Raw genomic sequence first — 55,581 nt, forward strand, 5'->3', positions numbered from 1 at the left:
CACCGGTCGGCTCGGTCAAGCGCTCATTGGCCACGGCCAAGGAGTACGCCAAGACGGCCGGACCCGGTGGCACGTCGCTGCTCGACGACCCGATGTTCGCGTCGCAGTTCACCGACCTGGAGAACGAGCTGCTCGCCCTCGAGCTGACCGCACTGCGCGTCGTCGCCCACTCCGCCGACGGGAAACCACACCCGGCCTCGTCGGTGCTCAAGCTGCGCGGCACCGAGCTGCAGCAGGCCGTGACCGAGCTCTGGGTCGACATGGGAGGCCCTGCCTCGTTGGCCTCCGGCGCCGGCGAGGAGTCCGACATCCCCGACTGGAACAAGGTGTCGACCCCGACCTACCTCAACTTCCGCAAGGCCTCGATCTATGGCGGGTCCAACGAGGTGCAACGACAGATCATCGCCGGCACGATCCTGGGACTGAGGGGCTGACATGGACTTCACACTTGATGCAGAGCAGGTAGCACTGCGCGACGCGGTTCGCGGACTGCTGGGCAAGTCGTACGACTCGACGGAGACCCGTCGCGCCGTGACGAAGCAGGATCCGGGCTGGGACGAGAAGACCTGGTCCCAGCTCGCCGAGATGGGCGCACTGGGCCTGCCGTTCGCCGAGGCCGACGGCGGCATGGGCGCCGGGCCGGTCGAGGTGTCGATCGTCGCCGAGGAGATCGGGCGGGTCATCGCGCCCGAGCCGTACGTCGAGGCCGTCGTGCTGGCCGGTGGCCTGGTGGCTGCCGTCGGCAGCGATGAGCAGCGTGCCGAGATCCTGGGCGCCCTGTCGGAAGGCACGCTGGTTCCCGTGTTCGCGCACAACGAGCCGGGCCAGCGCTACAGCGAGTCGGCCGCGGGCGTCACGGCGACCAGGAGCGGCGACGGCTGGACGCTGACCGGCGTCAAGGAACCCGTCATCGGCGGCGCTCGCGCCGACCTGCTGATCGTGAGCGCCGCCGTCGACAGTGGCGTGGGGCTGTTTCTCGTCCAGCCCGACGCGTCCGGCCTGACGCGTGACGGCTACGCGACGTTCGAGGGTGGTCGCGCCGCGCGCATCGGCCTCGCAGACACTCCCGCCATCGCCCTCGGTGACGGCGGCGACCAGTCCGCAGCGATCGCCACGGTCATCGCCGAGGCGCAGATCGCGTACGGCCACGAGTCTCTCGGTGCCATGCAGACGGCGCTGGAGCTGACGACGGAGTACCTCAAGACCCGCAAGCAGTTCGGCGTACCACTGGCGACGTTCCAGGCGCTGACGTTCCGGGCCGCTGACATGTACGTCGAGCTCGAGCTCGCCCGCAGCACCGTCACCTGGGCGACGCTGGTGCTCCTGGATGGCGGCGACGCCCTCGAGGCTGCATCCCGGGCCAAGCTGCAGGTCAGCAAGGCTGGCCGTCACATCGGCAAGGAGGCGATCCAGCTGCACGGCGGCATCGGCATGACGGCCGAGTACAGCGTGGGTCACTTCACCAGCCGCCTCACCGCGATCGACCACACGCTCGGCGACGGCCGCCACCACCTGGCCAGGCTGGCGGAGACGCTCGAGGACCACGAGTTCATCGAGCCCCTGCCCTAAGGCCATGTCCTAGATGCTCGACAAGCTCCTGGTCGCGGCGGGCATCGCCGTGGCCCTGTGGGGTGTCAGCTGCCTGCTCATGGTGGTCTTCGCCCGTCGGCTGCCGGACGGCCTGCTGCGTCAGGTCGCCGAGTTCCTGCCGTCCTGCGTGACGACCGCGCGTGCGCTGCGCAAGCATCCCGAGGTGCCGCGCAGCGCGAAGGTCGCGATGCTCGTCGCGATCGTCTGGGTCATCTCGCCGATCGACCTGCTGCCGGAGTTCCTGCCGGTCATCGGTCCGCTCGACGACGTCGTGGCCGTCGTGCTGCTGCTGCGCTTCGCGGCTCGCCGCGTCCCCCGCGACGTCCTCCTCGACGCCTGGCCCACTGACCCTCGACTCCTCGAGAAGCTCCTCGGGTCGCCGAGGACGCCCTAGACGAGGGCCCGGGCCTGCGCCATGACACCGGCGACGAAGATGTCGATCGCGCTGCCGTAGTAGTCGTCGGAGTCTGCGCAGTCGACCATCGCGGGAGCTGCGGCACGTACACGCGGGTAGCGGTCCTCCGGCAACGACTGCAACAGAGCCAGCTTGGCTTCGTGCGCCTCGGCGCGTTCGGTCGGCTTGACCGTGGTCTCTGCACCGGGCTCACCCGTCACCAGGGTCATGGCGATCATCAGCGCATAGTGGGCGACGGCTGCCGCCCGGTCGGTGTCGAAGCCGGCGAGGCCGAGCTTGTCGAGTGTCTTTTCGGTCAGCTCGAGACCTGTCTCGGTCACCATGATTCGGCTGGGTACGAGCGGTGTCGCGTTGGGATGCGCGCGCATGGCATCCACCAATGAAGTCATCGCCTCGCGGAGGTAGTCCTCGAGCTCCAGATCGTCGTCGGGCGGGTGCAGTCCGGCGATGACCGCGTCGCCAACGGCTCCGAGCAAGGCGTCCTTGTTGGAGAAGTGCCAGTAGAGCGCCATCGGTGTCACACCGAACTCGTCGGCAACCTTGCGGACCGTCAGGGCAGCGAGGCCCTGCTCGTCGACGATGCGCAGAGCGCTCGCGACGACGGCGTCCGGGTTGAGAGAAATCTTGGCCTTCACGTTGACAACTATACGTCATATATGTTCCCTTTACATCGTACATTTACAACGTAAAGGAGACGGTCATGAACGACCGCAGAAACATCTGGGCTCTGGTGGCCGTGGCGCTCGCGACCTTCATGACCTACCTCGACAACAACATCATCAACGTCGCGATCCCCGTCATCGAGCGGGAGCTGCACCTCACCACGGCGGGCATGGAGTGGATCGTCAGCTCCTACATCCTGACGTTCGCCGGACTGATGCTGATCGGCGGACGGATGGCCGACCTGTTCGGTCGTCGCCGGCTGTTCCTGATCGGGCTGGCGGTCTTCACGCTGGCCTCGCTCGCGGCCGGACTCTCCGGTGACGTCGGCTCGCTGATCGCGAGCCGGGCCGTCCAGGGCGTCGGCGCGGCGCTCCTGACCCCCACGACGCTGGCCATCATCTCGGCAACCTTCCCCGACAAGCGCGACCGCAACGTCGCGATCGGCATCTGGGGCGCCGTCGGCGCCCTGGCCCTCGCCGCCGGACCGCTGCTCGGCGGACTGCTCAGTGAGCACGTCGCCTGGGAATGGATCTTCTTCATCAACGTCCCACTCGGCCTCGTGACGGCAGGCATCGCGATCTGGGCGATCGACGAGTCGCGCGACCCCGTCGAGCGACGCCTCGACGTCCGCGGCCTGGTCACCTCGACGCTGGCACTCACCGCCCTCACGTACGCCCTGATCGAGGGCACGTCGCAGGGATGGGGCTCGGGCGTCATCCTGACGTCGTTCGCCGTCGTCGCGGTCTCGGCAGCATCGTTCGTCGCGATCGAACGTACGACGATCGATCCGATGGTCGACCTGGCGCTGTTCCGCAACCGCGTCTTCACCGGCGCCGTCACGGCCAGCATGCTCTGGGCGTTCGGACTGTTCGGCATCTACTTCTTCACCTCGCTCTACATCCAGGGCGTGCTGGGGTTCTCGCCGACCAAGGCCGGCCTGACGTTCGTCCCGATGGCACTGTGCATGGCGGTCTCGGCCGCGATGTCGGAGTCGGTGGCTCGCCGGTTCGGCGCCTACCGCTCGGTCAGCGCCGGCATGGCTGTCATGGGCCTGGGCATCGCCTCGGTCATGCTCTTCGGCCAGGACGCGTCGATGGCCGACCTGATGCCGAGCTTCATCGCGATCGGCATCGGCGGCGGCATGACGATCCCGCTCACCGCGGCCGCGCTCAGCGTCATGCCGCAGGACCAGGCGGGCGTCGCCTCAGGTGTCCTCAACACCTCACGCGAGCTGGCCGGCCTGCTCGGCATCACGATCATCGGCGTCATCCTCTCGACGCGTCAGGACTCGCTGATCGAGGCGGGCAAGGCGCCCGTCGAGGCGTTCCTGGGCGGCTACCAGCTGGGGCTCATCGTGGCCGGCCTGCTGGTGATCGCCGGTGGCATCGCCTCGTGGGTGGCGCTTCGCCGGGCCGAGTCGGAGCCGGTCGTCGACGAGGACGTGCTGGTCGGCGTCTGAGCTGTGGCATGAAGGACCCCTCGCGCACCCGACAGAGCTCACTGACCCTTGCTGCCTTCCGGCCCTGGGGGAGTTGGGTGATGTGTCGCCGCGCGAGGGGCTTCGTCCATCATACGGAGGCGACGGGGCAGGTCCCAACTCAGGGACTCAGTGCGACAGCAGCAGGTTGAGCTGGTTCCAGGTCTGTTCGCCGACGAGTCCGTCGACCGTGAGGTCGTACGTGGTCTGGAACGCCTTCACCGCGTCACGGGTGACTGGGCCGAAGTCGCCGTCCTCAGGGATGCACGACGAGCCGTCACCCACGCCGTTGATCATCGACTGGAGCTCCTGCACCTCCTTCATGTGGTGGCCACGGGTGGCGGTCGACAGGTCGTGGCCCGGGAACAGCCGCAGCGGTTCCTCGAGGAACCTGCAGTGCCGGCCAGCGGTCGAGAGCGTCTTGGGCTTGGCGGCGGATTCGGTTGTCGCCGCCGTGGTCGGTGTCGGCGTCGGTGTGGACGTGGCCGCGACGGTCGTGGTCGGCGCGGAATCGGTCGGCGTACCGTCACCGCCATGACAGGCGGACACGGCGAGCATGGTCAACAGCGCTGCAACGACGGCACGTTTCATGCCGCTGATGCTAGTGGTGGAGCGGGGACTAGCGTCGCCTCCATGGACATCGACGTCGACCTGATCCGCCGCGACCTGGCCCAGCTCGTCAACATCCCGAGCGTCGGCGGGTCCGATGCCGAGATCGCCGCGCAGCGCTGGACCGCCGCGACGCTCACCGGGCTCGGCCTCGAGGTCGACCAGTGGCGCCTCGATCTCGACGAGCTCCGCGCCGACGCCGACTATCCCGGCGAGGAGGTCGACCGCGACGAGGCGTGGGGTTGCGTCGGCGTCTCCGGCCCCGGCACGCCTGCCCTGATCCTCAACGGACACGTCGACGTCGTACCTCCCGGCGATGCCGAGTCGTGGACCGGTGGCGACCCGTGGCACATCCGTGAGGACGACGGTCGCTGGTACGGCCGAGGTGTCTGCGACATGAAGGGCGGCGTCGTCGCGATCATCGCCGCGGCTCGCGCCGTCAGTGGCCTGACGCTGCGCCGCCCGTACGCGGTCCACACCGTGATCGGCGAGGAGGACGGCGGCCTCGGTACGTTCGCCACCCTTCGACGTGGTCACACCGGCGACGCCTGCGTGATCGCCGAGCCGACCGACCAGCAGATCGTGTCGGCCAACGGCGGCTCGCTGACGTTCCAGATCGTGGTGCAGGGTCGCTCGACGCACGGCTCGATGCGCGCGGCCGGGCACAGCGCGATCGACGCGTTCGAGGTGCTCAACCGCGCGCTCCGTGAGCTCGAGACCGTACGCAATGCCACTCCGCCCCCGCCGTTCGGCGAGCTGCCCTGGCCCATCAGCATCGGCATCCTGCATGCCGGCGACTGGGCCAGCACGGTCCCGGATCGGCTCGTGGCCGAGGGACGCTACGGGGTCATGCCGGGCGAGTCGTTCGGCGACGCCAAGCGGGCCTTCGAGCAGGCGCTCGCCGCCGCGTGCGCCACCGACCCGTGGCTCGCAGAAGCGCCACCCACGGTCACCTGGCCAGGTGGTCACTTCGCCGCCGGCACCCTGCCACCCGGTCACGCGTTCGGCGACGAGGTCGTCGCCGCGGTCGCCAGCAGCGGCGCGCCCTCTCCCCGCCTGGTCGGCGCTCCGTACGGCTCCGACCTGCGGCAGTACGCGGCCGCGGGCATCCCCACGGTGCAGTACGGACCCGGCGACATCGTCGAGGCACACGCGATCGACGAGGGCGTGCTGATCGACGAGGTGGTGGCGTGTGCCCGCGCGTACGCCGAGCTCATCGTCGCCCGCTGTTCAGCCACCCAGATTTGATGGATTTTGGCCCGTCGAGCCCGTCGGAACGGGCCCAAATCCATCAAATCTGGGGGTTAGTTCCTGGTTGACGCGTGGACGGGTATGTACTCGGCGACCGTGATGAGGCCGCCCGGCTCGAACGTCACCGGCTGCAGGCCGACTGGCGCGCCGTCCTTGAACGTGACGATCGTGACCTGGGCCGAGCGGCGCAGCTTGCTGCCGAGCGCGAACGCATAGACCGCCCCGCCGGTCGAACCCGTCGTCAGGGTCACGGTGGGCCGGCCGTTCACCCCCGGCACCACGACGGGTCCGACCTGCCGGTGCAGGTGACCCGACAGGATCAGGTCGGCACAGCCGGACTTCGCGGCTTCCTTGGCCGATGAGGGACTGTGCACCGCGATCACATTGACGTTGCCGTCGTCGCACGCGGCCTGGGTGAGCTTGGTGTCCTGCGCGCGGATCGCCGCGATGTTGTCGGACTCATTGCCGCTGTAGCCCGCTGTCAGGCCTGAGCTCCGCGGATCGCTGCTGCCGAGGAAACGGATGCCATCGACCGTGACGGGCTCACCGTCGAGGACCGTGAAGTCCTTGTCCTCCATCTGCTTGCGGATCGTCGGTCCCGTGTCATGGTTGCCGGCGACCGAGACGACGTCGAAGCCGCGGAACTCGCGCGCCAGCGAGTTGATGCTGAACGTCTCCCAGCTCTGGCCGCTCGACGTGTCGTCGCCGAGGTCGATCAACATGGTCGCTTGCGCCTGCTCCGCGACCGCCCGTGCCACCGGATCCATGCCGATGTTGTCGTGCCGGTCGGTGACGACGAGTGCCGTGGTCTCACCCTCGAGCGGCGTGCGGACGATCACCGACCTCGCCTGGTCCGCCAGCGCGCCGTAGAACTTCACCGAGTCCTGATATGTCGACAAAGCGCCTTCGACGATTGCCTTGCTGCCGCTGGTCGTCGCGCCTTCGGCGATCTCGAGCTTGTCGAGCACCGGATCGGCAGGGATCAATGGAAACACCGTGCCGATCGGCACCCAGGAGCCGTCGTCGGATCGCGGGCGCTCGGGAGCCGCGACGAGGACGAGACCGGCCATGGTGGTCACGGCGACGCCTGCCGCGACGAGCTTCTGCCGTCGATCAGGGTGTCGGGCCATGGCCCACAGCGCCCTCCGTCGACCTTGTCCGATCGCCTTCCAGCCGAGGATCGCGATCAGCAGGGCCAGCATCGCGGTGCCGAGTCCGCGCAGGATCGCGTCGACGCCCATCGAGATGATCGTGGACCGTACGGTCGCGATCTCGCCCTGGGGCTGCGAGGCGATGACCGCGTCGCGGGCCACCAGCTGGTTGAGGTCGGACACGTCGCTGTCGCCGAGACGGATGTTGACGCCGAGGCCGAGGGGTGCCTCGGCGGGCAGCCGTACCTGCGGGAGCACCGGGCCGAAGTCGATGCGGGCGTACGTGCCGAAGTCGGGCTGCACCGTGGCCTCGTGGGCACCGATGACGATCGACCGCTCACTGTGGATGAACGTCGTGTAGGCAGTCGGAACCGCGACGCCGATCGCGAGCAGCGCCAACAGCAGGGCCTTGAGCGAGCGGGTCAGGCGATCCGCTCCCGCCAGCGGTCGGTCGTGCCGACCGTCGTGAGCAGCTGCGTCGCGCGGGTCAGCACGACATACAGCGTGCGCCAGCCGGCTGACGCCTCGTCGGTGATCGCATCGGGCTCGGCGACGACGACTCCGTCGAACTCAAGGCCCTTGGTGTCGAGTCCGTCGAGCAGTCGCAGGCGGCCACCGTGCTCCTCGAGCAGGTCGGCAAGCTCACCGCCCAGCCGGTCGAGATCGGCGCGGGGCGCCACGACCGCCACGGTGCCCTCGACGCGGTCGAGGATCTCGTCGATGCTCGTACGCAGCTGTGCCACGAGCTCGGACGCTCCGACGACGAGGTGCTGCGGCAGCTCGCCGGTGCGCCGGACCGCGTCGGCGAGGTCGGGGTCCTTGACGCCGACGACGGCGACCTTGGCCGCGAGGTCATAGATCTCGGCAGAGTTGCGGTAGTTGGTCGAGAGGCGGAACGCGTGCTCGGGCTTGCCCTCGAGCGCGGCCTTGCGGGCGGCCTCGGACTCGCGCGGGTGCGGCCAGGACGACTGCGCCTGGTCGCCCACGATCGTCCAGCTGGCATGCCGGCCGCGTCGGCCGAGCATCCGCCACTGCATCGGCGAGAGGTCCTGCGCCTCGTCGACCAGTACGTGCGCGAACCCGTCGTCCTCGATGCTGCGGGTCGCCCGGTAGCGGTCGTCGCGTTCTTCGCGCTCGCGGCGCTCGAAGCTCATGAGCTGCTTGGGCCCGTCGTCCTCATCGTCGCCTGCGTCAGGGATCTCGCCGATGACGTAGCGGAGCTCGTCGATCAGGGGGATGTCCTCGATGCTGGGCTCGCCGCCGGCCCACGACTCCTTGAGCGCGGCGAGCTCCTCGGTGTTGAACGTGCCATGGCCCAGCGTGTCGATCACGTCGGGCAGCGTGCGCCAGACCTCGATCGGGTCGACCGGTGGCCACCAGTCCTCGACGAACTCGACGAAGCGGTCGTCGGTCGTCACGGTCTCGACGAACTCCGCCTCGCCCTTCTCGAGCGCACGCTCACCGGCGACCTGACGCCACAGCGCGTTGACGATCGCGGCGGGCGCCTTGTCGTACGCCCGGTTGCGCTTGGCACCCGACAACAGCTGACGGCGGATGCGATCGAGCTCGGCCGAGTCGAGGCGAAGCACGTCGTCCTTGTAGAAGTAGCGAAGCTCGGTCGGCGTGCCGGGGAGTGGTGCGGCGGCGGCCCGGCCGATGAACGCGGTCATCCGCGACGAGCCCTTGGCGGCGGCCGCAACCGGCTCGTCGTGGCGCTCCGCGCGGAGCCCGTCGACGACCTCGCCGAGCGACCGCAGCGTCACACTGGTCTCACCGAGGCTCGGGAGCACGCGCTCGATGTAGTTCATGAACACCGACGACGGACCGACCACGAGCACACCGCCGGACTCGAAGCGCCGGCGATCGGTGTAGAGGAGATAGGCAGCGCGGTGCAACGCGACAACCGTCTTGCCGGTGCCGGGTCCGCCGCCGATCGTCGTGGCGCCACGACTGGGAGCGCGGATGGCTTCGTCCTGCTCCTTCTGGATCGTGGCGACGACCGAGTGCATCGAGCTGTCACGGGCACGGCTCAGGCTGGCGAGCAGTGCACCCTCGCCGACGATGACCAAGTCGTCTGCGGCATTGTCGGCATCGAGCAGGTCGTCCTCGACGCCGATGACCTTTTCTCCGGCGCAACGCAGCACGCGGCGGCGTACGACTCCAGCCGGGTCCTGGGCCGTCGCCTGGTAGAACACCGCGGCGGCGGGGGCACGCCAGTCGACGACGATGATGTCGCGGTTTTCGTCGCGTACGCCGATGCGGCCGATGTAGCGGGACTCACCGTCGAGCAGGTTGAGCCGGCCGAACACCAGCCCGTCGTGGGCGGCATTGAGTGCCGCGATGCGCTTGGACGCCTGGAACACCATGGCGTCGCGCTCGACCAGGCCGCCCTCATGGCCGATGTGGCCGCGCGCATATCCCTCGGCGACCAGCGCCTGCGCCACCTGGCCCGAGGCCTCGAGCCGTTCGTAGACGTTGTCGACGTAGGCCTGTTCGGCGGCGATCTCTTGCTGTGCGATGTGCGCAGCGTTCTGATCAGTCACCCGACTCCTTCGCCCGTTTGTCGAACTCATAAGTCTAGGCGAGGTCTGATCTATTCCGCAGGCGGCTCCCACGTGGCGGACGTCGTCCATTTCTCCCTGCGAATGCAGTCAATGACTTGCCACTACGTGCTCGACGGCGGATAGTTTTCGTGAACACCGGTCCAAGGGGAGGACTCCGATGATCACGAAGAGCGATCTGATCGCAGTTCTGCTTGTGATCGCCGTCGTTCTCGGGCTGACGTCCCTTCCGGCGCTCTCCGACGAGCCAGTGGACGCGCAGTCACCTGCGCAGCTCGTCCCGCAGGAATCGACGGCCAGCCAGGACCCGGCCCCGCAGGCTACCGAGGACCAGGGATCCACGCCGGTCGGACCCGCCGAGTCCCCGACCGATGAAGGGACGCCGTCAACGCAACCAGAGGAGCCGCTTGCGGTGCACCCGCGAAGCGAGCTGCGCCGGGCTGCCGTCTCGGTTCTTGACCTCGATGCTCCGACCGTGACTGGAGTGTCGCCGTCCTCCGGCACGGCCGGCACCTCGGTGACCATCAACGGCACCCTGCTCCTGGGATGTTCGGGGCCCCTCCCGGTCTTCCACTTCGGTGACGTCGATGTCGCATTTGGCGACCCCGGCTACCCCGCCGGGATGTCAGACACGCAAGCAATCGTCACTGCCCCACCACACGCCCTCGGCACCGTCGACATCACCGTGACCAATCAATGCAACCTGACCAGCCCGGTCAGCCCGACCGCCAAGTTCACCTACGCCGGCCCAGCGGTGACCCAGGTGTCACCGTCCTCCGGCACGGCCGGCACCTCGGTGACCATCAACGGCACCCTGCTCCTGGGATGTTCGGGGCCCCTCCCGGTCTTCCACTTCGGTGACGTCGATGTCGCATTTGGCGACCCCGGCTACCCCGCCGGGATGTCAGACACGCAAGCAATCGTCACTGCCCCACCACACGCCCTCGGCACCGTCGACATCACCGTGACCAATCAATGCAACCTGACCAGCCCGGTCAGCCCGACCGCCAAGTTCACCTACGCCGCGCCGACGGTCGCCACAGACGACCTCTACTCAACTCCCGATGGTCAGCTGCTCACCATCTCCGCACCCGGAGTCCTGGGCAACGACACTGCAGGAGCCACCACCGCAGCACTGGTCGACGACGCCACCGATGGCACCCTCGTCTTGGCGGCCGACGGATCATTCACGTACGAACCCGATGCCGGATTCACGGGCACCGACACGTTCACCTACACCGCCGGCGGACCCGGCGGAACCTCCACACCCGCGACCGTCACGATCACCGTGGTCCCAGTGCCGCCCAACGCCGTGGGTGACAACTACTCAACTCCGACTGGCCAACCGCTCCATGTGGCCGCTCCCGGCGTGCTCGCCAACGACACCCACGCCACGAGCTCCACGTTGGTCAGCGATGTCTCACACGGCACCCTCACGCTCGGCTCCGACGGATCGTTCACCTACACATCGGCAGCTGGATTCGTCGGAACCGACTCATTCACCTACACGATTGCGGTGCCAGATCCTCGTCGCCATGCGCTGGTGGCTGCCGCCGATCTCCCCAGCGAGACTGCCGTGGTGAGCCTCTCGGTCACCGATGGGACCAGTCCGGTCAACGATCCAGGCGATCGCGGCGATGTCGGCGACATGTCGGATCAGGCGCTCCCGGACACTGGCTCGTCACGGGCAGCCGGCCTGTTGATGCTCGCGCTCTTGCTGATCATGTGCGGCGCCCTGGTCATTGGTCGATCTCGTCGCAGAGACGCCTAGCGAGGGCTACCTGCCGAGGAACGCCGACATGGCCTCGCGGGCCTCGTCGCTGCCGAACAGCTCGGCCGACTGCGCGGCGACCTGCTCACCCAGGGCATCGATGCGGGCGACCAGGTCGTGGTTGAGGAGCTTCTTGGACTCGCGGAGCCCCTGCGGGTAGCCCTTGACCAGGTCTGCCAAGACCAGTGCGACGTCGCCCTGGAGCTCGGCGTCGGGAACCGCACGGGTGATCAGGCCGACACGTGCTGCTTCGGCGGCGTCGAACTTGCGGGCCGTGAGGAACAGGTCTGCGGCTGCGCGGTCGGTGAACCGCGGCAGCAGCGACAGCGAGATGACGGCCGCCGCGAGACCCAGGCGTACCTCCGTCAGCTGGAACGTCACCGACTCGGCGGCGATCACGATGTCGGCAGCACCGACGATGCCGAGGCCGCCCGCGCGAACGGGTCCACCGAGCTCGACGACGACCGGCTTGTCGAGCGTCGCGATCTGACGCTGCAGGGTGACGATCGCCTTGGCACCCTCCACCATCCCACCGCTCGCAGCCTCCGAAAGATCCGCGCCGGAGCAGAACACCGTGCCGGCCGAACGAACCAGCACCGCCTTGACGGCGTCGTCGTCGCCCGCCGTCGCCAGGTGCGCCGTGAGCTCGGTGACGAGCTGGCGGCTCAGCGCGTTGCGATTGTGGTCGCTGTCGAGCGTGATCGTGGCGACCTGATCGGCAACATCGAGGTGTACGAGCTCAGTCATGGTGCTCCTAGTAGGACTTCGGCAGGCCGAGGGAGAACTGGGCGATGAAGTTGAGCACCATCTCCCTGCTCACCGGCGCGATGCGCGACAGGCGAGAGCCCGCCAGCATCTGCACCAGACCGTACTCGTTGGCCAGGCCGTTGCCGCCGTGCGTCTGGATCGCCCGGTCGACGGCGTTGCAGACAGCCTCACCCGCCGCGTACTTCGCCATGTTGGCGGCCTCGCCGGCCGCCATGAAGTCGCCGGCGACGTACAAGGCAGCCGCCTTCTGGGTCATCAGGCGAGCCATCTCGATCTCGATGTAGGACTCGGCGAGCGGGTGCGCGATCGCCTGGTGCGAGCCGATCGGCGCCTTCCAGACCTGGCGCTCCTTGGCGTACTCCGTGGCCTTGGCGAGCGCCAGTCGCGCGGTGCCGGTCGCGAACGAGGCACCCATGATGCGTTCAGGGTTGAGGCCGGCGAAGAGCTGGTCGATGCCGGCGTCCTCGCTGCCGATCAAGGTGTCGGCCGGCAGCAGCACGTCGTCGAAGAACAGCGTGAACTGCTTCTCCGGTGACGTCAGTCCCATGTCGATCTCCTGGTACGTGAAGCCCTTCGAGTCGACCGGTACGAGGAACAGCGCGGGCTTGAGGTTGCCGGTCTTGGCATCCTCAGTACGCGCGACGACCAGCACGTGGCTGGCCTCGTCGACTCCGGAGATGTACGTCTTGGTGCCCGTGAGGCGCCATCCACCGTCATCGGTCCGGTAGGCCGTCGTGATGATCTTGTGCGAGTTGGATCCCGCGTCCGGCTCGGTGATCGAGAAGGCGAACGTCGAGCTGCCGTCGGCGAGTCCCGGGAGCCAGCGCTCCTTCTGCTCCTGTGTGCCGTACTGCGCGATGATCGTGCCGACGATCGCCGGGGAGACCACCATCAGGAGCAGCGGGCTGCCAGCCGCAGCGAGCTCCTCACATACGGCGGCGAGGTCGCCGATGTCTCCGCCACCGCCACCGAACTCCTCCGGCACGGCGACGCCGAGGTAGCCGAGCTTGCCGGCCTCCTCCCACAGCTCCGTGGTCTTGCGGCCGTGCTTGGCGGCCTGCTCGAAGTAGTCGCGGCCGTACTTCTTGCCGAGGTCGGACACGGCCTTGCGCAGCGCCAGGCGCTCCTCGGACTCGGTGAAGCTGCTCATTCGATTTCTCCTTCGATGATTGCCAGTACGGCGCCGGACTCGACTTGTGCGCCGGCCCTGGCCGACAGCTCGGTGACGACGCCGTCGTACGGCGCCGTGATGGTGTGCTGCATCTTCATGGCCTCGAGGACGACGACGATGTCGCCCTTGGTGACGTGTTGACCTTCGGTCACCGCGACACTCATGACCGCGGCCGGCATCGGCGCGAGCAGCGAGCCCTCAGCGATGACATCCGCCGGATCGACGAAGCGTGGCACAGGTACGAACGAGCGCGAGCCGTCCGGACCGCACACGTCGATGACATCCTCGTCGTCGTACTCGGTCACCGTGTAGGACCGCCGCAGGCCATCGACCTCGAGAATCACCTGTGCGGGCCAAGCCTGCACGACCGTGTATCCGTCGACGACGAACGACCCGCGAACGGTGAGGTACCTGACCTCGATCGGCTCGTCTGTGCCCGACGCGTAGCGCCGTACCTGCTCTTGGGAGACGATGTTGCGGAAACCCGTCGGGATGCGCGAAAGCACCGGCAGCTCATACGCCGCACGTGAGGCCTGCCCCACGGCCGCGGCTACGGCATAAACATGGTCGGCCGAGGGGTCGACCGCGGTCCAGCGTTCCAACCGTTCGCCCAGCAGCGCCGTGTGGACACGCTCAGCTCGGAACTCCTCGTCGTCGAGGATCGCGCGGAGCAGCTCGATGTTGGTCCGTGGGCCGTGGACGTGCGCCCCCCGCAAGGCGGCGGCGAGCTTGCGGATCGCGGTGGCTCGATCAGCGCCATGCGCGACAACCTTGGCGATCATGGCGTCGTAATGGATGCTGATCGTCGACCATGCCTCCACCCCGGAGTCGACGCGTACGTCACCCTCGATCTCGAACACCCTGACCGTTCCCGTCTGCGGTGCCCAGTCGGCCGACGGATCCTCCGCGTAGAGGCGCACCTCGATGGCGTGCCCGTTCGGCCCCGCAGGCTCGTCGCCGAGACGCTTGCCTTCCGCGACGAGGATCTGCTGCTCGACGAGATCGACACCGAACACCTCTTCGCTGACCGGATGCTCGACCTGGAGCCGGGTGTTCATCTCGAGGAAGTACGCCTTGCCAGTTGCCAGGTGCGCGTCGGCGACGAGGAACTCGACCGTGCCTGCGCCGACGTAGCCAACGGCCTCGACGGCAGCGCGAGATGCGTCGTGCAGGACCTTGCGGACCTCGTCACTGACCGACGGCGCCGGTGCTTCTTCAACGACCTTCTGGTGGCGCCGCTGGATCGAGCAGTCACGATCGCCGACGATCCAGCACGTGCCGTGGGTGTCGGCCATGACCTGCACCTCGATGTGGCGCGCGGTCGGCAGATAGGGCTCGACGAACACCGTCGCGTCGCCGAATGCCGACAGCGCCTCGGCGCCGGCGGCAACGAGCTCACCCTCGAGATCCTTGGGGTCGGTGACGATGCGCATACCGCGCCCGCCACCACCGGCCGACGCCTTGACGAGCAACGGGAAGTCCGACTTCTTGGCGTTGGACGCGTCGACGCTGAGGATCGGCACGCCCGCCTTGTCCATCAGCTCCTTGGCGCGGATCTTGTCGCCCATCGAGTCGATCGTGTCGGGCGCCGGGCCGATCCAGGTCAGGCCGGCCTTGGCGACGGCCCGGGCGAACTCGGCATTCTCCGAGAGGAATCCGTAACCGGGGTGGATCGCATCGGCGCCAGCCTTGAGCGCAGCAGCGATGACCAGGTCACCACGGAGGTATGTGTCGGACGGGGCGTTACCGGGCAGACGCACGGACACGTCGGCCTCACCGACAAACGGTGCTTCGCTGTCGGCGTCGGAGAAGACGGCGACCGTACGGATGCCGAGGTCACGGCACGTACGGAACACCCGTCGCGCGATCTCACCGCGGTTGGCGACAAGAACTGACGAGATCTGTGCGCTCATACGCGGAACACTCCGTAGCCTTCGGCGCCCTTGGTGGGCACGGTGTTGATCGCGCTGAGGCAGATGCCGAGGATCGAGCGGGTGTCGCGCGGGTCGATCACCCCGTCGTCATAGAGCATCCCGGACGTGAAGTACGCCAGCGACTGCTCCTCGATCTGCTGCTCGATGAAGGCGCGCATCTGCTTGTCGGCCTCCTCGTCGTACGGCTGGCCCTTCGACTCAGCGGCACCGCGGGCGACGATCGAGATGACGCCGGCGAGCTGGGTCGCACCCATCACGGCAGACTTCGCGTTGACCCAGCTGAACATGAAGCGTGGGTCGTACGCGCGGCCACTCATGCCGTAGTGACCCGCACCGTACGACGCACCGATCACCACCGAGATGTGCGGGACCGTGGAGTTGGAGACCGCGTTGATCATCTGCGCACCGTGCTTGATGATCCCCCCCTGCTCGTACTCCTTGCCGACCATGTAGCCCGTCGTGTTGTGCAGGAACAGCAGCGGAGTGTCGGTCTGGTTGGCGAGCTGGATGAACTGCGTCGCCTTCTGCGCCTCCTGGCTGAACAGCACGCCCTGGGCGTTGGCGAGGATGCCGATCGGGTAGCCGTGCAGCTGCGCGAAGCCGGTGACCAGCGACGAGCCGTAGAGCGGCTTGAACTCGTCGAACTCGCTGCCGTCGACGATGCGGGCGATGACCTCCCGAGGGTCGAACGGGATCTTGAGGTCGGTCGGCACGATGCCCAGCAGCTCTTCGGGGTCGAGGACCGGCTCGGCGTACGTCGGCTCGGGCACGAAGCCCTTCTTGCTCCAGTTGATGTGCTTGATGATCGAGCGCCCGATCCGGATCGCATCGCGCTCGTCGACCGCGAGGTAGTCGGCGAGTCCAGACTGCCGGGCGTGCATCTCGGCGCCGCCCAGCTCCTCGTCGGTGGACTCCTCACCGGTCGCCATCTTGACCAGCGGCGGTCCGGCGAGGAACACCTTGGCGCCTTCCTTGACCATCACGACGTAGTCGCTCATGCCCGGGATGTACGCACCGCCCGCCGTCGAGTTGCCGAACACCAGCGCGACGGTCGGACGCCGGGCCGCGCTGGCGCGGGTGATGTCGCGGAACGAGCGACCACCCGGGATGAAGATGTCCTTCTGCGTCGGCAGGTCGGCACCACCGGACTCGACGAGGTTGATGCTCGGCAGCCCGCACTCCTGTGCGATCTGCGCCGCACGGTGACCCTTGCGCAGCGTGCTCGGGTTGGAGGCGCCACCCTTCACCGTCGGGTCGTTGGCGATGATCATGCACTCGACGCCTTCGACGACGCCGATGCCGGTGACGATCGAGGCGCCGACGGCGAAGTCGGTGCCCCAGGCTGCGAGGGTCGACAGCTCGAGGAACGGCGAGTCGGGATCGAGCAACAGCTCGATGCGCTCGCGCGCGGTCAGCTTGCCGCGGTCGCGATGCCGCTGGATGTGGCGCTCACCGCCGGCCTCCAGCGCCTTGCCGTGCTGCACCTCGAGGTCGGCGATGCGCTCCAGCATTGACTCGCGATTGCCCACGTATGTCTCGGTCGTGGTGTCGACTGTCGTTTTCATCAGTACCCCAGGAGTTTCGCGGCCAGGTCGTTCAGGACTTCGGTGGCGCCGCCGCCGATGCCGAGGATGCGGGCATCGCGGTAGTGCCGGTCGATCTCGGACTCGCGCATGTAGCCCATGCCGCCGAAGATCTGCACGGCTTCGGAGACGACCCACTCGCACGCCTCGACGGCCTGGTTCTTGGCCATCACCGCATCGAGAATGATCGCGGGATCGGTGTTGTCACCGTCGACCGCGCGTTCGACGGCCTGCCGGGTCAGCGCCCGAGCGGCCGACGTACGGCGGTGCATCTCGACGAGCTTGTGACGGATGACCTGCCGGCTGATGAGCGGCTTGCCGAACGTCGCGCGCTCTCGGGCGTAGGCCACCGCGAGGTCGAGCGCACGCTGCGCCGTTGCATATCCCTGCACGGCGAGGCCGAGGCGTTCGCTGACGAACTGCTGCATCACCAGCACGAAGCCGCCGTCGACCTCGCCGACGACCTGGCTCGCGGGCACACGTACGTCGTCGAAGCTCAGCTCGGCGGTGTCGGAGCAGTGCCAGCCCATCTTGCGCAGGGGCCGAGCCACCGTGAAGCCCGACAGTCCCTTGTCGATGACGAGCAGGCTGATGCCGGCATAACCTTCGCCGCCCGTACGCACCGCCGTCGTGACGAAGTCGGCCCGAACGCCGGAGGTGATGAACGTCTTGGCGCCGTTGACCACGAAGTCGTCGCCGTCGCGTACAGCCTTCGTACGAATGTTGGCGACGTCGGAGCCGCCGCCGGGCTCGGTGATGCCGAGCGATCCGATCATCTCGCCAGCCAGAGTGGGTCGTACGTAGCGGTCAATCAGATCGGCATTGCCCGACGCCACGATGTGCGGGAGTGCGATGCCGTGGGTGAACAGCGCCGCGATGAGCCCTGACGAGCCGCCGGCCTGGATGAGTGACTCGGTGACGGTCGACCCGTCGATCAGGTCGCCGCCCTGACCGCCGACCTCGGACGGGAAGGCAACGCCGAGCAGCCCAGCCGATGCGGCCTTGGCGTGCACGTCGCGGGGCACCTCTCCGGCGTCCTCCCACACAGGGAGGTGCGGTACGAGCTCCTTCTCGGTGAAGGACGTGACCATCTCCCGCAGCGCCGTACGCTCCCGCGTCTCCCAGAGCGTGCTCACAGCACACCAGCCACGAGTACGTCGGGGACAAGCCTGGACGGGATCGCGCAGTCGCGGGCTCGCAGCCACTCGCCGAGTCCCTTGGCCTGCGGATCGAGTCGGGTCGACGACGCGACACCTTCGCCGAGCAACCCGTGGATCACGATGTTGACGGCACGCAGGTTGGGCAACGGGTGGATCTCGAGATTGAGACTCGCCGCCTCGGGAAGCAGCTCGCGTACGGTCGGCTCGTCGAGGAACCCGACCAGCCATTCGTACGCGGCGTCCGCGTCGGGATGATCGGCGGGAATCCACACGCCGACATTGGCGTCTCCGCCCTTGTCACCGGACCGCGCATACGCAAGGCGCCCGAGCGGCACTCGTACGACCTCTGCCGCCCACTCACCGAGTGGTGCAGACTCGTCCGCGAGTGGTGCAAGTTCGGGAATTTGAGACGGCGTGTCTCCCGGATCTGCACCACTCGCGGGGCGGTTTGCACCACTCGGCGGGGCGATCTCGGTACGGTTGCCGTCGCCGTCGACGACGACGTGCGGCACGGTGTCCTGCGGTACGTACGCCGCGCGGTAGACGCCGAACGGCGTACCGGCCGCCGGCGGGCGGGTGACGCTGAAGCCCGGGTAGGACGCCAGCGCCAGCTGGATCGCCGCATCGCTGAAGGCTCGCCCCACAGGCTCGGCCTGGGCGCTCTTGACGCTGCATCGCAGCAGCGAGGTGGCAGCGGCCTCGGTCGACGGGTCGGGCACATCCGTACGGTCGAGGTGCCACTCGATCTCGTCCGGCGGAGATCCGGCGAGGGCGTGCTCCATCTGCGTGCGGATCAGCGCGGCCTTCTCGGGGATGTCGAGCCCGGTCAGCAGGAACTCCACGCTGTTGCGGAACCCGCCGACCGTGTTGAGGCAGACCTTCGTCGTCTCCGGCGGCGCTTCCCCGGTGACGCCCGTGATCGCGACGCGGTCGGGACCCTGCTGCGTGAGGGTCATCGAGTCGAGCCGGGCGCTGACGTCGGGTCCGAGGTACGCGGGACCGCCGACTTCATAGACCAGCTGCGCCGTGACCGTGTCGACCGTGACCGCGCCGCCGGCGCCCGCGTGCTTGGTGATGACGACCGAGCCATCGGCGGAGATCTCGGCGATCGGGAAGCCGGGCGGACGGGTCATGTCGAGCGTGCCGAAGCCGGAGAAGTTGCCGCCCGTTGCCTGCGTGCCGCACTCGATGACGTGCCCGGCAACCACCGCGCCCGCGAGCTGGTCGAAGTCGTCGCGGCTCCAGCCGAACTCCGCGATCGCGGGACCCACGACGACGGACGCGTCCGTGACGCGGCCCGTGACGACCACGTCGGCCCCTCCCTCCAGGGCCGACGCGATGCCAAAGGCGCCGAGGTAGGCGTTCGCCGTCATGACGCTGCCGAATTTCAGCTCCTCTGCCCGGCCAACCAGGTCATCGCCCTCGACGTGCGCGATCGTGGTCGAGAGCCCCTGCTCGGCAGCGATGGTGCGCAGCGACTCGGCCAGTCCCGCGGGGTTGAGGCCACCCGCGTTGGCGACGATCCTGACACCGCGCTCCTTGGCGAGCGCCATGCAGTCAGTCATCTGCTTGACGAAGGTCTTGGCGTAACCCAGCGTCGAGTCCTTCAGCCGGTCGCGACCGAGGATCAGCATCGTGAGCTCGGCGAGGTAGTCACCCGTGAGATAGTCGAGGTCGCCGCCCTCGAGCATCTCGCGCATCGCCGACAGGCGATCGCCGTAGTAGCCGGAGCAGTTGCCGACGCGAATCATCGGTCCGCCAGACGCTTGGGATCGTTGCCCGGCAGGCCCGCGAACGCCTGCGCGATCGTCAGCCAGTGCTGGGCGTTCTCGCCAATTGCCTGTACGTCGACGTCCTCGTGGTGCCGCCGACGCGTCACCAGCAGCGCGAAGTCATACCCGTCACCCGTCACCCGTTCGGCAGCGTCCTCAGGACCCCACGTCCACAGGTCACCGTCGGGACCGGTCAGCTCGACACGTACGTCGCCTTCGGGGATCGGCTCGCCACGCATCATGTGGGCGAAGCCGCGCGCCCGTACGCCGATGTGCGCGACGTGCTTGGCCCGCGCCGTCCTGGGCACCTCGATGCCGAGCGCCTCGGCGACGTCATGCGAGTGCGCCCACGTCTCCATCAGGCGCGCCGTGGCCATCGAGACGGGGCTCATCGGCGGTCCGAACCACGGGATCTTCTCGCCGTCGGGCACCGAGCGCAGTGCGGCGTGAAGCCGGGTACGTCCCTCGCGCCAGGCCGCGAGCAGCTCCGTCGGCGGAGTCAGCGCCAATTCCTCGGCTGCCTCGTCGACGTATCCGGTGGGGTTCTTGGCCGCTTCTTCCAGGCCTGCGGCGAACGCGGCCTCGTCGGTGATCGCCATCAGCGATGCCAGGTCGGTCCAGTGCAGGTGCGCGATCTGGTGCGTCACGGTCCAGCCCTCGGGCGTGGTGATGGTGCGCCATCCGGCGTCGTCGAGCGGCGCGACCCAGCCGTCGAGCTGGGCGCTCTCGGCGTCGAGATCGCCGAGTACTTGATCGAGGAGAGTCATGTCAGCTCCAGCTGTTGGTCGAGGATGCGCGCCCACGAGTCGAGGACGACGGAGCGCCGCTTCGCGTCGTCGGACAGGGACGCCGCGAGGCCGAGGCCACGCAGCAGGTCGAGGGTGGCCTGGACGAGCTGACGGTTGTCACCGCGCGACTCGTCGACGCCGAGGAGTTCGAGCGCGTACGCATGGGTCTCGCGGCCGACTCGGCGCTCCAGCGGCGCCACCGACTCACGCAGCTCGGCGTCCGTACGGGCCGCGACCCAGAGCTCGAGTGCGGCGAAGAACACCGGCGAGACGAACTGCGCCGACAAGATCTCCAGCACGGCGCGCGTACGCCCCTCGTCGGGCAGGTCTTCGGCGGCCTGGCGCATGTCATCGCGGCGACGTTCGGTCAGGTGACCAACGGCAGCGACGACGAGGTCCTGCTTGGTCGGGAAGTGGTGCAGCTGAGCGCCACGGCTGACGCCGGCGCGTCGACTCACGACGGTCGTGGTCGTGCCCGACCAGCCGAGCTCGACCAGGCAGTCGACGGTCGCCTCCATCAGGCGCAGACGCATCGCGCGGGTGCGCTCCCCCTGCGGGGTGCGCGGCTGGGCCTGGGTGGTCATCGACCCAGCATGATCGCAATCCTACAAACAGTCAAGCCTGATTGTTTATGCGCCTGACCTGTGGGGTGGTCCTTCGATACGCTCGGCGTCTCCCCAGCCAAGGACGTCTCATGACTGAACAGCTACCCGTCGTCGACGAGCCCAGGAAGGGCCTCACCAAGCCCCTGATCATCGTGGGTGCGGCCGCCGCCCTCGTCATCACCTTGGCGGGTGCCGGAGCGTACGCGTGGACCAAGCTGTCGGGCGGGGGATCGCAGCCGCACGACGTACTTCCCTCGTCGGTCATCGCGTACGCACGCGTCGACGCCGACCCGTCGACGGGGCAGAAGATCGCGATCCTCAAGCTGGTCCGCAAGTTCCCCGAGCTGGCCAAGGAGCTCGGCATCAAGGACGTCGGCCAGGACGTACGCAAGCCGCTCCTCGAGGACCTCGTCGCCGAGTGCGACCTCGACTACGACAAGGACGTCGAGCCGTGGCTCGGCAACCGGATCGGCGTCGCCTACGACGCCAAGCTCGAGACGCCGATCGCCGCGGTCCAGGTCAGCGACGAGGACAAGGCGCGTACCGGCATCAACAAGCTCGCCGACTGCGGCGGTCCGGACGCCAGGACCGGCATCGCGTTCCTCGACGGGTACGCGCTGGTGACGCCGCGGAAGGCCGACGCCGCAAAGGTCGTCACGGCCGCGACCGCGACCTCTCTGGCCGACAACGCGGCGTACGCGAAGGACATCGACCAGCTCGGCGAACAGGGCGTCTTCTCGGCCTGGGTCGACCTCAAGCAGGTCGGCGACATCAAAGAGCTGCAGACGTTGGGGGCCGAGATGGCCGAGATGGAGGGCGCGTTCAAGGGAGTTGGCACGGCCGCTGTGACCCTGCGTGCCGGTTCGTCCTCCATCGAGCTCGCCGGCATCGCCCACGTCGACAAGGCGCCGCAGGTCTCGAAGGCGACCAGCCTCGAACACCTCCCTGAAGACACGGTGCTCGCGCTCTCGGCGTCGGGACTCGGCGACGAAGCGGCTGCGCAGTTCGAGTCGGGCTTCATGGACGGCATGACGGCCGATGGCTTCGACCCTGACGAGGAGCTGGCCACGCTGGAAGAGGAGCTCGGCCTTCGCTTTCCCGAGGACCTCGTGACGCTGCTTGGCGACGGCCTGGTGTTCGCCGTCGGACGCAACAACCTCGAGAGGGTCCCGACCATGGGCGGGCCCGAGCAGCTCTCGAGCCTCGACATCGGTCTCAAGCTGACAACCGATCCGACCAAGGGCGCCGACCTGGCGAAGCGCCTGGTCGCCCTGGCGAACGAGCAAGGTGTCCCGCTCGCCACGACCCAGACCGACGACGGCGTCGTGATCGCCACCAACCAGGAAGCGGCCGACTCCCTCGAGGGTGACGGCACGCTCGGCGACACCGACAACTTCACGGAAGCCATTGCGCACCCCGGCTCGTACCCGGCGTTCTACGTCAACCTCGACGCGATCCTCGACGCGCTCCTCGGCTCCGACCCGCCCCCGGACGTCGAGGACATGCTCAACGAGCTCGAGCCGCTCTCCAGCCTCGGAATCTCCAGCACCCACAACGACGGCCTCTACAAGGCGACGATGCGCCTCACCCTGGACTGACGTCGTGCAGTGCGAACAGCACAACCACACTCATCACGAAGAAGGCGATGAACCACTTGTGCGCGCGCACGCCGTCGATGAATGACACAGCCGGCTCCCCGGTAGGCGCGACCCTCCGTCGCGTTCACAGATCGTTTCACAGGCCGAGGTTCACCAGCGACTGACCGGGCGGCGTCGACCGGACATGACGATCTTGCCCCGCGATGACCCCTTCCGGCGATACAGTTCGGCTCAACGGTTCTGGAACGAGAGCCACGACCAAGGGATCCCGATGCTCACGACCGTTCGTCACGCCTTTTCAGTGCTCGCAGCGCTGGCGGTGCTCTGTGCACTGACCCTCGTGGGAGCTGCACCCGCCCAGGCGGCGGTTGGTGTCCAGCTCGACACGACCGACACGACCATCACCCTGGGTGAGAGCTTCGACCTGTCGTGGACCAGCACCGAGGCCGTCACCCTGACCGCCTCCGGCTCATGGTCGGGCGACAAGGCCACCCCCAGCGGCAGCCAGACCATCACGCCGGGCGCCACCGGTGACTTCACCTATCAGCTCCTCGCCACAGACGAGAACGGCCGCGAAGCCACCGACACGGTCGACGTCACGGTCGAGCCCGCGGCACCGGCTCCCATCAGCCCCGCGCCTGTGACGTTCGACGGGTGCGAGGTCACCGTTCCGAGCACGCCCAACGTGACCTACTTCGTCGACTACGGCGACGGGGACGTCGAGGAGCTCGAAGCCGACACCTACCCGGCTGGATACTTCGACATCGGCGGCGACCCCGTGTTGTTCTACGCCGAGGCGAACGACGGCTTCCAGCTCGACGACGAGGCCGTCACCGACTGGGAGTACACCGCTCCCGAGGACTGCCTCGGCGAGTCCGAGCTCGTCACCGCCACGGCCGGTTGTCACGAAGTGACCTTCACCAGCCTGGTCGATGTCACGATCGGCGTCGCATACGGCGACGGAGACCTGCCCGCGCCGGACGGCGAGTTCGACCTTGCGGCCGGCGACGTGCACACGATCCACACTGACCGCGACGTTCTCTACTTCGAGGCGTACTCGGGAGAGTTCGACTTCCAGTCCGGCGAGCTCGACGTGACGGCCGACTGCGCTGTCGACCCTGCCGACGGCAGCGACCACCCGACCGTGGCCCCGGCCGCAGGTAAGTGACCCACGTAGCACCTTCCGACAATCCACCTTCGCGCAGGCGGAGGTGGATTGTCGCGTCGGCGGCTGTCGCCGTCCTCGCGCTTGCCGGTGGCACCGCGTTCCTGCTGAACGACGACCCGCAACCAGCCGCACCGCACGCGAAGCCGACACCCAAGCCTTCGAGCGAGCCCACGAAGGCGCTCCAAGCCAAGCCCATCGGGCCGCCTGACCGTCTCGCCATCCCGTCACTCCACGTCGATGCACCCGTTCTTCCCGTCGGCACCACCTCCAAGGGAGCTCAGGAGGTGCCGGGAAGCCTCGACGCCACCGGCTGGTGGCGCGACGGCAGCAAGCCGGGACAGCCGGGCAACGCCGTGATCGTGGGCCACACCGCATCGAAGGGTGACGGTGTCTTCGACGACCTGGGCGACCTCGAGAAGGGCGACACGATCACGGTGTCGGCCGGCAAGAAGTCACTGACGTACGTCGTCACCAGGGAGCAGGAGCTCGAGGTCAGCAAGTTCGCCACGGTCGCCGACGAGATCTACCGCCGCACGGGGGCCAGCGGCATCGTCCTCATGACGTGCGGCGACTGGAACGGCACCAGGTTCGAGACCACCGTGATCATCAGCGCCAAGCTCGCCACCGAGGCAACAGCCGGGCGGGCGAAAGGCTCATGGGCGACCCCGTGAGCCGATACTGTTCAGCGCAACGGCCCTCCCACGAGAGCCACGATCAAGGGATCCCGATGCGCACGTCCGTTCGTCACGCCTTGTCCATGCTGGCAGCTCTGGCGATGCTGTGCGGTTTCACCTTGGTGGGCGCAGCACCCGCCCAGGCGGCCATCACGGTCGACCTGAACGTCAGCGCAACGACCATCACTGAGGGTGACACCATCACGCTCTCGTGGACCAGCACAGAGGCCTCCCAGCTGTGGGCCTACCTCGACTGGGACGGCTACAAGGGGACTTCTTCCGGCTCACAGGACCTCACCGTGTATGGCGCCGGAACCAAGTCGTACATGCTGGCCGCTCGGGACGCCAACGGCCAGCAGGTGGCCCAGGACACCGTCACGGTCACCGTTCTCCCTGCCCCCATCACTCCCGCGCCGGTGACCTTCGCCGGATGCGTCGTCACCGTCCCGGCTACGCCGAACGTGACCTACTTCGTCGACCGCGGCGACGACGACATCCAAGAGCTCGATGCCGACACCTACCCGGCCAGCTACTTCTTCGCCGGCGGCGACCCCGTCACGTTCTTCGCCGAAGTCGCCGACGGTTTCACCTTCGACGACAAGGCCGTCACCGAGTGGGACTTCACCCCCTCTGAGGAGTGCCTTGGCGAGACCTTCCTGCTCTCTGTCACCGCCACCTGCGGCAAGGTCACCTTCACCAACATCACGGATCCGGGTCTGAGCCTGATCGTCAGCGTGATGTACGGATCCTTCAACGAGAGCCAGCCGGACGGGGAGTTCGACCTCCAGCCCGGCGCGGCCCGCACGATCACGACCGACCGCGACCACATCGACTACGTTGCCCGCGCGGGTGAGGGCGGCCAGGACGGCGAGCAGGAGAGCGGCATAGACGTTCCCACCTGTGACCCCGCCGACGGCAGCGACCACCCGACCGTCGCACCGGCCGCCGGTCGCTAGGACTGACTACGCCGCGTCGTCGGGGACGAGCTCGCCGACGATGACCTCGTCGTAGGCATCCGGGTCGGTCACCTGCTCGCCATCGAGCTCACCGACGGCGCGACGGGCGAAGTCGGCGGCGAGCTGCAGTGCCATCTCGCTCTCGGGCAGCGCCTTCGCGAGCACCGGGAACGCATGCACCTGCTTGCGCCACAGGTGCGTCTCGACCTCGACGCCGCGCTCGGCGAGCAGCAGTGCCATCGCCTCGACCTCGGGACGGAGCATCTCGTCCTCGACGGCGACCAGGAAGGTCGGCGAGGAGATGTAGGCCGACGCGTGCAGCGGTGAGGCGTACCCCTCGATCGCCGAGCCCTCCGGCAGCCAGCGTTCGCGGATCTGGGCGACGCGACGAACCGGGAGGTATGCATCCCGCTGGCGGATGATGCGCTGCACCGCCTTGTCCTCGCGGTCAGGGTCGATGCTGAGCAGCGGCGAGAAGCACAGCAGTGCCGCCGGCGGCTGGATCCTGCGGCGGGTGGCGAGCTCGGCGACCTTCATCGTGAGGTAGCCGCCGGCCGAGTCGCCCGCGACCACGATCTTGTCGGGGTGCGTGGTCTGCTCGAGCAGCGCCTCGTACGCCGTGATCACGTCGCGGACCGAGTCGGCGATGGCACCCTCGGGCAGCTGCACGTAGTCGACCGAGACGACCGTGGCCCCGGTCTTGCGAGCCAGGCGTTCGCAGATGCGGCGATGCGTCTCGATGCTGCCGGAAGAACCCGCCGCCGTGCAGGTAGAGGATCGTCATGTCCGAGGTGGTGCCGTAGCGATGCACCATCGACTCCACCGGCACGCCGCCGAGCTCGTACCGGACCGACTCGACGTACGGCGAGTGCGGGCGTCGCGCGGACAGCTTGTCGACGGCGCGGATCGTCGCGAGCGACCGGTCGTTGAGCGGCGTGAACCTGAGCAGCGGCTTGAACACCAGGCGCGCGGCACGCTGGAGCACCCGGGCGCGGAAGCTGTAGGACTCGTGGACGACGGCCTTGTCATAGACGACGCGCATCGGGCCACGGCCCGGCAGGAGCACGCGCACAGCGCTGCCGGATCGTCGCCACAGTCGATCGCGCATACCGGACCACATACCTTCAGCATACCTTCGGTATGTGCCCCCGACAACTCGGACGACGGCATTTGCGCAGGTCAGGGGGCATTCAGCTGCGCCGGAGGAGGAGCGATACCCTCGTGATGTGCTGGAAGCCGCGGTGATCTTCGTTGCCGGCATCTATGCGGGCATGATCAACACGATCGTCGGCTCCGGCACCCTGATCACGTTCCCGACCCTGCTGCTGTTCGGCTATCCGGCCCTGACGGCCAACGTCTCCAACAACATCGGCCTGGTGGCCGGCGGAGTCTCAGGCACCTACGGCTACCGCCACGAGGCGCGCGAGCTCAAGACCACCCTCGTACGGCTTGCGCCGGCGTCGATCCTCGGCGCCGTCACCGGATCGGTCCTGCTGTTGACGCTGCCCGACAGCTCGTTCGACGCGATCGTCCCTGCGCTCATCGCCCTGGCGCTCGTGATGGTCGTCATCGGCCCGGCGATCCAGCGCCGCGTGGCCCAGCGGAAGCTCGACCGCGGGGCCGACCTCGACCGCGTCTCGCCGGCCCTGTTCGCCGGCATCTTCGGTCTCGGCGTCTATGGCGGCTACTTCGGGGCAGCCCAGGGCATCCTGCTCATGGGCCTGCTGGGGATCCTGCTCAGCGCGGGCATCCAGGCGCTCAACGGCCTGAAGAACGTGCTCGGCACACTCGTCAACGCCGTGGCAGCGGTGGCGTTCATGGTGTTCGCGTGGGACCGCATCGACTGGAAGATCGTCGCGCTGATCGGCGGCGGCAGCCTGGTCGGCGGCGTGCTGGGCGCACGCATCGGGCGGCGTCTCCCACCCCTGGTGCTCCGCGCGATCATCCTGACCATCGGCACGCTGGCCCTGGTCAAGATCATCTGGTTCGACTGAGAGCTACTCCGCGGAGAAGCGGGCGTCCACCTCGATGTGGATGACGATCTGCTCCGGGGCGAGGGCCAGCGACGGTCCGCCGCCCATGTCGGCCGACGCCATTGCCATCTTGGCCATCGGCGGCCCGAACTCTGGCGGGTTGTTGCTGCCGAGCATTCCGGGATCGGACAGCTGCAGCGCGACCACCTTGCCGCGGCGTACGGAGTTGGCGTACACCTGCGCCTTGGCGATGGCGTCCTCGACGGCGGCCTTGCGGACCTCCGACTCGTACGATCGGCGGTTCTTGACCGTGACGTCCCAGGCGATGTAGCCGACCTCGATGCCGTCCTTGCCGGACCAGAAGTCGAGGAAGCCGCTCAGCCGCTCGAAGTCGGTGAACTCCGCGACGACCTGCACCCGGGCGGAGTGGACGACGTCGAGGCGCTTGCCCTCGTGATCCCAGGGACGGTGGCTGAACACGCGGACCTGGTCGCTCGACCACGTCGTCACGGCATCGAGGTCGACGAGCTCACGCAGCTGCTTGGTCAGCGGGTCCTGCAGTGCCACGGCGTCGGCGAATACCTGTGCCTTGTCGGATCCTTCGATCGATGCGGCCATCGAGACGGTGGCCCGTTCGGCGGGATGGGTGGCCTCCGCGGAGCCGCGAACCGTGATCTCGAGCGTCATGAGGTCATGATGCCCCACGGATCACCGTGCCCACAGGCAATGGGCCATGCGACACCGGGGTTGTCACGCGGCCGATCTACTGTTTTACTTGAGTTCAAATACTCTCGGTATGTCAACGGAGGAATCATGGCGACCACCAAGGTCCACGACGCGGCGATCATCGGCGCCGGCTTCGGCGGCATGGGCGCCGCGATCCAGCTCGGCCGGCTCGGCTTCACCGACCTCGTGATCCTCGAGCGCGAGGACGACCTCGGCGGCACGTGGCACGTCAACCGCTACCCCGGCCTCGCGGTCGACATCCCGTCGTCGACCTATTCGTACTCCTTCGAGCCCAACCCCAACTGGTCGCGCATGTACGCACCCGGTGCCGAGCTGAAGGCGTACGCGTCACACGTCGCCGACACGTACGACCTCCGCAGGCACATGCGCTTCAACTGCGTCGTCGAGGGCGCCGTCTGGGATGCCGACCACCAGCACTGGACCGTCAACGTCGCCGGCGGTGAGCGCCTCCACGCGAGATATCTGCTGACCGCGACCGGCTTCCTGTCCCAGCCCAAGATGCCCGACATCCCCGGCATCGAGACGTTCGAGGGCAAGGTCATCCACACCACGAAGTGGGACGACTCCTACGACTTGGCGGGCAAGAAGGCGGCCGTCATCGGCACGGGTGCCACCGCCGTACAGCTCATCCCCGAGATCGCGCCGGCCCTCGCCGAGCTGACCGTCTACCAGCGCACCGCGATCTGGGTGACCCCGAAGTCGGACGCCAGGATCCCCCCGCGCATCCGCAGCATGTATGCCCGGGTGCCCTTCACCCAACGCGTCGCGCGAGCCCTCGGCTCCGGCGTGCTCGAGGTGCTGATGGTCACCGCCGTGCTGAAGTATCGACGCTTCAAGATGTTCAACAAGCTCGCCGAACGGGTTGCCAAGCGCCACATGAAGCGCCAGATCAGCGACCCCGTGCTGCGCGCGAAGCTGACGCCAGACTACGACTTCGGCTGCAAGCGCCCGACGTTCTCCAACGACTACTTCACGGCGTTCACGCGCGACAACGTCCACCTCGAGACCTCGCCGATCGAGCGGATCGATGCCGACGGCATCGTCACGACCGATGGCAACAAGACCGAGATCGACACCCTCGTGCTGGCCACCGGCTTCAACCTCTGGGACGTCAACTTCCCGGCGATCGAGATCATCGGACGCGAGGGTCGCAACCTCGGCAAGTGGTGGCGTGACAACCGCTTCCAGGCGTACGAGGGGGTTGCCGTGCCGCACTTCCCCAACTTCCTGACGCTGGCCAGCCCCTACTCCTACAGCGGCCTGTCGTACTTCACGACGATCGAGTCGCAGATGAAGCACATGGAGCGGCTCTTCGGCGAGGTCGGCAGGCGCAAGGCGACGACGTTCGAGGTGACGCCGGAGGCCAACGCGGACTTCCTCGACCGGATGACCCACAACCTCGAGGACTCCGTGTTCGCGCTCGGCAGCTGCTCGACGGCTCGGAGCTACTACTTCAACCAGCACGGTGAGGCCGCGATCCTGCGCCCGACGTCGACGATCAACGCCTTCCGCGAAGCCGGACGCTTCCCCCTGGACGCCTACACCTACGCCTGACCGCCGCGATTTGTGACGTTATGCGCGTCAAAGCGGGCCCGTAACGCCTAGTTGGTCACAAATCGCGGCGGTCAGGCAAGCAGGCGCGCTCCGGGCAGCGGTACGAGCTCGGCCCTCGTCGTCGGGTCGATCTGGTGGCCGTGCTCGCAGGTCAGGTGGGTGTGGATCGCACCGCCGCAGTCACGGTGCCGCAGCTCGACGGGCGGGCCGTCGACGCCGGCGCGGTGCTTGTCACCGAAGTCCATCAACGCCACGAGGACCGTACGCAGGTCGCGGCCGGCAGCCGTGAGCACGTACTCCTGGCGAGCGCGCTCACCCTCCGGCTGATAGGTACGGCGCTCGACCAGGCCCTCGTCGACCAGGAGGGTCAGGCGCTTGGTCAGCACGTCACGGGCGATCCCGAGGTGCGCCTGCAACGCATCGAAGCGACGTACGCCGTTGAACAGGTTGCGGACGACCAGGACGGTCCACCGGTCTCCGAGCACCTCTGCCGTGCGGGCGATCGAGCAGGTCGACGAGTCGTAGTCGGACCAGGCCATACGTCCTCCTGAGATCTGGATCACCCTGAGTTTGGATGACCAACTCAGATGCTACGCTCTTCTCCATCGCACCGGAAGGGCACGCCATGACCGAGCTCGAGCAGAAGACCAAGACCATCAGCTGGGTCGACCCGCGACCCCAGGCCGAGCAGGCCATGACGATGAGCGGGCTCGACTACTTGCAGGCGATGATCGACGGCAAGCTCCCTCCGCCGCCGATCGCGAGCCACATCAACCTCGAGATCGCGAGCGTCAGCCCGGGCGAGGCCGTGATGGCCGCGACTCCGGACGAGTCGCACTACAACCCGATCGGCTCGGTGCACGGCGGGTTCTTCGCCACCCTGCTGGACTCGGTCTGCGGGTGTGCCGTGCAGACGACGCTCCCGGTCGGCACCGCCTACACCTCACTCGACCTGAACGTCAGCTTCCTTCGCGGGATCACCTCCGACACCGGCCGCGTGGTCGCCACGGGGCGCGTCACCAAGCCGGGCACGCGGGCGGCGTTCGTCGAGGCCGACATCCGTGACTCGCAGGGTCGACTGCTGGCGACCGCCACGTCGACGTGTCTGGTGTTCACGCCCTGAGACGGCAGGCCGATCCGGCGAAACATGAGGATTTCCTCAACTACTCTTGACCCGTGGTCTCCCTCGACGATCTCCAGGTCAGCTCGCTCGGTGCGTGCGCGTACGACTCACCCCTCGCGATGTATGTAGAGGGGCGCCAGACCAACGAGTACTACGTCGGTGAGGACGACCGCATCCTGTACGACGACACCCTCGCCCTGATCGCCTCCCGCGGCGTGACACTAGCCGAGCTGCCGACGTTCGAGTCGGGCGGACCCCGCGACAAGATCTTCTTCGACCCCGCCACGACCAAGGTCGGAGTCGTGACGTGCGGCGGCCTCTGCCCCGGACTCAATGACGTGATCCGCGCGATCGTCCTCGAGCTCCACACGCACTACGGGGTCCGCGACGTGGTCGGCTTCCAGCACGGCTACGCCGGGCTCGTGCCGGAGCTGGGCCACGACGTCATACCGCTGACACCCGAGTCGGTGGCACGCATCAACGAACGCGGCGGCACGGTGCTGGGCACCTCGCGCGGAGCACAGGATCCCGCCGTCATCGTCGACCGGCTGGTCGAGCTCGGCGTCGACATCCTCATGGTGATCGGCGGCGACGGGTCGATGCGCGGTGCGCACAACATCTCGGTCGAGATCGCCCGGCGCGGACTGAAGATCGGCATCGTCGGCGTGCCCAAGACGATCGACAACGACATCCCGCACATCGGCCAGAGCTTCGGCTTCTCGACGGCATTCGCCAAGGCCGCAGAGTCGATCAAGGCCGCCCGCGTCGAGGTCGAGGCCACCGTCGGCGGCGTCGGCATCGTCAAGGTCATGGGCCGGCACGCGGGCTTCATCGCGTGCTACGCCGCGCTGGCCAACCACGATGCCGACTTCGTGCTGATCCCCGAGGTCGGCTTCTCGCTCGACGGCGACAACGGGCTGCTCGCGCTCCTCGAGCGCCGGGTCACCGAGCGGGGGAGTGCCGTCATCGTGCTGGCCGAGGGTGCCGGCCAGGACCTCATCCCGGCGAGCGACCGTACGGACCCCAGCGGCAACGCCGTCCTCGGCGACATCGCGACCTATCTCCGCGAGCAGATCACCAAGCACTTCGCCAACGCCGACCTCCCGCTGACGATGCGTTACTTCAACCCCGGGTACGCGATCCGCTCGGTGCCCGCCGACGCCTCTGACTCCGTCTACTGCGCGCGCCTCGCCCAGACCGCGGTGCACGCCGCGATGGCGGGTCGTACGGATCTCGTCGTTGGGCGCCGCCGTCACCGCTTCGTCAACGTGCCGATCCCGTTCGTGACCCAGGGATCGCACAGCGTCTCGCCCGAGGGCGACCTCTGGCTCAGCGTGCTGGAGTCGACGGCTCAACCCTTCTCCATCGCCTGAGACCGCGACGGCGGCGCCGCGCTGCGAAGCGCTGAAGTGGCGCCGTACCGTACGCGCAGTTCGTGAACGCATCCGCACGATGTCGGATCGTGAGACGTCCTTGAACGCTCAACCTCCGGTGGCACTGTCGAGGGCACAGACCTTCACTTTCCCCAGGAGACACCATGAGCGACCAGTGGTCATTCGAGACCAAGCAGATCCACGCGGGGCAGGTGCCTGACCCGACAACCGGGGCGCGCGCGCTGCCGATCTACCAGACGACGTCGTTCCAGTTCCGCGACACCGACCACGCGGCGGCGTTGTTCTCGCTCGCCGAGCCGGGCAACATCTACACCCGCATCATCAACCCGACCCAGAGCGTCGTCGAAGAGCGCCTCGCCGCGCTCGAGGGCGGCGTCGGCGCGTTGCTCTTCGCCTCGGGCCAGGCCGCCACGACTGGCGCACTGACCAACGTGGCGGAGGCCGGCGACCACATCGTCGCCTCGTCCAGCCTGTACGGCGGCACCGACAGCCTGCTCCGCCACACCTTCCCCAAGCTGGGAATTGACGTCACATTCGTAGACGACCCCAACGACGCAGCCCAGTGGCGCGCCGCCACGAAGGACAACACGAAGGCGTTCTTCGGCGAGACGATCGGCAATCCCCAGGGTGACGTGCTCGACCTCGAGGCCATCTCGGCCGTCGCCAAGGAGGTCGGTGTCCCGTTCATCGTCGACAACACGATCGCGACCCCGTACCTCCTCAACCCCCTCAAGCACGGCGTCGACACCGTCGTGCACTCCGCCACGAAGTACATCGGCGGGCACGGTACGACGATCGCCGGCGTGGTGATCGACGGCGGCACCTTCGACTACGGCGCACACGGCGACAAGTTCCCCGGGTTCACCACGCCCGATGCGAGCTATCACGGGCTCGTGTTCGCCGAGGCGCTCGGACCGGCCGCGTACATCGCCAAGCTCCGCGTCCAGTACCTCCGCAACGTCGGCGCCGCGATCAGCCCGTTCAGCGCCTTCCTTCTCGCGCAGGGACTCGAGACCCTGAGCCTGCGCGTCGAGCGCCACATCGAGAACACCCACAAGGTGGCGCAGTGGCTCGAGGCCCGCGAGGACGTCAGCAAGGTGACCTGGGCCAGCCTCGACAGCAGCCCCTACAAGGCGCTCGCCGACAAGTACGTGCCGAAGGGTGCCGGTGCCGTGCTGACGTTCGAGCTGCCCGGGGGGCTCGAGTCCGGCAAGGCGTTCATCGACTCGCTCGAGTTGTTCAGCCACGTCGCCAACATCGGCGACGTACGCAGCCTGGCCATCCACCCGGCGAGCACGACCCACTCGCAGGGCAGCCCGGAGGAGCAGCTGGCCACCGGCGTGACACCCGGCCTCGTACGGCTCGCGATCGGCCTGGAAGGAATCGACGACATCCTGGCCGACCTCGACGCGGGGTTCCGCGCAGCGAAGTGAGCATCCAGGCCGCACTGGATCCCTCTCTCGTCACGGGTGCATGGCGAGAGGGGGATCCCCCGGGCCGACGCCGCTTCCTCGACCTCGGCCCGTTGCTGCTCGAGAGCGGGGCGACGCTGCCCGACGTGCGCCTCGCGTACGAGACGTGGGGAGCCTACGACGGTCACAACGCCGTGCTGGTCCTGCACGCACTGACTGGCGACAGCCACGTCTCCGGGCCGGCCGGCCCGGGCCACCCGACGCCAGGGTGGTGGAGCGATCTCGTCGGACCCGGCAAGGCGATCGACACCGATCGGTTCTACGTCGTCGCCGCCAACATCCTCGGCGGTTGCCAGGGCTCGACGGGGCCGGCGAGCACCGACCCCGACGGGTTCCCGTGGGGCGGCTCGTTCCCCGAGCTGACGGTGCGCGACCAGGTGCAGGCCGAGGTCGCGCTCGCCAACGAGCTCGGCATCCCGAGCTGGTACGGCGTCATCGGCGGATCCGCCGGTGGGATGCGCGCACTGGAGTGGGCGATCGAGTTCCCCGAGCGGGTCGAGCGACTCTTCCTCCTCGCCACCTCCGCCGCCGCGAGCGCCGAGCAGGTCGCACTGTCGTCGACGCAGATCGACACGATCCGCGCCGACGCCGCGTACTTCGACGGCAACTACTACGACGGCCCGTCCGGGCCCCTGGCCGGGCTCGACCTGGCGCGACGCCTCGCCCACATCAGCTATCGGAGCGAGGCCGAGCTGAGTGCGCGCTTCGGCCGCGAGGTGCAGCCGGATGGCCGGTATGCGGTCGAGTCCTATCTCCACCACCACGGCGCCAAGCTGGTCAACCGCTTCGACGCCAACTCCTACATCGTGCTGAGCGCGGCCATGAACAGCCACGACGTCGGCCGCGGCCGTGGCGGCGTACGCACGGCTCTGGCTGGCATCCGAGCAGAGACCATCGTCGCGGGCATCGACTCCGATCGCCTCTACCCGCTGCACCAGCAGCAGGAGCTGGCCGATGGCATCCCGACCGCCGGACCGCTCGCCGTGGTCACGTCCGATCACGGCCACGACGGTTTCCTGCTCGAGTCCGAACAGGTCGGCGCCCTCGCCCGCCGGCTCCTTGGATGATCCGCGGACGGCCCGGCAGATCACCCCGTAAAGTTGGGCCATGACCGAGTGGATCGTGATCATCGGCGGCATCGTCCTTGGTCTCGTGCTGGCCACCCACGCCGCCGGCGTCGGCTTCATCGCCAGTCGCGTGGTCCTCTCAGGCCGCAAGCAGCTCAAGCAGTTCAGCCCGAAGGCACCTCAGAAGTCCGTGAGCGCTCTCGACGGGCCACCACGAGCGTCATGATCGCCAGCAGCGACCAGGCACCGAGTGTCAGCAACGGCCGGGTCGCCGCTCCTCCGAAGTAGGCGCTGCCGCGTCCGGCCTCGATCGCCGCGCCGTGTGGCAGCCACGGCGTGATCGCCGACCACGGCTGCGGGAGCAGCAACGGGTGGGTGAGCCGTACGAGTGGCGCCGCCGCCAGCACGAAGACCGTGGTGGAGACCCCGATCCCGACCACGCCTAGCAGGCTCTCGAGCGCCAACGTCGTCGTCGAGATGGCCATGACCGTGAGGGCCGAGATGATCCACCACTGCGCCAATCCGCTGTCGTAGTAGGACGCCGCGGCTCCGGCGACGACCAGGCCGACCGTCAGCGACCCGGACGCCGTGATCACCAGGCGCAGGGCCCCACGGCGTACGGTCGGCGCCACCGGGCCACGCAGCCACGTGATCACGACCGGCCCCACAAATCCGAGCAGCACCGAGATCCCGACCAGCACGTAGACGCCACGGGCTCCCGAGTCGCCGTCCCTCACCGGGACCAGGTCACGCACGACGACGGTGCGTCCGAACGACTCCTCGAAGGTCCGGACCTGATGGAGCACCCTGCGGTTGAGCTCTGCGCCATTGGCCCCGGCGACGTAGACGACGTCTGACTCGACGCGCAGGTCGACGACCACGCTCGCCACGCTGTGGCCGCGCGTCACGCTGGCACGCGCCTCGGCGTCCGACGTCAGCGCGCGGGCCTCGAGGGGATGACCCGCGGCGTCGTTGGCCCGTTCAACGATGGTCGTGGCGACCACGGGCGGCGCGACGATCCGTACGGGTGCCGCGTGCGGATCGTCGTCGGGTCCGGCCAGGGCGAGCGACACGAGCACGACGAGCTGGAGCGCGCCGAGCAGGACCGCCGCGACCAGCCGCTTGTTGCCCATGCTGAGTGAGCGTAGCCATGTGGGACCGTGAACCATGACGTACCGGCGGCTCCCGTGGAGGCTGCGCGTTGCTCTCGTGACGCTGCCCGCGGCGGCCGCAGTGTTCACCGCCATTGCACTGGCACCGGGGTCGAGCGAGGAGGTCGCCGATCCGGCCCCGCTGGCCGCCGAGACGAGGTGCCTGCCGATCGACCCGGTCTCCTCGATCGACGACCTCAACCGCCTCGTCACGGGCGTCCGCGGTGGCTCGGAGTTCCAGGGAGCAGACGTCGGCGCCGACGTGACCCTGCAGGACGGCCGTCGCCTCTGGGTGTTCGGTGACACGCTCCGGTCGCCCGACTTCGACGGTCAGCGGTTCGTCCGCAACTCGATGCTGGTGTTCCGTGACCGCTGTGCCGACGTCGTGCTGCCCGCCGATCGCGGCGCGCTGATCCCCGACCGCGACGACGGCGTCGGCTACTGGCCGATGTCGATCGCCAAGGTCACCCGCACCGGCTACGACCTGGTCGGCGTCGCGGTCCAGCGGGTCAAGAGCGCCGACAGGCCCGACGGCGCCTTCGCGTTCGCCAACCTCGGACCCGCGATCGCGTTGTTCGTCGTGCCGCGCGGCCAGACCCCGCAGCTGCTGAGCGTCACCGACATCGGCAAAGATCAGCCCGGCACCAAGCGCCCGACCTGGGGAGCGGCGTCGACTGTCGCCGACGGATGGGTCTACCTGTACGGAACGGCGAACCCGGAGAAAGATCTCGTCTTCGGCTACTCGCTGAGGGTGGCGCGCGTACGTCCCGACGACATCGCCGACGCCAGCCGCTGGCGCTACTGGGACGGCCGCTCCTGGCAGAAGTCGGCGTCGCGCGCCAAGGTCCTGATCCCGGCCGAGGGCGGGGTGTCCCAGACGCTCAGTGTGTTCGAGCAGGGCGGGCGCTGGTACGCCGTCAGCAAGCGCGACGAGTTCCTCGGCACCGACCTGGTGATCTGGTCGGCTCCCTCACCGACCGGACCGTTCACCGCCGGGCCCGCCGTCGCGTCGATCCCGTCGGAGAAGTCGGGCACGCTGCGCTACATGCCGCTGGCACACCCCGACCTGCTTCCCGAGAAGGGCACGGTCGTGGTGTCGTACAGCCAGAACGACACCGACGCCGGCAAGATCCAGGACGATCCGTTCCTCTACCGCCCGCGCTTCCTCCGCGCCAAGCTGCCCCACTAGACCAAGCCGAATCTGGCCAGACTCAGAGCCTCTTCGCGGTCCGGAAGCCGCGAGAGTAGTAGCCGCCGTCGTCCAGCAGCGAGGTGCCGCCCAGGTCCCCGAGCGTCGGGCCGTTCGCCCGCTTTCGGCTGGACACGAAGCGGTGGTGACCGCCGCTGTCCCGGCCGAGGTAGATCCCGATGTGGTCGATCTCCGTGCTCCCGTTGAGGTCGAAGAACACCAGGTCGCCCGGCTGCAGCTTGCCGTAGGCGGTCGACTGCCGCAGGGTGTTCGGCACGACCACGTTTCCGGCTGCGAACTGCGCGATCGCGAATGCGCGGCGGGGCAGACCCGGACCCTTCGCGTTGCCGTTCAGCAGCGGCAGGCCCATCCGGTAGCCGTAGACCAGCCGTACATAGCCAGAGCAGTCGACGGCTCCGTACCGGCGGTCCTCGGCTTCGGCGTCACCGTTCGGGAACGTCCAGTCGACGCCGAGGTAGTCGTAGAAGTCGGAGGCCTCCTCGCGGGTGGCAGCGCCGTCGCCCTCCGGACCGAAGGCGGCGTCGCCGGAGAACCTGATCCCTTTGGAGTCGCGCACCGGGGGCTTGCCGTCGAGGTACTCGGCGGCAACCGCCAGGACGTCGGGGGTGCTGTCGGACCAGGCCTTCGCCAACCAGGGCCGGAACCAGGCCTGAGTCTCCGCGCCCTTCGTCCAGGCCTTCGGCAGCAGCCGGACCCAGGTCGACGATGTCACGGTCGCCTGCGTGTACCTCGGGTCGTCGAAGGTCCGGACCGGGCCGGGCAGCGCCACGGTGCGGGCGCCGTCGGTGAAGGTGGCGACCACCCGTCCGCTGGTCCGGAATCGGACGACGGTGCGTGCCGGACCGCTCAACCGCTGGTAGCTGAGCTCCGTCTTGGCGACGTCGACCGACTCCGCGGGACCGGGACGGACCGCGGTCGCGGCGTCGGGACGATGGGTCAGCCCGAGGACGATCCCGACGAGGCCGAGAATGACGCCGAGGACGAGAAGGAGGCGCTTGGTCATGTCTCTCACCTCAGGCGATCGCGATGAAGCCGAGCACGACCCCACTGACCAGGACGCCGTAGGCGGCCAGGCCGGCGAGACCGGTGCTGATCAACGTGGGCCGTACGGGTTGGCGGACCAGCTGGTAGGAGATCAGGCCGGGGATGATGAAGCCGACCGTCTGCTGCGAGGTGTAGACCATCGGGTCCCCGAGGGCGGCCAGCAGGAAGGTCCCAGCCGATGCCGTGATGCCGATCATCATCACCGCGGCGAACAGCCGCTTGCCGTAGAGGATCACGTGCTCCTGCACCAGCTTGGTCACCTGGTACGTGAGGCCGGTCAGCGCGATGATCATCACGATCTTCCGCGGGTCCTCCAAGAGACTCAGCGCCAGCCAACCGGGCGTGATCATCCCGCCGGGCGACAGGTTGGTGAGCAGGTAGCAGAGCAGCGAGAACAGCAGGCCGATGGCCAGAGCCATCGTGGCGATCTCGGGGGCAAGGATTCCGGTGAGCATCAGGCACTCCTGAGGAGGTGGTGGGCGGGGTCGGACAGCACAGGGTTGCGGGGCTCGAGGGCGAGCGGGAGGGTCGTCATCGCGTCGAGGAGGACCTCGCCCTGACCGTGGATGTTGCCCACGGCGACCAGCGAGGCCGCACCGGCGCGGTCGGTGACCAGGTGCTCGAGCAGGGTGGCGAACGGCAGCTTCCCGCCGAGATCGACCACCCGGTCGGCCAGGTGCTCGGGGACGGCGACCTTCGCCGAGCGGGTCTGCTCGCCGATCAGCAAGATGCGGTCCGGCACGATCCGGCCGGTCAAGGCACCCATCTGGCGGTTGCGCTCGACCCGGTCAGCCCGGCAGTTGATCACCAGGTTCAGCGGGTCGCCGAGCAGCTGGCGTCGCTGCAGGAGCTCGAGGTTCATGAGGGTGGAGTCCGGGTCGTTGGCGGCGAAGATGTTCGCGAACGAGATCCGGCGGTCGCCGGGCAGCGCGTAGCGGCGAACCGAGACGACCCCCGGGTCGGGAGCGGCGGCGATCATCCCGCGCAGGGCGACTTCGCGGTCGATACCGGACAGGGCGGCCACGGCGAGCGCGATCGCGACGTTCTCCTTGAAGGTGATCGACGTGAACCGCTCGACTTCGGCGTCGGTGACCGAATCGGGGTCCACCTCGACCAATCGGCAGTCGCGGCGGGCGGCCTCCTCGCGCAGCACGTGCACCAGCTCCTGCTCGGCGGTCACGCAGATTCCGCCGTACGGCATCGAGCGAGACAGCGACCGGGCGACATCCTCCAGGGTCGGGCCCATCTCGGCGAGGTGGTCCTCGCGGACGTTGGAGATGACGCAGACGCCGGCGCGGATCATCTCGCGCTGGTTGACCTCCTGCAGGTCGGGACTGACCGCCATGCACTCGATCACCAGGGCGTCGGGGGCGAAGGTGACGGCCTCGGCGACGATGCCGATCTGCTCGACGATGTTGGCCAGGCCGAACTTCCGCTGGACCGGCCGCTCCTCGCCGTCCGGGGTGATGAACCGCGCGGCCGTGCCGGTGGTCTTGGCCACCGTGAGAAGGCCACCGCCACGTAGAGCGCCGGCGCAGAGCCGGGTGATCGAGCTCTTGCCGCGGATGCCGTTGACGACGACCCGGGTCGGGATCAGCGCGAGGTTGCGCCGGTGCCGACGACGCTCGACGATGCCGGCGGTCAGGGCGAAGGTGCACCCGACGAGGTAGATGCAGAAAAGGAAGGTCATGCCGGTAGGAGCACCCGCCGTCACGATTTCTTACAACTTTTTCTCGAGCAACCGGTGATCCAGCGCGACGATGGCGATCAACCAATACGGGCGCCAGTCGACGAACGTTCCGCCTACCAGGCCTTCAGACCATCTTGCGGACCACGCCGAGCGGCGCGTGCTTCATGACCTTGCCGATCGGGGCCCACGGCCAGGTGGGTACGGCGGCGTCGACGACCTCGGCCTCGATCTTCTTGACCAGTGCCTTGCAGCCCGTCTCGGTGTCGACCATCATCCGGGCCTCCTGCTGGACGCCTTCGTTCATCTCTGAGGCGATGTAGCCGGGGTAGAGCGTGGTGACCTTGATGTCATGGCCCTTGCGGCCGATCAGGTCGGAGCGGATGCCTTCGGCGAGCATCGCGACGCCCGCCTTGGTCGCCGCGTACGTCGTCATCGATGACGGCATGCCGCGCATCGCCGACATCGACGAGATCATCACGAGGTGTCCGGCCTTGCGCTCGTAGAAGTGCTCCATGGCCGCCTCGCACTGCGCCAGCGCGGCGATGAAGTTGGTCTCGGCGGTCTGCTTGTTGGCGTAGAACTTGCCGGTGCCGATGCGTCCACCCTTGCCGAGGCCGGCGTTGACGATGACACGGTCGAGTCCACCGAGCTCGGTGATGGCCTGCTTGAACACCGCGAACACCTGGTCGTGGTCGTTGACGTCGAGCTCGTGCACCACGACCTCGATCGTGGGGTTGGCTTCGAGCAGCTCGGCCCTGAGCGCCTCGAGCCGGTCGACGCGGCGGGCGGTCAGGGCGAGGTGGTGGCCCTTGGCGGCGAGGATGCGGGCCATGCCGGCGCCGAGACCTGAGCTGGCACCGGTGATCAGGACGTTCTTGCGCATGTCAGTCCTTCTTGGACATCTGGACGGAGGCCTTCTTCATCATCGAGTAGTAAACAGGCCGGGCAAACCGCTTGGCGGAGTAGGCCACCTTGCCGTCGCGGTCGGTCAGGATGATGTGCTTGCCCTTCTCGATGCCCTTGATCACCCGGGCGGCGATCGTGTCGGCCGAGAGCTTGGCCTTGCTGATGAGCTTCTCCGCCGACTTGTTGGCGGCCTCGTCCTTGCCTCGCAGGGACTCGGTGAGGTTGGTCTTGAAGAACGTCGGGCAGATGACCGAGACCATGACACCGAACGGCTTGAGCTCGTGGAACAACGACTCGCTGATCGCGACGACGCCCGCCTTCACCGCGACGTACTCCGTCATCCGTGGCGGGTGGATCAGTCCGGCAGCGGAAGCGGTGTTGATGATGTGACCGGAGCCCTGCTCCTTCATCATCGGCGTGAACGTACGGCAACCACGGGCGACGCCGAGCAGGTTGATGTCGACGATCCACTGCCACTGGTCCATCTCGGACAGCTCGATGCGGCCACCGGCGGCGACACCCGCGTTGTTGAAGAGGTAGTCCAGGCCGCCCCACTGCTCGGTCACCCAGTCGAGGGCCTTGGCCCAGTCGACGTCCTGCGTGACGTCCAGGGTCAGGTAGGAGACGCCGTCGAGTCCCTCGAGGGACTCCGGGACCTCGCCGTGCACGTCAGTGCCGAGCACGCGAGCACCTCGATCGACGTATTGGTGGACCAGCGCGAGCCCGAGCCCGGAGGCCGCTCCGGTGATCAGGACACGTGAACCAGGCGTGATCTTCATGCTCAGATACTAGCGGTATCTGAACATCGACCACTCGCCAGTGAGGGCGCGGCGGCCGAGATGAGGTGACTTGACCTCCCAGCGCTGGGAGGTCAAGTCACCACGCCTCGCCACATGACGCCTTCGGGCGTGGCACGCTCACGCTGCGCTGGCGCGCCTCGACTTTCGCTCGCTGCGCTCGCTCTGTCTCAGCGGAACGTGACCATGTCGCGGGGGAGGTGGCCGTGCTCGTTGAACGTCAGGAGTCGCGGTCCGGACTGGCCGACGATGACCGTGGTGACGCTGGAGTTGATCACGACATCGTTGATGCGCTGGAACAAGGTGGCACCGCCCGTCAGCAGGTGTGACACCACGAGGGCGATCGGCCCACCCGAGGAGAAGACCGCGACAGCGCGACCCGAGCCGGCGGCCGCGACGACCCGGTCGAACGCCTGCATGACCCTGGCGACGAACTGCTCGTAGGACTCACCAGCGCCCTCGCCGCCGGCAATCCACCCGTCGAGCGCGGTGTTGAGCATCGCCTGGAACGCCTTGGGATCTGCCGTCAACGACGACGGGTCGTGAGCACGCGCGATGGCGATGTGGTCGAACTCGTCCCAGCCCGCGTCGACGTCATAACCTTCGCCCCGCCCGCAGGCGTCGATCGCCGAGATCGCGGTCTGTGCATGCCGTTTCAGCGATCCGGCGACCGACGAGGTGGGCGCCCAGTCCGACGCCTCCCACGACATGCCCAGGGCGGACGACTGCTTCTGCCCGAGCTCGGAGAGGACGTCGTAGTCGTCAGCACCCCACGAGGCCTGGCCGTGCCGGATGAGGTGGATGGTTCCCATCCGCTCAGCCTATAGACGTGGTCCGAGCAGAAGTTACTTGTCCGTTGACTCGTGAGTAGCTCGTACGTTGGGGCCATGACTACTGAGGGAGTGGCATTCGCGTCCGAGAGCACGTCGGCGACGGCTCGTACGATCCTGGCCGACGCACTGCGCAAGGCGGATCCGGTCGGGGCGCGGAGTGTCGAGAACGAGACCAACTGGCGACGCAACTACCTGGCCCATTTCCGCCGGGCCGTTGAGGCGGGGATCGGTGAGCCTCCTGCAGCGCACTCGATCGCCGCCGAGGGACTCCGCAGCGCGCACCAGCAGATGCGTTACGGCGACACGCCGCTCGACGACGCGATCACCGGAACCCCGCTCTCCCAGGCGTTCCACACCCAGACCGTCAAGGGTGACGGCGAGGTCGAGACCGAGCTGACGCTGCCCTATCGGGGCGAACGGCTCCGCGGCAAGGCGCTGCTCGACCAGCTCGACGACTGGACCGACCGCGGCATCATCACCGAGTCCTGCTCCGAGGCCGTGCAGACGGTGATCGACAACCCGGACTGGATGCGGCTCGAGGGCGACACGATGGTCGTCCTCGGCGCCGGCGCGGAGATGGGGCCCTACCGTGCGCTGATGCGCTGGGGTGCCACCTGCGTCGCGCTCGACCTGCCCCGCACCGACGTGCAGGAGCGCATCCGTGCGCAGGCCATCGAGTCAGCAGGTCGCGTCCACGTACCCGCTCGCATCGTGACCAACGGTGCCGCCGATGTCGGGGCCGACCTGGTCACCGAGCTGCCGGCGGTCGCCGAGTGGCTCGACCACATCGAGGGCCGTCTCGTGCTGGGCAACTACTGCTACGCCGACGGTGCCACCCACGTACGCGTCTCGATGGCGGCCGACGCCCTCGCGACGCACCTGGTGCAGCACCGTCCCGACACGGCACTCGCATTCCTTGCAACGCCGACCGATACCTTCGCCGTCCCCGCCGAGGAGGTCGCCCGGGCCAATGCCGCGTACGCCGCCCGCAGCGTGTCGAAGGTGCTCCGGACTCCGCTGCGCCTGGCCAGCGGAGGCCGACTCCTGCAGCGCAACTACCCGCCCGGCGCCGACCCCGGCATCAACGACGCACTCGTGCCGCAGCAGGGCCCCAACTACGCGCTCGCCAAGCGATTGCAGCGCTGGCGTGCCACCACGTCACGGCACGAGGGCACGACGGTGTCGCTCAACATCGCGCCGGCCACGCGTACCCGGTCGGTCGTCAAGAACAAGGCGTTGGCTGCCGCGTACGCCGGAGCGCACCGGTTCGGAGTCGAGGTCTTCGATCCGGCGACGAGCAACACCTTGATGGCGGCACTGCTGGTGCATGACCTCCGCGCCGGCGCCGCACCGCAGGCCGAGCCCTGGCTCGACGAGGCCCACAATGCCGCGCACGGGGGTCTGTGGACCACGGCCTACCACCCGCGCAGCGCGCTCGGGCTTGCCGCGGTCCTCGGCATCGGCGCCCTCAGGGGCTAGTCAGCCCGAGTACGTCAGTCGACAAACGTGGCGGCTTCTTCGACCTTGGCCCGGCGTGACATGAAGCTCGCCGACGGGTGCTCGGGGTCGGGGTAGCCGAACGCGATGGCGCACACGACCTTGCGTGTCTCGGGCAGGTCGAACCAGTCGCGGAGGAACTGCGACCGCATCGCCAGCGCCGCTTGGGCACACGTGCCGAGCCCGAGCGACTCGGCGGCCAGCAGGAATGAGTCGACATACAGGCCGCAGTCGATCGCGCCGTAGACGCCGAGGTCGGCGTCCGTCGTGATGATCGCGGCGTGCGGCGCCCCGAAGAACTCGTAGTTGCGCAGCATCTCGCGTGCCGAGGCCTCACGGTCACCGCGTTCGACGCCGACCGCCTCGTACAGCTGCCAGCCGACGTCCTTGCGGCGCTGGTCGTATACGCCGGTGTAGGCCGCGGGAAAGTCGAAGTCCGTGCCGTAGCCCTCGGGTGACTCCAGCAGCGCATCGCGGAGCTTGTTGGTCGCCTCGCCCGACGTGATGACGACGTGCCAGGGCTGGGTGTTGCACCACGACGCCGTACGTTGGGCCGCACCGAGCACCTGCTCGATGACCTCGCGGGGCACCTGCTCGTCGGTGAAGCCGCGGCAGCTCCGACGGTGGGTGAGTATGCGCTCGAGCGCGTCGAAGTCGGCGGACATCATGCTCCCGTGAATGCGGCGGGACGCTTCTCGACGAACGCCTTGCCACCTTCGACTGCGTCGGACGTCGAGAAGAGGGCCAGCTGGCCCTCGAGCTCGGCGTCGAGCGTGGCGTCGAGACGGGGCAGGGTGTTGGCGGTGATGACCTTCTTCATCGCCGACAACGCCTTGGTCGGCCCATGGCCGAGCTTGTCGATCAGCAGCGCGAGCTCGGCGTCGTACTCCTCGTCGCCGAGGGACTTGTGGATCAGCCCGATCTCGGCGGCCACGTCGGCCGGAAGTCGCTCACCCAGCATCGCCAGGCGGTTGGCCCGCGCGCGGCCGATCGAGGCGGCAACCAGCTCGGTGGCGCCACCGTCGGGCATCAGGCCGATGTTGACGAATGCCAGCAGGAAATAGCCCGAGCTCTTGGCCAGCGTGATGTCGGCGGCGAGCGCGATCGAGCAGCCAACCCCGGCGGCGATGCCGTTGACCGCCGAGATCACGGGCAACGGCGAACGCGTCATCGCGCGTACGAGCCGGTTGGCGCCGTCGAGCGTCGCAGCGCCGTCGAAGTCCGCGCCGAGTGCCGCGCCCGAGCTGAACGCCCGACCCGTGCCGGTGACCACGACCAGCCGCGTGTCGCCGGAAGCGTCCTCGATCGCCTCGGCAGCGGCGTTGAGCATCTCGGCGGTGAGTGCATTGAGCCGATCGGGCTGGTTCCAGGTGATCGACAGGACACCGTCGGTGGTGTCGATGAGCACAGCGTCAGACATGGTGCCTCCATTGGCCGAGCAGGGTCTGCAGCACCGCGATGAGTGCGACTGGTTGGTCAAGCATGATGTGGTGCCCGGCGTCGGGGATCAACGTGACGGGCACGTGACCGCCGAGCCGCTCGGCGACGAGGTCGGTGATGTCGGTGGTGGCCATGCCGCGCTCGCCACGGATCAGCGCGACGGCGCAGTCGATCGCGGCGAGCTCCTCAGGCTCCATCCGTGAGCTGAGGAAGATGTGCGGGTCGAACTTCCACGTCCAGCCGTCGTCGACCTGGGTGATCGAGCCTTCGGCGATGTGGTCCTTGACGTACGACAGCGTCGAGGTGTCCTCGGGCAACGTACGGAATCGGCCGAGGATCGTCTCGCGGTCGGCATAGACCTTGTTGCCGGGGATGTCGCCGTGACCACCTTCGGCGATCCAGGCCTTGGCCTCGGCCGAGAGCTCACGCACCGGCGAGTCGATCGCCGCGACACCTCGCAGCGCACGCCCGTGGTCACGCCCCGCCGTCAGCGCGACGAACCCGCCCATGCTGTGCCCGAACACGATCGGCGCCTCGTCGGACTCCGCCGCGGCGACCGCGACCACCTCGTTGGCCCACGTCGAGATCGTGTATGACTCGCGGCGGTCACTGTCACCGTGGCCCGAGAGGTCGATCGCGATGACGCGATGGTCCGCGGCGAGGTAGGGCGCGGTCGAGTCCCACCAGCCGGCATGGGCCGCACCGCCGTGCACCAGGACCACGGGCGCGGAGCCACTCTTGCCCCAGGCGCGGTAGGTGATGCGTGTGCCGTCGACGTCGAGCTCTCGGCGCTCGTACGGCTGGTCGAGCGCGTACGTGAACCAGTCGGGGTGCTGCGAGCTCATGCGGGACCTCTCTCACTTACCGTCAGTATTGACTGTAAGTGATGCCCGCGGCAAGATCGGCAGGTGCCCGGACACGCGAGCGTCATCGTCGTCGGTGGTGGAGCCATGGGCACCAGCATCGCTCGTGAGCTGGCGGAGCGGGGACACCGGGTCACGGTACTCGAGCAGTTCACCGCAGGTCACGCCAACGGCAGCTCGCACGGCAGCTCGCGCATCGTCCGCCTCACCTACGACGACCCGTTCTACGTACGCCTCGCACGCGAAGCCAGGCCGCTCTGGGACGAGCTGCAGCTGCTGTCGGACGTGCCGCTGTTCCACCAGTGCGGCTCGGTGGACCACGGACCGCGGGCCGAGCTCGAGCCGTTCGCCGCAGCCCTGGCCGAGGTCGGCGTCCCGTACGAGTGGCTGACCCCGGCGGAGGCGGGGGCGCGCTGGCCCGGACTCAGGTTCGACGAGTCCGTGCTGCTCCAGCCCGATGGCGGGGTGGCCAACCCGGACGTCGCCCTGGCTCTGCTGCGGCGCCTCGCGATCGCCGCGGGTGCCGAGTGGCTTGACGGCGTCCGCGTCGATTCGGTCCAGGGCACGTCCGTGGTGGCCGGCGACCGTACGTGGCACGCCGACCAGGTGGTGGTCGCCGCGGGCGTGTGGACCGATGCTCTCGTCGGCCTAGCCCCGGAGGTGGCGACGCAGGTCCAGCCCGCGCACTTCACGCCGGTCGACGACGCGCACGGTTGGCCGACGTTCCTGCACCGTCGAGGAGACGGAGCACCAGAGGCGTACGGGCTGCCGTCGCCCGACGGCATCAAGGTCGGGTTCCACGGCGGCGGCAAGGTCGTCGACCTCGAGAAACGCGACTTCAGCCCCGTGGCGGACGAGCTCCAGCAGCTGCGCGCCTACGTCACCGCATGGGTGCCGGGCGTCGACGTGGACTCGCTCGACACCACGACCTGCCTGTACGGCGCTCTCGCCGAGGACGACTTCCTCATCGACCGTGCCGGCGACATGACGATCGCCGCCGGGTTCTCCGGCCACGGATTCAAGTTCGTCCCGCTGGTCGGCCGTCTCGTCGCCGACCTGGTCGCCGGGACCACGACCCCCGAACCCCGATTCACCCGTTTGTCCCATCACTCCACCTAAGGTGTTCCCATGTCCCTTGCAGGCAAGACGATCATCATGTCCGGCGGCAGCCGCGGAATCGGCGAGGCCATCGCCGTACGTGCGGCCAAGGACGGCGCCAACGTCGCCCTCCTTGCCAAGACGACCGAGCCGCACCCCAAGCTTCCCGGCACGATCTACACCGCCGCCGAGGCGATCGAGGCCGCTGGCGGCAAGGCGCTGCCGCTGGTCGGAGACATACGTGATGACGCGTTCGTGGCCGAGGCCGTCGCCAAGACCGCCGAGGAGTTCGGCGGCATCGACATCGTGGTCAACAACGCCAGCGCGATCGACCTCTCGACGACCGAAGAGGTCTCGATGAAGAAGTACGACCTGATGAACGACATCAACGCGCGCGGTTCGTTCCTGCTGTCGAAGCTGTCGATCGAGTGGCTCAAGCAGTCCGACAACCCGCACATCCTGACGTTGTCACCGCCCATCAGCCTCGACCCCAAGTGGTTCACGCAGCACACGGCCTACACGATGGCGAAGTACGGCATGAGCCTCGTGACACTCGGCCTCAGCGTCGAGCTCGCCGACCACGGCATCGCGTGCAACTCGCTGTGGCCACGTACGGCGATCGACACCGCTGCCGTCCGCAACGTCGTCGGCGCCGAGCTCGTCAGCCACTCGCGCACTCCCGCGATCATGGCCGACGCGGCCTACGAGATCGTCACCAAGCCGAGCCGCGACTACACCGGCAAGTTCCTGATCGACGACGACGTCCTCGAGGACGCCGGGGTCACGGACTTCTCGATCTACCTCAACGGTGGCACCGAGGAGGAGCTCGCCCTCGACTTCTGGGTCGAGCCCAAGGGTCCGCACGACCCGACTCTGCGCATGCACTGATACCGCACCTCACCGATGTCGAACGAGTTCTGCCTCGATACTTGACGCATCGGTTAATTAACGAGTACGTTAAGTGCATGGCAACCGATCAGCTCAGCAAGGTGTTCTCGGCACTCGCCGATCCCACCCGGCGCGACATCCTCGCGCGACTCGGCGAGGGCGACGCCACCGTCACCGAGCTCGCCCAGCCCTTCACGATCAGCCTTCCGGCGATCTCACGACACCTCAAGGTGCTCGAAGGGGCGGGGCTCATCGCCCGAGACCGGCAGGCGCAGTGGCGTACGAGCAGCCTCCGGGCCGAACCCCTGAAGGAGGCGACGACCTGGATGGAGCACCTCAGCCACCTGTGGGACGAGCGCTTCGACCGCCTCGACGCCCACCTGGCATCGATGAAGCAGGCGATGCAGGACAACCAGGACACCGACAAGGGAGACGGAACGAATGACTGACACGACGTACGAGGTCAACATCTCGCGCTACTTCGACGCACCGCCCGAGCTCGTCTACAGGGCATTCACCGATCCCGAGCAGCTCTCGCAGTGGATCGGGCCGCTGATGTTCACGGTCCCGCTCGACACCGTCTCGATCGATCCCTCGGTCGGCGGCCACTGGCGCATGACGATGGTCGGCAAGGACAACCCCGAGTGGCGGGAAACCGTCGACGCCACGTTCACCGAAGTCATCGAAAACCGTCTGCTCGTCGGCTACGAGACGACCCAGGGATTCCCGGGCCTTGCGGACGGTACGCGTATGACGCTGTCGATCGAGCTCATCCCCGAGGGCGAGGGCACCCGACTCGAGCTCACCCAGGGACCCGTGCCCGAGGAGATGCAGGAGAACGCGACAGTCGGCTGGACCCAAGCCCTCTACAAGCTCGATGCCCTGCTCGCCACACCCGCACACCTCCGCAACAGTCCACCAAACCAAGACTCCACCACGGAAGGACCTGCATCATGACAACCGTTACCCCGTTCCTCTGGTTCAACGACAATGCCGGCGGCGCCATCGAGCGCTACCAGAAGGTGTTCCCAGGCACCGAGGTCGTCAACGAGACGCGTATGCCCGATGGCACGCTCTTCGTCGCGACGATCCGGATCCACGGCCAGGACATCATCATGATGAACGGTGGGCCCTCGCACCAGCTCACCGAGGCCTTTTCGCTGTCAGTCGGCGTCGAGACCCAGGAGGAGGTCGACACCATCTCTGACGCGCTGATCGACGGCGGTGGCTACCAGGACAACTGCGGATGGCTCAAGGACGCCTTCGGTCTGTCGTGGCAGATCGTCCCCGCCGCGCTCATGAAGCTGATGAGCGGGCCCGACCCCGTCCGGGTAGGCCGCGTCAACGCAGCGCTCATGCAGATGAAGCGCATCGACATCGCTGGTCTCCAGGCTGCGTACGACGGCGCGGAGTCGTAATCTGGCCGGATGGTCGCACGACTTCACCACCTGATCCTGGACGCCGCGGACCCGCAGGGGTCGGCGGCGTTCTGGTCTGCGCTGCTCGGTCAACCGATCACGTACGACGGCGGCGACTTCGTCGTGGTCTCGTCGAGCGACAAGCACTCCGGGATCGCGTTCCAGCTCGCTCCTGACCACATCGCTCCCACCTGGCCGGACCCGAGCATTCCGCAGCAGGCCCACCTTGATGTCGCGGTGGACGACGTCACCCGGGCAGGGCGCGAGGTCATCGCGCTCGGCGCCCGCCTCCTGGCCGGCAACACCTACGCGGATCCCGCCGGCCACCCGTTCTGCCTCATCCCGCGACCGTCGTGGATGTCGCCCTAGCCGGCGACGACCGACTCGACGGGTGTACCGACGACGACGGTGCGCGTCACGGTGCAGATCCGGTCGTGCGACTGCGCGACGGAACGCGGGAGGATCTCGCGGGCGTGATCGCCGTCGGCACCCTCGGGGAACGTCACGTCGAACGTCAGTCGGATGTCGGTGAGCCGGTTGCCCAGGTCGTCGCGGATCTTGTCAGCACGGATCGACACGTCGAACGTCTCGGGGTCGACCCGCTTGCCGACGAGGTAGTCGACGTCGATCGCGCTGCAGCCGGCGATCGCGACCAGCAACAGCTCGACCGGCGTGAAGTCGGTGTCGTTGCCCTCGCCGAAGTCGAGAGTCCCACCTCGTACGTTGGTCGCCCGGAATCGCGCCTTGCCGGTCCGGGCCAGCTCGACAGATCGTTCGGTGTCAGTCGTCATGACCCGACGCTAGCGGGTGACTGCGCACGGGATGCGCTGGCCTCGCGTGCGTGATGGCGGCCTCGGGGCACGACCATCGGCGTCCCGCTGACCGGATCGGGCACCACTTCGCAGTCAAGCCCGTAGACCTCGGTGATGACCTCAGCCGTCACGACGTCGTTGGGCGCACCCTCGGCAATGATCGATCCGGCCTTCATCGCGACGATCCGGTCGGCATACCGGCAGGCGAGGTTGAGGTCGTGCAGCACGATCACGACCGTCTTGCCAGCCAGCCGGTTGAGGTCGGTGAGCAGGTCCAGCAGCTCGACCTGGTGGTTGATGTCGAGGAATGTCGTCGGCTCGTCGAGCAGCAGCAGGTCGGTGTCCTGCGCCAGCGCCATGGCGACCCAGACACGTTGGCGCTGACCACCTGACAGCTCCGAGATGTTGCGGTCTGCGAGCTCGGCGGTGCCGGTGGCCTCCAGCGCCGCGACGACTGCCGCGTCGTCCTCGGCACTCCACTTCCTGAACCACCCCTGATGCGGGTAGCGACCGCGGCCGACCAGGTCGCTCACCGTGATGCCGTCCGGCGCGACGGGTGACTGCGGCAGCAGTCCGAGCACCTTGGCGACGTCGATGCTGCGCATGTCGTGCACCGACTTCCCGTCGAGGATCACCTCGCCGCCACGCGGCTTGAGCAGGCGCGCGAGCCCGCGGAGCAGCGTCGACTTGCCGCAGGCGTTGGCCCCGACGATCACCGTGATGGCGCCTTGGAGGATGTCGATGTCGAGATCACGTACGACATCGACCTCGGCATATCCGAGTGACAGGTTGCTGCCACGCAGCTCGTGACTGGTCATCCGCCACGTCCTTCCTTGTTGACGGTGACGAGGAGCCAGATCAGGTAGGGCGCCCCGATGAGTCCCGTGATGACACCTGTGGGGAGGTCGGCCGGCAGCAGCTGGTGCGACACCAGGTCGGCACCGAGCGTGATGATGGCGCCCACGCAGCCTGCCGCGACGATCCCGCCCGCCCCTCGGCCGACGAGTCGCTGCGCGATGGGGCCGGCGATCAGCGCGACGAACATGATGGGGCCCGCGACGGCCACGGCGAAGCCCACCAGCACGATCGATGCGGCGAGCAGTCCGAGCCGGCTGAGCTCGACGCGCGCACCCAGCGCTTTGGCCGTGTCGTCACCGAGCTCGAGTGCCCGCAGCGGTCGCTCGAGGACGAGGACGACCGGGACCAGGACCGCCAGCGCGACGAGCAGCGTGCGCAGCTCGCCCGATCCTGCCTGGCCGACGGTGCCCACCAGCCAGGTCATCGCCTCGCGCGCTTCGTAGATGCTGGCGTGCGACACGATGTAGCCGATGAGCGAGAGCATCAGCTGCGAGACGCCGATGCCGATCAAGATGAAGCGGTAGCCCGTGATCCCGTCGCGCCAGGCCAACAGGTAGATCAGGAATGCGCTCAACAGGGCTCCGACCAGCGCAGACCCGGAGATCACGGTGCTGCTCGCGTCGAGCACGACGATCGCCGACACCGCGAAGAAGCTGGCACCGGAGGAGATCCCGACGAAGTCGGGTGACGCCAGCGGGTTGCCCAGCAGTCGCTGGAAGAGCGTTCCGGAGATGCCGAGTGCGACACCGACGGCGAGGCCCGCGACCGCGGTGGGGAGGCGGAGGTCGCGGACGATGAAGTCGACTGACGGGTTGTCACGCAGGTGGAGGACCGAGGCGATGACGTCGGGCGCCGACACCGCGAAGCTCCCCACCATCATCGTGACGACGAACAGCGCACCCGCGACCACCGCGAGGCCCGATGTCACGAGGTACGACCGCCGGTTGCGGAGGGACCTGGCCGTACGTACGCGTCGAGGCGTGTCGAGGAGCTCCGCCATCACAGCTCCGCCAGGTTGCGGTAGCGGACCAGCGCGATGAAGGCAGGGGCGCCGAGCACGCCCAGCACGACACCGACCTGCAGCTCGCCGGGAGACACGACGACGCGGCCGATGATGTCGGCGACGAGCAGCACGATCGGGGTCAGGATCATCGCGTAGGGGAGAATCCAGCGGTAGTCGGGCCCGCAGAGCATACGAGCGACGTGGGGCACGACGAGTCCCACGAACACGATCGGGCCGCAGGCTGCCGTGGCGGAGCCGCACAGCACCGCGACGACGACGAACATCATGACGCGGCTCGTCCGTACCCGCTGGCCGAGTGCGACGGCCAGGTCGTCACCGAGGGCGAGGCCGTTGAGGGCGCGGCCGGTGCCCACCGCGAGGACGATGCCCACCGCGATGAAGGGCGCGGTCTGCGCGAGCACCGAGAAATAGCGTCCTGCCAGCGAGCCGACCTGCCAGAACCGCAGCTCGTTGAGCGCGTCGACGTTGGTCATGATGATCGCCGAGGTGACCGACGTGAGGACCGCCGTGACCGCGGCACCGGCCAGTGCGAGCTTCACGGGCGTCGCACCCTCCCGGCCGAACGACGCGATCCCGTAGACGACGACGGTGGCGAACGCGGCACCGGCGAATGCGAGCCAGATGTAGACGCCGATGCTCTGCGTGCCCAGCACCATGATGCCGAAGACGATGAAGGCGGCCGCGCCGGAGTTGATGCCCATGATCCCCGGATCGGCGAGCGGGTTGCGGGTGACGCCCTGGAGGATCGTCCCGCTCAGGCCGAGGGCGGCACCGGCGAGGATGCCGATCAGCGTACGCGGCACCCGGATCTCACGGATGACCGTCTCGGAGGCCGACGACGCGTCGAAGTCGATGAACGCCTTGACGATCGTCGCCGGTCCGACACCGCGGGCGCCCAGCGTGATGCTGAAGAAGCAGACGACGGCGAGGATGCCGACCAGGACCGCAAGACCGACGACGAGACCGGCCGTGGGGCGCGCCCCAGGCCCGGTCTCGACCGCCACCCTGCGTTCGAGCACGCTCATGCGAGGTCGGCGTCGGCCTTCTCGATGGCCGCCGTCAGCTGCGTGAGCTGCGCGGCGTACTCGCCATACGTGTGCATCCAGTAGGCGGGCCACGAGACGTACGACCTGGCCTTGGCAGCCTTGATCGAGTTCCACGTGGGCTGCTTCTCGCCAGTCTTGACGCCCGTCTCGTACGAACGGCCGTCCATCAGCAGGAGGTCTGGCTGGTACTTGTCGGCGTGCTCCCAGCTGAGGTTCTCCCAGTAGGGGAAGCCCTTGTCCGGGTTGTCGGGGTTGATGACGTCAAGGCCCCAGCGCTGGAAGTCGAGGAGCTCGGGTGCGTACTCCGGGTTGGCGACGTAGAGCAGGTCATCTGCGGGTGAAACGGCGAGCGCCTTCAGGTCTGGCTTGGCCGCGACTGCCTTCTTGAACGCGGCGAGTGAGTCCTCGAACGCCTTCTTGTCGGCGGCGATCTTGGGGTCGTCAGCGTCGGCGCCGAGTGAGATCGCGAGCTTTTCGTAACCGCGGACGAGGTCCTCGATCGAGTCGCCTTGTGCGATTCCCACGACCGGTGCGAGCTTGGCGAGCTTCTTGCTGCTTGCCTTGACGCTCCCCTCGAGGCCGCTGTATGCGTTCTCGGCCGGCCACCAGTCGGCAACGATCAGATCAGGCTTCAGCGCCGCAGCCTTCTCGACATCGATCTCGCCCCAGGTCTCGCTCAGGATCGTGATGCCCGAGAGGTCGAGGTCCTTGAGGTTGGGGTCGTCCTTGATGGGACCGACGGCATACAGGCCGACCGGACGAATACCGAACGAGATCAGTGCGGCGGCCTCGGCGCCGCTGGCGATGATGCGCTGAGGGGTCTTGTCCAGCTTGACCGTATCGCCGTTGCCGGACGTGAAGGACCAAGGGCCTTCGCCGGCATCGGCATCGCCTGCGGAGGTCGAACCACAGGCGGCGAGGGTGCTGGCCAGGAGGAGCGCGCTGAGAGCGGCAGCGACGCGGCGGCTGAATCGGGACACAGGAAATCCTTCGTCGGGGGAGGTAACAAAGGACAGCCTAACTTAGGGTTCCCTACCCTTGCACGACGACTGCGTCACATGGCCTGGTTCGGGACTCGCCCGGGCAGACGGAACGACCCGCGACGCTGGGTCGCGGGTCGTTCTGTTTCAGCTCAGGTCAGGCGAACTTCTCGCCGTTCTTGGCCTTGTCGAGCAGCAGCGCCGGCGGCTCGAAGCGCTCGCCGTACTTCGCGGCCAGCTCCTGGGCGCGCTCGGTGAAAGCCTCGATGCCGATGCGACCGTCGGGCGCCTCATAACCGTTGATGTACTGCAGCGCGCCACCCAGCAGGGGCGGGAAGCCGATGCCGAAGATCGAGCCGATGTTGGCGTCGGCGACGGTGCGCAGCACGCCCTCTTCGAGGCACCGCACGGTGTCGAGCGACATCACGAACACCAGGCGGTCCTTGATGTCCTGGAAGTCGGGCTGCTCGGCGGCGACCGGGAACTTCTCGGCCAGACCCGGCCACAGACCCGTACGCTTGCCGTTCTCGTCGTAGTCGAAGAAGCCCTTGCCGACGAGGCGGCTCGAACGGCCGAGCTCGATCATCGTGTCGATGACGTCCTCGGACTTCGTCCGGACCCAGGTGCCACCCTCGGCCTCGACGGCCGTCTGCGAGGCGACCCGGATCTTCTTCATCAGCTCGAGGTTGAGCTCGTCGCTGATCTGGATCGGACCGGTCGGGAAGCCCGACTGCGTGGCCGCACGGTCGATCGACGTCGGGTTGACGCCCTCGCCCAGCATGCCCAGGCCCTCGTTGATGAAGTGGCCGATGACGCGGCTGGTGAAGAAGCCGCGGCTGTCGTTGACGACGATCGGGGTCTTCTTGATCGCCTGGACGTAGTCGAGCGCGTGGGCGATCGTCTCGTCGTTGGTCTTCTCACCCGCGATGATCTCGACCAGCGGCATCTTGTCAACCGGCGAGAAGAAGTGGATGCCGATGAAGTCCTCAGGACGCTTGACGCCCTCGGCGAGTCCGGTGATCGGCAGCGTC

56 protein-coding genes and 1 other RNA gene (2 of these 57 running past the window's edge) are annotated in these 55,581 nt (G+C 68.0%); 25 read left to right on the forward strand and 32 right to left on the reverse strand.

The window, feature by feature from the left end; all coding sequences use genetic code 11:
• The 3 genes in view from ABD683_RS06860 to ABD683_RS06870 are tightly spaced (at most 13 nt apart) and all read left to right on the forward strand, a layout consistent with a single transcriptional unit that may run on beyond the window.
• Positions 1-434, forward strand: the final stretch of a protein-coding gene (locus ABD683_RS06860) for an acyl-CoA dehydrogenase family protein (RefSeq protein WP_344768489.1). The gene continues 745 nt to the left of window position 1, outside the view; only the last 434 of its 1,179 coding nucleotides appear in the window; its start codon lies beyond the left edge, outside the window; it ends in the stop codon at positions 432-434.
• Position 435: 1 nt separating this feature from the next.
• On the forward strand, positions 436-1,569 hold the full coding sequence (locus ABD683_RS06865; protein WP_344768490.1) for an acyl-CoA dehydrogenase family protein: 1,134 nt from the start codon (positions 436-438) through the stop codon (positions 1,567-1,569).
• A gap of 13 nt (positions 1,570-1,582) precedes the next feature.
• Positions 1,583-1,984 (forward strand): YkvA family protein, encoded by a 402-nt coding sequence (locus tag ABD683_RS06870; RefSeq protein WP_344768491.1) that lies wholly within the window; start codon positions 1,583-1,585, stop codon positions 1,982-1,984.
• On the opposite strand, the gene ABD683_RS06875 is transcribed toward ABD683_RS06870, so the two are convergent.
• Positions 1,981-2,640: a TetR family transcriptional regulator gene (locus ABD683_RS06875; protein ID WP_344768492.1), complete on the reverse strand. Its 660-nt coding sequence runs from the start codon at positions 2,638-2,640 to the stop codon at positions 1,981-1,983. The genes ABD683_RS06870 and ABD683_RS06875 overlap by 4 nt on opposite strands.
• Positions 2,641-2,705: 65 nt before the next feature.
• Here ABD683_RS06875 and ABD683_RS06880 point away from each other — a divergent pair, with 65 nt between their 5' ends.
• A complete protein-coding gene (locus ABD683_RS06880) occupies positions 2,706-4,127 on the forward strand; it encodes an MFS transporter (protein WP_344768493.1) in 1,422 nt (473 codons plus the stop codon).
• 8 nt (positions 4,128-4,135) lie between these two features.
• Here ABD683_RS06880 and ffs read toward each other — a convergent pair.
• Both ffs and ABD683_RS06890 read right to left on the reverse strand, forming a co-directional pair.
• Positions 4,136-4,232, reverse strand: an RNA gene (ffs, locus tag ABD683_RS06885) — signal recognition particle sRNA small type.
• 42 nt (positions 4,233-4,274) lie between these two features.
• Entirely contained in the window at positions 4,275-4,736 is a 462-nt protein-coding gene (locus tag ABD683_RS06890) for a peptidoglycan-binding domain-containing protein (RefSeq protein ID WP_344768494.1), read from the reverse strand.
• Positions 4,737-4,778: 42 nt separating this feature from the next.
• Here ABD683_RS06890 and ABD683_RS06895 point away from each other — a divergent pair, with 42 nt between their 5' ends.
• Positions 4,779-6,002 (forward strand): ArgE/DapE family deacylase, encoded by a 1,224-nt coding sequence (locus tag ABD683_RS06895; RefSeq protein WP_344768495.1) that lies wholly within the window; start codon positions 4,779-4,781, stop codon positions 6,000-6,002.
• 56 nt (positions 6,003-6,058) lie between these two features.
• Here the strand turns inward: ABD683_RS06895 and ABD683_RS06900 are convergent, their stop codons facing one another.
• Both ABD683_RS06900 and ABD683_RS06905 read right to left on the reverse strand, forming a co-directional pair.
• On the reverse strand, positions 6,059-7,555 hold the full coding sequence (locus ABD683_RS06900; protein WP_344768496.1) for a metallophosphoesterase family protein: 1,497 nt from the start codon (positions 7,553-7,555) through the stop codon (positions 6,059-6,061).
• Positions 7,556-7,578: 23 nt separating this feature from the next.
• Complete coding sequence (locus tag ABD683_RS06905) at positions 7,579-9,699, reverse strand: HelD family protein (protein WP_344768497.1); 2,121 nt, start codon at positions 9,697-9,699, stop codon at positions 7,579-7,581.
• 178 nt (positions 9,700-9,877) lie between these two features.
• On the opposite strand from ABD683_RS06905, the gene ABD683_RS06910 reads away from it, so the two are divergent.
• Positions 9,878-11,488, forward strand: coding sequence for an Ig-like domain-containing protein (locus ABD683_RS06910; RefSeq protein WP_344768499.1), 1,611 nt, complete (start codon positions 9,878-9,880; stop codon positions 11,486-11,488).
• Positions 11,489-11,494: 6 nt separating this feature from the next.
• Here the strand turns inward: ABD683_RS06910 and ABD683_RS06915 are convergent, their stop codons facing one another.
• Genes ABD683_RS06915 through ABD683_RS06950 form a run of 8 tightly spaced genes read right to left on the reverse strand, consistent with a single transcriptional unit; the run spans position 11,495 to position 21,248 of the window.
• Positions 11,495-12,235 (reverse strand): enoyl-CoA hydratase-related protein, encoded by a 741-nt coding sequence (locus ABD683_RS06915; RefSeq protein WP_344768501.1) that lies wholly within the window; start codon positions 12,233-12,235, stop codon positions 11,495-11,497.
• 7 nt (positions 12,236-12,242) lie between these two features.
• Positions 12,243-13,406, reverse strand: a complete 1,164-nt coding sequence (locus ABD683_RS06920; protein WP_344768503.1) for an acyl-CoA dehydrogenase family protein — start codon at positions 13,404-13,406, stop codon at positions 12,243-12,245.
• Entirely contained in the window at positions 13,403-15,340 is a 1,938-nt protein-coding gene (locus ABD683_RS06925) for an acetyl/propionyl/methylcrotonyl-CoA carboxylase subunit alpha (RefSeq protein ID WP_344768505.1), read from the reverse strand. The genes ABD683_RS06920 and ABD683_RS06925 overlap by 4 nt, the downstream gene beginning before the upstream one ends.
• The gene (locus ABD683_RS06930) at positions 15,337-16,926 is read right to left on the reverse strand and encodes an acyl-CoA carboxylase subunit beta (protein ID WP_344768507.1); all 1,590 of its coding nucleotides are present in this window, start codon (positions 16,924-16,926) and stop codon (positions 15,337-15,339) included. Before ABD683_RS06930 ends, ABD683_RS06925 begins: the two co-directional genes overlap by 4 nt.
• Positions 16,926-18,080, reverse strand: coding sequence for an acyl-CoA dehydrogenase family protein (locus ABD683_RS06935; RefSeq protein ID WP_344768509.1), 1,155 nt, complete (start codon positions 18,078-18,080; stop codon positions 16,926-16,928). Before ABD683_RS06935 ends, ABD683_RS06930 begins: the two co-directional genes overlap by 1 nt.
• Positions 18,077-19,855, reverse strand: coding sequence for an acyclic terpene utilization AtuA family protein (locus ABD683_RS06940; protein ID WP_344768510.1), 1,779 nt, complete (start codon positions 19,853-19,855; stop codon positions 18,077-18,079). Before ABD683_RS06940 ends, ABD683_RS06935 begins: the two co-directional genes overlap by 4 nt.
• Positions 19,852-20,643: a TIGR03084 family metal-binding protein gene (locus ABD683_RS06945; protein WP_344768511.1), complete on the reverse strand. Its 792-nt coding sequence runs from the start codon at positions 20,641-20,643 to the stop codon at positions 19,852-19,854. The genes ABD683_RS06940 and ABD683_RS06945 overlap by 4 nt, the downstream gene beginning before the upstream one ends.
• A complete protein-coding gene (locus ABD683_RS06950) occupies positions 20,640-21,248 on the reverse strand; it encodes a TetR/AcrR family transcriptional regulator (RefSeq protein ID WP_344768513.1) in 609 nt (202 codons plus the stop codon). The genes ABD683_RS06945 and ABD683_RS06950 overlap by 4 nt, the downstream gene beginning before the upstream one ends.
• Before the next feature lie 110 nt (positions 21,249-21,358).
• On the opposite strand from ABD683_RS06950, the gene ABD683_RS06955 reads away from it, so the two are divergent.
• From ABD683_RS06955 to ABD683_RS06970, 4 genes are all read left to right on the forward strand, one after another.
• Positions 21,359-22,867, forward strand: a complete 1,509-nt coding sequence (locus ABD683_RS06955) for a DUF3352 domain-containing protein (protein WP_344768515.1) — start codon at positions 21,359-21,361, stop codon at positions 22,865-22,867.
• Between the two features lie 271 nt (positions 22,868-23,138).
• Positions 23,139-24,035: a hypothetical protein gene (locus tag ABD683_RS06960; RefSeq protein WP_344768517.1), complete on the forward strand. Its 897-nt coding sequence runs from the start codon at positions 23,139-23,141 to the stop codon at positions 24,033-24,035.
• Entirely contained in the window at positions 24,032-24,706 is a 675-nt protein-coding gene (locus tag ABD683_RS06965; protein ID WP_344768518.1) for a class F sortase, read from the forward strand. Before ABD683_RS06960 ends, ABD683_RS06965 begins: the two co-directional genes overlap by 4 nt.
• Positions 24,707-24,792: 86 nt before the next feature.
• Positions 24,793-25,665 carry a hypothetical protein gene (locus ABD683_RS06970; RefSeq protein WP_344768519.1) on the forward strand — a complete coding sequence of 291 codons (873 nt, stop codon included), beginning with the start codon at positions 24,793-24,795 and terminating at the stop codon, positions 25,663-25,665.
• A 6-nt stretch (positions 25,666-25,671) separates the two neighbouring features.
• On the opposite strand, the gene ABD683_RS06975 is transcribed toward ABD683_RS06970, so the two are convergent.
• Entirely contained in the window at positions 25,672-26,406 is a 735-nt protein-coding gene (locus ABD683_RS06975; RefSeq protein WP_344771576.1) for an alpha/beta hydrolase, read from the reverse strand.
• A gap of 485 nt (positions 26,407-26,891) precedes the next feature.
• Between ABD683_RS06975 and ABD683_RS06980 the strand changes: the two genes are divergently transcribed.
• Entirely contained in the window at positions 26,892-27,659 is a 768-nt protein-coding gene (locus ABD683_RS06980) for a sulfite exporter TauE/SafE family protein (protein WP_344768520.1), read from the forward strand.
• A 3-nt stretch (positions 27,660-27,662) separates the two neighbouring features.
• Here ABD683_RS06980 and ABD683_RS06985 read toward each other — a convergent pair whose 3' ends face one another.
• Positions 27,663-28,325, reverse strand: a complete 663-nt coding sequence (locus ABD683_RS06985) for an SIMPL domain-containing protein (protein WP_344768522.1) — start codon at positions 28,323-28,325, stop codon at positions 27,663-27,665.
• A gap of 126 nt (positions 28,326-28,451) precedes the next feature.
• On the opposite strand from ABD683_RS06985, the gene ABD683_RS06990 reads away from it, so the two are divergent.
• The gene (locus ABD683_RS06990) at positions 28,452-29,939 is read left to right on the forward strand and encodes a flavin-containing monooxygenase (protein WP_344768524.1); all 1,488 of its coding nucleotides are present in this window, start codon (positions 28,452-28,454) and stop codon (positions 29,937-29,939) included.
• A 71-nt stretch (positions 29,940-30,010) separates the two neighbouring features.
• On the opposite strand, the gene ABD683_RS06995 is transcribed toward ABD683_RS06990, so the two are convergent.
• Positions 30,011-30,478 (reverse strand): winged helix-turn-helix transcriptional regulator, encoded by a 468-nt coding sequence (locus ABD683_RS06995; protein WP_344768525.1) that lies wholly within the window; start codon positions 30,476-30,478, stop codon positions 30,011-30,013.
• An 86-nt stretch (positions 30,479-30,564) separates the two neighbouring features.
• Between ABD683_RS06995 and ABD683_RS07000 the strand changes: the two genes are divergently transcribed.
• From ABD683_RS07000 to ABD683_RS07020, 5 genes are all read left to right on the forward strand, one after another.
• On the forward strand, positions 30,565-31,062 hold the full coding sequence (locus ABD683_RS07000; protein ID WP_344768527.1) for a PaaI family thioesterase: 498 nt from the start codon (positions 30,565-30,567) through the stop codon (positions 31,060-31,062).
• Between the two features lie 53 nt (positions 31,063-31,115).
• Positions 31,116-32,435: an ATP-dependent 6-phosphofructokinase gene (locus tag ABD683_RS07005; RefSeq protein WP_344768529.1), complete on the forward strand. Its 1,320-nt coding sequence runs from the start codon at positions 31,116-31,118 to the stop codon at positions 32,433-32,435.
• 164 nt (positions 32,436-32,599) lie between these two features.
• Positions 32,600-33,889: a bifunctional o-acetylhomoserine/o-acetylserine sulfhydrylase gene (locus ABD683_RS07010; protein ID WP_344768531.1), complete on the forward strand. Its 1,290-nt coding sequence runs from the start codon at positions 32,600-32,602 to the stop codon at positions 33,887-33,889.
• Positions 33,886-34,995 (forward strand): homoserine O-acetyltransferase MetX, encoded by a 1,110-nt coding sequence (metX, locus tag ABD683_RS07015; RefSeq protein ID WP_344768533.1) that lies wholly within the window; start codon positions 33,886-33,888, stop codon positions 34,993-34,995. The genes ABD683_RS07010 and metX overlap by 4 nt, the downstream gene beginning before the upstream one ends.
• 40 nt (positions 34,996-35,035) lie before the next feature.
• Positions 35,036-35,221 carry a hypothetical protein gene (locus tag ABD683_RS07020; RefSeq protein ID WP_344768535.1) on the forward strand — a complete coding sequence of 62 codons (186 nt, stop codon included), beginning with the start codon at positions 35,036-35,038 and terminating at the stop codon, positions 35,219-35,221.
• Here ABD683_RS07020 and ABD683_RS07025 read toward each other — a convergent pair.
• A complete protein-coding gene (locus ABD683_RS07025) occupies positions 35,160-36,128 on the reverse strand; it encodes a hypothetical protein (RefSeq protein WP_344768537.1) in 969 nt (322 codons plus the stop codon). The two genes, ABD683_RS07020 and ABD683_RS07025, sit on opposite strands and share 62 nt — an antisense overlap.
• A gap of 34 nt (positions 36,129-36,162) precedes the next feature.
• On the opposite strand from ABD683_RS07025, the gene ABD683_RS07030 reads away from it, so the two are divergent.
• Complete coding sequence (locus ABD683_RS07030) at positions 36,163-37,335, forward strand: DUF4185 domain-containing protein (RefSeq protein ID WP_344768539.1); 1,173 nt, start codon at positions 36,163-36,165, stop codon at positions 37,333-37,335.
• Positions 37,336-37,357: 22 nt separating this feature from the next.
• Here ABD683_RS07030 and ABD683_RS07035 read toward each other — a convergent pair whose 3' ends face one another.
• From ABD683_RS07035 to ABD683_RS07060, 6 genes are all read right to left on the reverse strand, one after another.
• Positions 37,358-38,359 (reverse strand): NlpC/P60 family protein, encoded by a 1,002-nt coding sequence (locus ABD683_RS07035; protein WP_344768541.1) that lies wholly within the window; start codon positions 38,357-38,359, stop codon positions 37,358-37,360.
• Between the two features lie 10 nt (positions 38,360-38,369).
• A complete protein-coding gene (locus ABD683_RS07040; RefSeq protein ID WP_344768543.1) occupies positions 38,370-38,855 on the reverse strand; it encodes a poly-gamma-glutamate biosynthesis protein PgsC/CapC in 486 nt (161 codons plus the stop codon).
• Complete coding sequence (pgsB, locus tag ABD683_RS07045) at positions 38,855-40,090, reverse strand: poly-gamma-glutamate synthase PgsB (protein ID WP_344768545.1); 1,236 nt, start codon at positions 40,088-40,090, stop codon at positions 38,855-38,857. Before pgsB ends, ABD683_RS07040 begins: the two co-directional genes overlap by 1 nt.
• Positions 40,091-40,214: 124 nt before the next feature.
• Positions 40,215-40,973 (reverse strand): SDR family oxidoreductase, encoded by a 759-nt coding sequence (locus ABD683_RS07050; RefSeq protein WP_344768547.1) that lies wholly within the window; start codon positions 40,971-40,973, stop codon positions 40,215-40,217.
• A gap of 1 nt (position 40,974) precedes the next feature.
• Complete coding sequence (locus ABD683_RS07055) at positions 40,975-41,775, reverse strand: SDR family NAD(P)-dependent oxidoreductase (protein WP_344768549.1); 801 nt, start codon at positions 41,773-41,775, stop codon at positions 40,975-40,977.
• Between the two features lie 188 nt (positions 41,776-41,963).
• Positions 41,964-42,605: a histidine phosphatase family protein gene (locus ABD683_RS07060; protein ID WP_344768551.1), complete on the reverse strand. Its 642-nt coding sequence runs from the start codon at positions 42,603-42,605 to the stop codon at positions 41,964-41,966.
• 75 nt (positions 42,606-42,680) lie between these two features.
• On the opposite strand from ABD683_RS07060, the gene ABD683_RS07065 reads away from it, so the two are divergent.
• Positions 42,681-44,105 carry a hypothetical protein gene (locus ABD683_RS07065; protein WP_344768552.1) on the forward strand — a complete coding sequence of 475 codons (1,425 nt, stop codon included), beginning with the start codon at positions 42,681-42,683 and terminating at the stop codon, positions 44,103-44,105.
• 14 nt (positions 44,106-44,119) lie between these two features.
• On the opposite strand, the gene ABD683_RS07070 is transcribed toward ABD683_RS07065, so the two are convergent.
• The 3 genes from ABD683_RS07070 to ABD683_RS07080 are packed head-to-tail and all read right to left on the reverse strand — an operon-like array spanning position 44,120 to position 46,408.
• A complete protein-coding gene (locus ABD683_RS07070; RefSeq protein ID WP_344768554.1) occupies positions 44,120-44,791 on the reverse strand; it encodes a nitroreductase in 672 nt (223 codons plus the stop codon).
• On the reverse strand, positions 44,788-45,543 hold the full coding sequence (locus ABD683_RS07075) for an enoyl-CoA hydratase-related protein (protein WP_344768555.1): 756 nt from the start codon (positions 45,541-45,543) through the stop codon (positions 44,788-44,790). Before ABD683_RS07075 ends, ABD683_RS07070 begins: the two co-directional genes overlap by 4 nt.
• The gene (locus ABD683_RS07080; RefSeq protein WP_344768557.1) at positions 45,536-46,408 is read right to left on the reverse strand and encodes an alpha/beta fold hydrolase; all 873 of its coding nucleotides are present in this window, start codon (positions 46,406-46,408) and stop codon (positions 45,536-45,538) included. The genes ABD683_RS07075 and ABD683_RS07080 overlap by 8 nt, the downstream gene beginning before the upstream one ends.
• Positions 46,409-46,471: 63 nt before the next feature.
• Here ABD683_RS07080 and ABD683_RS07085 point away from each other — a divergent pair, with 63 nt between their 5' ends.
• The 6 genes from ABD683_RS07085 (at position 46,472) to ABD683_RS07110 (ending at position 50,199) form a co-directional block, all read left to right on the forward strand.
• Positions 46,472-47,545: an FAD-dependent oxidoreductase gene (locus ABD683_RS07085; RefSeq protein WP_344768559.1), complete on the forward strand. Its 1,074-nt coding sequence runs from the start codon at positions 46,472-46,474 to the stop codon at positions 47,543-47,545.
• Between the two features lie 9 nt (positions 47,546-47,554).
• A complete protein-coding gene (locus ABD683_RS07090) occupies positions 47,555-48,412 on the forward strand; it encodes an SDR family oxidoreductase (protein WP_344768561.1) in 858 nt (285 codons plus the stop codon).
• Between the two features lie 77 nt (positions 48,413-48,489).
• Positions 48,490-48,861, forward strand: coding sequence for an ArsR/SmtB family transcription factor (locus ABD683_RS07095; protein ID WP_344768563.1), 372 nt, complete (start codon positions 48,490-48,492; stop codon positions 48,859-48,861).
• Entirely contained in the window at positions 48,854-49,369 is a 516-nt protein-coding gene (locus tag ABD683_RS07100; RefSeq protein ID WP_344768565.1) for an SRPBCC family protein, read from the forward strand. Before ABD683_RS07095 ends, ABD683_RS07100 begins: the two co-directional genes overlap by 8 nt.
• Positions 49,366-49,830, forward strand: coding sequence for a VOC family protein (locus ABD683_RS07105; RefSeq protein WP_344768566.1), 465 nt, complete (start codon positions 49,366-49,368; stop codon positions 49,828-49,830). Before ABD683_RS07100 ends, ABD683_RS07105 begins: the two co-directional genes overlap by 4 nt.
• Positions 49,831-49,839: 9 nt before the next feature.
• Positions 49,840-50,199, forward strand: coding sequence for a VOC family protein (locus ABD683_RS07110; protein WP_344768568.1), 360 nt, complete (start codon positions 49,840-49,842; stop codon positions 50,197-50,199).
• On the opposite strand, the gene ABD683_RS07115 is transcribed toward ABD683_RS07110, so the two are convergent.
• The 6 genes from ABD683_RS07115 to ABD683_RS07140 all read right to left on the reverse strand — a co-directional run.
• Complete coding sequence (locus tag ABD683_RS07115) at positions 50,196-50,621, reverse strand: OsmC family protein (protein ID WP_344768570.1); 426 nt, start codon at positions 50,619-50,621, stop codon at positions 50,196-50,198. The two genes, ABD683_RS07110 and ABD683_RS07115, sit on opposite strands and share 4 nt — an antisense overlap.
• Complete coding sequence (locus ABD683_RS07120) at positions 50,618-51,460, reverse strand: ABC transporter ATP-binding protein (protein WP_344768572.1); 843 nt, start codon at positions 51,458-51,460, stop codon at positions 50,618-50,620. The genes ABD683_RS07115 and ABD683_RS07120 overlap by 4 nt, the downstream gene beginning before the upstream one ends.
• Entirely contained in the window at positions 51,457-52,500 is a 1,044-nt protein-coding gene (locus ABD683_RS07125) for a FecCD family ABC transporter permease (RefSeq protein WP_344768574.1), read from the reverse strand. Before ABD683_RS07125 ends, ABD683_RS07120 begins: the two co-directional genes overlap by 4 nt.
• Complete coding sequence (locus ABD683_RS07130; protein WP_344768576.1) at positions 52,500-53,549, reverse strand: FecCD family ABC transporter permease; 1,050 nt, start codon at positions 53,547-53,549, stop codon at positions 52,500-52,502. Before ABD683_RS07130 ends, ABD683_RS07125 begins: the two co-directional genes overlap by 1 nt.
• Positions 53,546-54,550 (reverse strand): ABC transporter substrate-binding protein, encoded by a 1,005-nt coding sequence (locus ABD683_RS07135; RefSeq protein ID WP_344768577.1) that lies wholly within the window; start codon positions 54,548-54,550, stop codon positions 53,546-53,548. Before ABD683_RS07135 ends, ABD683_RS07130 begins: the two co-directional genes overlap by 4 nt.
• A gap of 157 nt (positions 54,551-54,707) precedes the next feature.
• Positions 54,708-55,581: the 3' portion of a 3-hydroxyacyl-CoA dehydrogenase NAD-binding domain-containing protein gene (locus ABD683_RS07140; protein ID WP_344768580.1), read on the reverse strand. 1,331 nt of this gene lie beyond the right edge of the window; 874 of the gene's 2,205 nt are visible here — the last part of the coding sequence; its start codon lies off the right edge, out of view — the gene reads right to left on this strand; the stop codon is at positions 54,708-54,710.

The sequence above is a fragment of the Aeromicrobium panaciterrae genome (genome assembly GCF_039537165.1).
GTDB lineage: Bacteria > Actinomycetota > Actinomycetes > Propionibacteriales > Nocardioidaceae > Aeromicrobium > Aeromicrobium panaciterrae.

Bases quoted from the DNA above. Each gene is read 5' to 3' on its own strand.
- ABD683_RS06950 (WP_344768513.1), bottom strand. From the start codon at position 21,248: ATGACCACCCAGGCCCAGCCGCGCACCCCGCAGGGGGAGCGCACCCGC.
- ABD683_RS07050 (WP_344768547.1), bottom strand. From the start codon at position 40,973: ATGCGCAAGAACGTCCTGATCACCGGTGCCAGCTCAGGTCTCGGCGCC.
- ABD683_RS07090 (WP_344768561.1), top strand. From the start codon at position 47,555: ATGTCCCTTGCAGGCAAGACGATCATCATGTCCGGCGGCAGCCGCGGA.
- ABD683_RS07000 (WP_344768527.1), top strand. From the start codon at position 30,565: ATGACCGAGCTCGAGCAGAAGACCAAGACCATCAGCTGGGTCGACCCG.
- ABD683_RS07100 (WP_344768565.1), top strand. From the start codon at position 48,854: ATGACTGACACGACGTACGAGGTCAACATCTCGCGCTACTTCGACGCA.
- ABD683_RS07095 (WP_344768563.1), top strand. From the start codon at position 48,490: ATGGCAACCGATCAGCTCAGCAAGGTGTTCTCGGCACTCGCCGATCCC.
- ABD683_RS07130 (WP_344768576.1), bottom strand. From the start codon at position 53,549: ATGAGCGTGCTCGAACGCAGGGTGGCGGTCGAGACCGGGCCTGGGGCG.
- ABD683_RS06925 (WP_344768505.1), bottom strand. From the start codon at position 15,340: ATGAGCGCACAGATCTCGTCAGTTCTTGTCGCCAACCGCGGTGAGATC.
- ABD683_RS07030 (WP_344768539.1), top strand. From the start codon at position 36,163: ATGACGTACCGGCGGCTCCCGTGGAGGCTGCGCGTTGCTCTCGTGACG.
- ABD683_RS07010 (WP_344768531.1), top strand. From the start codon at position 32,600: ATGAGCGACCAGTGGTCATTCGAGACCAAGCAGATCCACGCGGGGCAG.
- ABD683_RS07070 (WP_344768554.1), bottom strand. From the start codon at position 44,791: ATGATGTCCGCCGACTTCGACGCGCTCGAGCGCATACTCACCCACCGT.
- pgsB (WP_344768545.1), bottom strand. From the start codon at position 40,090: ATGACCTTCCTTTTCTGCATCTACCTCGTCGGGTGCACCTTCGCCCTG.
- ABD683_RS07120 (WP_344768572.1), bottom strand. From the start codon at position 51,460: ATGACCAGTCACGAGCTGCGTGGCAGCAACCTGTCACTCGGATATGCC.
- ABD683_RS07080 (WP_344768557.1), bottom strand. From the start codon at position 46,408: ATGAGCTCGCAGCACCCCGACTGGTTCACGTACGCGCTCGACCAGCCG.
- ABD683_RS07020 (WP_344768535.1), top strand. From the start codon at position 35,036: ATGACCGAGTGGATCGTGATCATCGGCGGCATCGTCCTTGGTCTCGTG.
- ABD683_RS07125 (WP_344768574.1), bottom strand. From the start codon at position 52,500: ATGGCGGAGCTCCTCGACACGCCTCGACGCGTACGTACGGCCAGGTCC.
- ABD683_RS06990 (WP_344768524.1), top strand. From the start codon at position 28,452: ATGGCGACCACCAAGGTCCACGACGCGGCGATCATCGGCGCCGGCTTC.
- ABD683_RS06930 (WP_344768507.1), bottom strand. From the start codon at position 16,926: ATGAAAACGACAGTCGACACCACGACCGAGACATACGTGGGCAATCGC.
- ABD683_RS06970 (WP_344768519.1), top strand. From the start codon at position 24,793: ATGCTGGCAGCTCTGGCGATGCTGTGCGGTTTCACCTTGGTGGGCGCA.
- ABD683_RS07110 (WP_344768568.1), top strand. From the start codon at position 49,840: ATGGTCGCACGACTTCACCACCTGATCCTGGACGCCGCGGACCCGCAG.
- ABD683_RS07115 (WP_344768570.1), bottom strand. From the start codon at position 50,621: ATGACGACTGACACCGAACGATCTGTCGAGCTGGCCCGGACCGGCAAG.
- ABD683_RS06890 (WP_344768494.1), bottom strand. From the start codon at position 4,736: ATGAAACGTGCCGTCGTTGCAGCGCTGTTGACCATGCTCGCCGTGTCC.
- ABD683_RS06945 (WP_344768511.1), bottom strand. From the start codon at position 20,643: ATGACTCTCCTCGATCAAGTACTCGGCGATCTCGACGCCGAGAGCGCC.
- ABD683_RS07040 (WP_344768543.1), bottom strand. From the start codon at position 38,855: ATGCTCACCGGAATCCTTGCCCCCGAGATCGCCACGATGGCTCTGGCC.
- ABD683_RS06960 (WP_344768517.1), top strand. From the start codon at position 23,139: ATGCTCACGACCGTTCGTCACGCCTTTTCAGTGCTCGCAGCGCTGGCG.
- ABD683_RS07065 (WP_344768552.1), top strand. From the start codon at position 42,681: ATGACTACTGAGGGAGTGGCATTCGCGTCCGAGAGCACGTCGGCGACG.
- ABD683_RS06870 (WP_344768491.1), top strand. From the start codon at position 1,583: ATGCTCGACAAGCTCCTGGTCGCGGCGGGCATCGCCGTGGCCCTGTGG.
- ABD683_RS07060 (WP_344768551.1), bottom strand. From the start codon at position 42,605: ATGGGAACCATCCACCTCATCCGGCACGGCCAGGCCTCGTGGGGTGCT.
- ABD683_RS06940 (WP_344768510.1), bottom strand. From the start codon at position 19,855: ATGATTCGCGTCGGCAACTGCTCCGGCTACTACGGCGATCGCCTGTCG.
- ABD683_RS07025 (WP_344768537.1), bottom strand. From the start codon at position 36,128: ATGGGCAACAAGCGGCTGGTCGCGGCGGTCCTGCTCGGCGCGCTCCAG.
- ABD683_RS07105 (WP_344768566.1), top strand. From the start codon at position 49,366: ATGACAACCGTTACCCCGTTCCTCTGGTTCAACGACAATGCCGGCGGC.
- ABD683_RS07055 (WP_344768549.1), bottom strand. From the start codon at position 41,775: ATGAAGATCACGCCTGGTTCACGTGTCCTGATCACCGGAGCGGCCTCC.
- ABD683_RS06955 (WP_344768515.1), top strand. From the start codon at position 21,359: ATGACTGAACAGCTACCCGTCGTCGACGAGCCCAGGAAGGGCCTCACC.
- ABD683_RS06865 (WP_344768490.1), top strand. From the start codon at position 436: ATGGACTTCACACTTGATGCAGAGCAGGTAGCACTGCGCGACGCGGTT.
- ABD683_RS06920 (WP_344768503.1), bottom strand. From the start codon at position 13,406: ATGAGCAGCTTCACCGAGTCCGAGGAGCGCCTGGCGCTGCGCAAGGCC.
- ABD683_RS07075 (WP_344768555.1), bottom strand. From the start codon at position 45,543: ATGTCTGACGCTGTGCTCATCGACACCACCGACGGTGTCCTGTCGATC.
- ABD683_RS06880 (WP_344768493.1), top strand. From the start codon at position 2,706: ATGAACGACCGCAGAAACATCTGGGCTCTGGTGGCCGTGGCGCTCGCG.
- ABD683_RS06995 (WP_344768525.1), bottom strand. From the start codon at position 30,478: ATGGCCTGGTCCGACTACGACTCGTCGACCTGCTCGATCGCCCGCACG.
- ABD683_RS06915 (WP_344768501.1), bottom strand. From the start codon at position 12,235: ATGACTGAGCTCGTACACCTCGATGTTGCCGATCAGGTCGCCACGATC.
- ABD683_RS06895 (WP_344768495.1), top strand. From the start codon at position 4,779: ATGGACATCGACGTCGACCTGATCCGCCGCGACCTGGCCCAGCTCGTC.
- ABD683_RS06910 (WP_344768499.1), top strand. From the start codon at position 9,878: ATGATCACGAAGAGCGATCTGATCGCAGTTCTGCTTGTGATCGCCGTC.
- ABD683_RS06985 (WP_344768522.1), bottom strand. From the start codon at position 28,325: ATGACGCTCGAGATCACGGTTCGCGGCTCCGCGGAGGCCACCCATCCC.
- ABD683_RS07035 (WP_344768541.1), bottom strand. From the start codon at position 38,359: ATGACCAAGCGCCTCCTTCTCGTCCTCGGCGTCATTCTCGGCCTCGTC.